We start from the raw sequence: 57,030 nt of genomic DNA on the forward strand, positions 1-57,030 counted from the left end.
GAGTTTTGGGAATGGCGGAGGTCCTTCTGGTGTGTTCCGGAACTGACGCAACGGTGCCCTGTAGGGGATCGGACTCTCATTGCATCGCGTCCACTGCAGATTCTCTTGTTTGAACACGTACTTAGGGATCTCTATCCCCTAAGGAACGGACCCATGTTGCGCACTGTGTTGTTCTCAACCGCTGAGGGTGCCTAGACAGAGTCTTCGGGTGAGGCGTCTCGTAATTTGGCGGTGGATTCGCGGACCACCAGTTGGGTGGCAAGACGCTGACGCGGGTGTGCGATGCGATTGCCGTGCACTAGCTGCATAGCCATACGTATTGCTTCGCGGGCCATCTCCTCGAGCGGCTGGCGAACGGTAGTCAGCTCTGGCTGTAGCCACTTCGCGATCATGACGTCATCAAATCCCACGACAGAGAGGTCGTGAGGGATCGCCAGCCCATGGCGTTTCGCCTCCTTGTAGACGCCGGCGGCGCACTGGTCAGAGCCCGCGAATATGGCGGTGGGTGGCTGCGGAATGCTGAGCATGCGCCGTGTGGCTGTCTCACCGCTCTCCGAGAGAAAGTCGCCCCAGTGCTCCAGGCGCGGATCCGTGGGTACGCCCGCCTTTGCGAGGGCCGCTCGGTAGCCCTGTAGTCGCTCGCGCGAGCATGACACCAGAGTGGGGCCCGTGATGATGCCGATGCGTCGGTGTCCGAGCTGGAGGAGGTGCTGAGTGGCCGCGAACCCGCCCTCGTAGTTGGTGGCGGCAACGGCGGGGATGTCCGGAGCGGTACCTCCCAACGGATCCACAAGGACCACGGGGGTGTTGAGTTTTGAGAGCTCCTCGGCGATGCCCTCCTGGAAGTCGGTGACAGTGAGCACCACGGCATCGGTGCGCCGTGTCGCCAGGTGCTGGACCCAGTGGCGGTTGCCTATGCGGCGTCCGTGTGTCGAGGTGACGACCAGGCTCACGCCCGCCCGAGCTGCCTCGTCCTCGGCGCCCTGCACTAACGGCATGGCCCAGTTAGGGTCGAGGTCGCGGATGACGAAGTCGATGAGTCCCGTAGGCCGCTTACCTGAGGTGCCACGGCGCATGTAGTGATGCTCTTCGAGCAATCGACGCACGTGGTCTCGTGTGTCTGGGGCAACACCATCGCGCCCGTTAAGTACTTTCGACACGGTCGGCACGGACACCCCGGCTAGCTCCGCGATTTCCGCCATAGACACTCGGGGACTCATGCGCCGAGCACCACCCTCAGGTGGCGTTCGCGGCCCGCCTCTACGGTGATGTCCGTCTTGCTGCCACGGTGGGAGATTCGGTAGGTGCCCGCGAAGCCCTGCACCCTCAGCCGGCCAGCCTCGTCCGTTCGTTCGACGCCCGGTGCATGCCACCATTCGCCCTTGATCAACCCGTGGAGTGAGTCAAAGGCGGGCTTGCGCGAACCGTCGGGGCGGAGAAGTCCCGACGGCGCCCCAAGCCAGGCAGTGGCATCGGAGAGACCCCAGTACGTCACGGACTCGACCGCGGGGTGGGCAACGAGGGTGCAGTAGTGGCGCACGATCTCATCGGCTTGACGGGCTTCTCCCTGAGCAGTCGATGGCCAACTGGCGGGCGTGAAGTCGTTGAGATCAACGATGTGTGCCGGCATGAGATTTCCAGATACGAGTGAAGTCTCGGTCATCTGCAACGGCAGCCCGAATCGCGCGAATCTCTCCAGGATCTCCCACACCTCGTCCTCACCCCGGTACCCCTGGTGCATGTGAGTTTGCAGTCCGATCGCATCAATCTGTATACCGGCTTCGAGGCACTCTGAGATGACGCGCTCATACTCGGGGGAGAGGTCGAAGTCATTGATGACTAACCTTGCCGATGGATTCGCCGCGCGGGCGGATTCGAATGCGAGGCGTACTGTCTCGACCCAACCCTCGGATTGGGCAAGTCGAGTCACTGCGTTCGCTTCGGCCGTGAACGACGGGAGGATCACTGGCTCGTTGATCGCGTCCCAGTGGTCGATCACGCCTGCAAAGTCAGCCACGTCGCGCCCAATGCGTGCACGCATGGCGGACTCCGCTTGCGACTCGGGCATCTCCAGAAGCCACGGGGGAGCCAGGGTGTGCCAGAGAAGGGGATGCCCTTTCACAGAGACGCCATGTCGCGCGAACCAACGCGCGGCCGCGAGGAGCCGCTTGGTGTCCGGGTGACCCTGCGTGGGTTCAAAGCGCGCCCAATAGAACGGCAGCGTCGCCATGTTGAAGAGCGAGAACCAGTCCTTCGCGAGAGTCGCACCGTCGCCGCCGGAGGCATCGACGCCCGAGTTGGCCGCAGCATCGTGCCGTGGCGGGGTTTGCTCGTTGGCAAAGTCGATCAAATCGAAGCCTATGCTTCCAAAGCCAAACTCGTGGCTCACCTGCTCGATGCGCACGTCGGTATGGGGGATGAGAGTGCCGTCGTTGTCGACGACGGTTACGGTAGTGCGCCCACGCCGGTGATCAAGCGAGGTGGGCGCACGGCCCGCAACTGTCGTCATCGATTCGCCTAGCTGACCGTGGCGGTTGTCATGCGATTGGAGTCAACGGTGACCTTGTAATCAGGGCCGGTGAGTTCGATCCGAGCAGTGGCCTCACGCCAATCGCTCGCGCCCACCCAGAGGTCCACGTCGCCGGACTCGACCACGCGCACGCCGGCACGGTTGGTGAAGGCTAGACGCGTGGTGGGAACGCGGAACTCAACTCGCCGGGATTCGCCTGCTTCCAGTTCGATTCGCGCGAAGCCAATGAGTTGTGCGACGGGCCTGGTCACACTTCCGACCAGGTCGTGGCCGTACAACTGCACTACGTCGGCGCCCGCGCGCGCGCCGGTGTTAGTGACGGTGACCGTCGCAGTAATCGCACCGTTGCAGGTGACCTCCGCATCGACCTCGAGGTCGGTGTGCGCGAAGGTGGTGTACGACAGGCCAGTACCAAAAGCCGATGCTGGAATGGTCGAGAGGTTGCTCACCTCACCATCGCCCCCGAGGGTCGGGTGAAGGTACGAGTACGGCTGAGCACCGGCGGACCGGGGCAGTGACACTGGCAACTTCCCGGAGGGATTGACCCGCCCTGACAGGACGCCAGCGATGGCACCGGCTCCCTCTTCACCGGGGAAGAAAGCTTGTACAACGGCGGCGCATCGTTCCATCGCCCAGCCCAGGGCGTAAGGCCGGCCGGTGACGGCCACGAGCACCACGGGGGTGCCAGTCGCCAGCAACCGCTCTACCAGTTCACGCTGAACGCCGGGTAGCTCGAGGCTGTCGGTGTCGCAGCCTTCGCCGGACGTCGCGCGACCGAACAGGCCCGCGCTGTCGCCCACCACCACAAAGGCGACATCGGCGTCACGCGTCACGCGCTCCGCCTCCTCAATCCCGGAGGCATCGTCACTGGCCACGTCACAGCCGAGCGCGAACGTGACGTCCGCGTCCCACTCTGCCGCGATGGCCTCCCGTACTGAGGGCGCCTCGAACCCCATGGGGGTTCCGGGGTGCTGGGCGAGCACGTGATTGGCAAACGAGTAGCAGCCAAACAGCGCGTTGGGGCGGTCGGCGTTGGGACCCACCACGGCGATCTTGGATCGACCAGTGATGTTCGGAGTGAACGGCAGAGCGCCGTCGTTGCTGACCAGCACGATCGACTGCTCGGCGAGCGTACGGGCTACGTCACGGTGCGCCGGGGAATCTAGGTCAATGCCGGCGGGCGGCTCATCCTCGAAGGTGGCACCCAACAAGCCGAGTTCTTCCTTTTGGGCGAGGACGCGCAGCACCGCGCGGTCCACAAGTGCCTCGTCCACCGCGCCAGAGCGCACTGCCTCGGCGAGGGGTACGAGATAGGCGTTGCCGGTGGGCAGTTCCACGTCGACGCCAGCCTTGAGCGCGAGGCCGGCTGCCTCGCCAAGATCGCCTGCGACGTGGTGAAGTATCTGGAGGAAAGCGACGCCAAAGTAGTCCGCGACTACTACACCGTCGAATCCCCAGGTGCCTCGCAAAAGGTCCGTCAGGAGACTCTCGTCGGCAGCCACGGGCACGCCATCGATCTCCGCGTAGGAGTGCATGACTGAGCGCACCTTGCCGTCAAGGACTGCCATCTCAAAGGGAATCAGCAGCACGTCAGCAAGCTCGCGAGGTCCAGCGTGAACCGGGGCAAAGTTGCGGCCCGACTGCGATGCCGAGTACCCCACAAAGTGCTTAAGCGTCGCGTGGACACCCTCGCTCTGGATGCCCTGCACGTAGGCCGTGCCGATTGCGCCCACCAAGTATGGGTCTTCGCTGATGCACTCCTCCACTCGGCCCCAGCGCGCATCGCGCACCACGTCGAGCACCGGGGCGAGCCCCTGGTGAATGCCGAGCGAGCGCATGGACTCGCCAATCTGGGCGCCCATCTGAGCGATCAGATCCGGGTTGAAGCTCGCCCCCCATGACAGCGGAGCGGGGTAGGTTGCGGCCTTCCAGGCGCTCAACCCGGTGAGGCACTCCTCGTGGACGATCGCGGGTATGCCGTGACGCGTGTCGGTGACGAGCTTCCGCTGCTGTTCCCAAAGCCACGCGGCCCGAGCATCGGCGTCGACCGGGGATGTGCCGTACACACGGGTGAAGTGTCCTAGCCCAAGGCCGACAGCCTGGTCCAGAGCACCGGTATGTGCGACCTCGCCCTGCAGCGGTGCGACTACGTCGCCGCCCTCGTCCTGCCAGAAGCCCACGAGCTGGGCCAGCTTCTCCTCGAGCGTCATCGAACTGATGATGCTCGAGATGTCGGTGTTGTGTTGAGTGGAGGTCATTACTATCCCTTCACCGCGCCGGTCAGGCCGTCCACAATGCGTCGCTCCATGAAGAGGAAGAAGACGAGCGCAGGAATCATCGCGAGCGAGGTGTAGGCCATGATCATGGTGGTCGCTGAGGAGTGCTGACCCTGGAAAGTGGTCACGCCGAGAGGCAGGGTCATTCCGGTGGGATCTCCTGTAAGTAGAAGTAGAGGAAGCAAGTAGGCGTTCCACGAGCCGATGAAGGCGAGCACCCCGACAGTCACCATTCCGGGCTTGGCCAGGGGCAACAACATCCGCCAGAAGAAGCCCACGCGAGACACGCCGTCCATCGCCGCGGCCTCCTCCAGTTCCATAGGCAGGGCCTTAAGGAATGGGCGAAGGATAATGATGGTGACAGGCAGGCCGAAGGCGATCTGCGGGATCACCAGCCCCCACAGTCCGGAGATGCCCATGTCACGTAGCAGCAGGTAGAGCGGGAGCACTGCGACGGTGAGGGGGAACATGAGTCCAGTGGTGAACACCACGAAGAAGAATTCGCGTCCACGGAATTTGTATCGCGCCAAGGGATAGGCCGCCATGGTGCCGAACAGCACCACTCCGAACGTGGTGGCTAACGCGACCACAGTTGAGTTGAGCAGCTGGCGCCAGAAAAGCGGCTCGGACAGGATGGTCCAGTAGTTCTGCCATTGGAAGGGGTTGGGGAAGCCAGTAGGGTTCTCGGCCAGGTCACCTTGGGTCTTGAACCCGCCTAGGACCAAATAGAGGATGGGGCCGAGGGTAAGCGCTACGCCCACCAGCGCGACGCCGACCGATAGGTACACGGACTTGTCGAACTTGCGCGGCTTAACCGAGCGCATCCCCGGAGCAGGGGTGGAGAACTGTTCCACGACTGATTGTTGTGGTGAAGTCATGGTGATCACCGGGCCTTTCGGATGCGGTCGGTGTTGTCGTTGCGCAGCACCACGAGCATGTAGGCGACGGCGACGGCGAATGAGATGAAGAACATGATCACGGCGATGGCCGAGCCGTAGCCCCAGTCAGAGCGGAAGAACCCGATCTGCATCATGTAGGTGGCAATTGTTGAGTATTGTCCGGTGGTGCCACCTTGGTTCAGGACCCACACCATGTCGAACAACTGAATCGAGCCGATGAGGGACAAGAACGCCCAGATGCGGATAGTGGGTCCGATCAATGGGATGTTGATGCGCCACTGGACTTGCCACCAACTAGCGCCGTCGATCGAGGCAGCTTCCTGTAGGTCTTCCGGTACGCCGGAAAGTCCTGCGAGGAACAGAATGATCGCCAGGCCGATGTACTTCCACGTGATGATGAAGAAAACGACCCAGAAGGCCCAGGTCTGATCTTCGAGCCAACCTCCCGCTGGGGGATTGAGGCCGATCGAATGCATGAAGTCTGTTGCAATGCCGTTGGGGTCAAAGATGATGAGCCACATGACTCCTGCGATTACTTCGCTCAGGACATAGGGGGCAAACATAATGACGCGAACAGAGGGGCGACCCGGGAACTTGCGGTTGAGTGTCAGCGCGATTAGCAATGCGAGCGGGAGCTGCACCGCCATCGACAAGCCGATGATCGCAAAGTTATGGCCCAACGCCTCCCAGAAAGGCTGGGAGTACTGCGTTGTGAACGCCTGCTTGAGGTCGGGGTCGGTGCCGCCGAACAGCGCTCGGGCGTAGTTCTCAAAGCCGATGAACTCGGCATCGGAGAACTGCGATACGCCGTTCCATTTGTAGAAGCTGTACCGCGCGGCCGAGATGACCGGGTACACGACGAAGGTGAGGAACAGGACTAGCGCGGGCCCCACAAAGAGGGTGATTTCGCCCCATTTGCGGATGTTGTCACGACGCTTGTGATTGGTGACGGGTGTGACGGGACGCGGTCCCGCCGCCGACGCATTCGCGTCGACGGCGGAACCCTGACCCACACCCGAGGTCTCCAGTGCAGTCACTAGAAAGCCTCGCTTTCGTATTGGTTGTGTGGTGCGGGAACTACGCCGTGGCCGCGGCTGCGGTCATTCCGTCAACGATGTCCTGCGAGGAGTTTTGACCGCCGAACATCCCTACGATGCCGTCGTTCATTGCACCACCCACGTTGGGGCCGAATGCGGTGTCGAGCCAGAGCTGCACGTAGCCGGCGTTACCAGCGACCTGAGCGAGCTCGACGAGCACGGGATTGGTGACGGCCTCGGCTGCGGCAGGTGCCACAGGGAGTCCGCCAACTGCTGCAGCGAAGCCCTTCTGCACGTCGTCGCTCACGATGTACGCCAGGAAATCGGCGCACTCCGGGGGTGCGTCCACGTAGCAGGAGAAACCATCACCGCCACCGAGTGCAGCGGTCGGGTCACCGGCGCCGCTCGAGGTAGCGGGCATCGGGAACCAGCCCAGGTCCTCGTGCAGGTCGGCAATTGCCTGGTCGCTACCGTCCGTGAAGCCCTCGTAGACAAAGACGTTCCACTGACCCATGAGCTCCATGGCTGCCTGGCCGGTGGCCACGAGTCCCGCTGACGACGTGGCGCCGGTCTGGGCGACAGTCGAGGTGAACTGCGGCTGGAAGGGATCCGTGCCGATGAAGTCATTCAGCTGATCGCCAGCGTCAATCCAGCATGGGTCGGAGAAGTCATAGCTTCCGGTACCGGCGTTCAGTGCCTCCTGCGAGCAGGAGCGGAGCGCGAAGTTGTACCACCAGTGTGCCGCGGGCCACTTGTCACCCGCGCCTACGGCGATTGGGACGATGCCCGCGTCCTTGAGTTTCTGGACGTCAGTGTTGAGCTCAGCCATGGTGGTGGGCTCCTCGATGATGCCAGCCTTCTCGAAGAGTGACTTGCGGTACCAGATACCCTCTACACCAAACTGGAAAGGCAGACCGTAGGTATTGTCGCCAGCCTGCCATGGAGCAACACCGCCGCCGAGGCGGGTGATGTCGTCCGCGTTGGACTCGGTGAGGTCCATCAGGTAGCCGGCAGCTGCCTGAGCGGCCATCTCTCCACCACCCCATTGCTGGAATAGATCGGGCGCATCGCCCGACTGCAGTGCGGTAGGGATGCGAGTCTTCTGCAGGTCCTCGTTCTGGATCTGAGAAATATCTATCGTGACGTTGGGGTGCATGGCCGTGTAATCAGCCGCGACCTTGTCCCAGTAGTCGCCGAGCGCGTTCTCTCCGGCGTCGCCAGCGACACCATTGTGCCACCAGGTGAGGGTGACGGGTTCTGCGTTGGGGGCATCACTTGCAGTGCCGTTGGTGGCACCGGTAGTCGGCTCCTCAGTCGTGCCCGAGTCGCTACTGCTACAAGCAGCAAGTACCAAAGCGGTGGATACGAAGAGCGCAGTGATGGCGCCTCCGCGACGGGAGTTCGTCATGTTGGGTCCTTTCAGTCGTCGTTGACCTTGCCGAACAGGGCGAGTCTTGCACTGGTTTCAAAAAAGTGTCAAACGTTATCGATAACGTTTTAGTTAACTTCCCGGTAGCATCGTACCTATGGAAAACCGCCCAAGGCCAAAGATGTCCGACGTAGCCCGAATAGCAGGGGTTTCTGTGGCGACGGTCTCGAAAGTTGTCAACGGACGCTACGGCGTATCGAAAGAAACTTTCGAAACTGTGCAGCGCGTGATCGACGAACTTGGCTACGTGGGCAACCTCAGCGCCACCTCTCTTCGCAGCGCCAAGACCAACGTGCTGGGCATCCTCGTGGCATCGTTCGAGCCCTACGCCGCTGAGCTACTTAAGGGGGCGGCATCGGCTTCAGGTGGCAGCGGCTACGAACTGCTCGCGCATGCCGGAAACGACACTCACGGCTGGGAGCGTAGGTCGCTCGCGCGCATGGGCGGCACGCTCATTGATGGTGCTGTGGTCGTCACCCCGACCGTCATCGAGGCAAGCAACGTGATTCCCATCGTCGCGGTTGACCCGCATTGGGGGCCAACGCTGGTGCCCACGGTTGACTCGGACGGCTTTGGTGGGGGAAGGGCTGCCGCCGCGTATCTGCTGTCACTTGGACACACCCGCATCGCGCATATGGCCGGCCGCGAGGACCTGGACTCGGCCCGCGAGCGCGAGCGCGGCTACAGGGACGCCATGCGCGAGGCGGGCGTCGCTGTCGACGACTCGCTCGTGCGTGACGCGCGCTATGACCCGGACATTGCGCTCGATGTGGCGCGCGAACTCCTCACTATGCCTGATCGACCTACGGCAATCTTCGCGGCCAACGACATCACGGCATTGAGTGCAATGCGCGTCGCTGAGGAATTGGGGCTGTCAGTGCCAGGGGATGTCTCCATTGTTGGCTTTGATGACGTGCCCGAGGCGACGCTTGCCCAACCACAACTGACCACCGTGAGGCAGCCGCTTCAGGCCATGGGGGCCGAGGCCATGCGCATGCTGCTCGACATCCTGTCCGGCGTGGATCGTGAGACGCACGTGCGCATGGGCACCGAGCTCATTGTCCGTGATTCGTGCGGGCCGGCTCCTGATGTCGTGCGCACGGTGGAATCCGCGTAACGCCCCAGTTCTTCGGCAGTCTTCTACAACACACGCCGGATGAAGGTCGCCATGCCGGGCACCGTGAACGCGATTTGCCCGCGCTTGGGTGAGAACACGATTCCCTTGCCGATCAGGCGGCCGCGTATCGCGCTGATGGATTCCTGAGTCTTGCCAAGGCGTTCGGCGACGATGCGCGCCTGCGATGGGCCGTCCCCGTCCTCGGCCATCGACGTGAGGTAGCGCTGCTCGGCGGACGTCGCGCGGTCCCAGCGAGCCAGGAAAAAGCCTTGGTCCAACTCGTCGAAGCCGATGGACTTGGCGACCACGGCATCGTCCGCATCGATGGGCGAATACGCAGCCACGTCCCAGGCCGCCTTGCCAAAGACCTGAATGAAGTAGGGGTAGCCGGCGGCGATGGGCTCCAGGATGTCCAGCGCACCCGGGCTCCAGCCCTCACCCAGGCTCTCCACGGGCTCGACTAGTGCGCGTCGCGTAGCGGCGGCATCTAGCGGGCCCAAGCTGCGGTAGTCGAACATGCGCTCGGCATACGAGCGGGCCGTGCCGAGGATGCGCGGCAGCGAGGGAAGGCCCGCGCCGCAAACCAGCAGCGGCAGGTTCTCGAGATTTGCGTCCTGGACCGCCCGTAGAAGTGCATTGAGCTCCTCGCGCGTGAGGTCCTGCATCTCGTCGACCGCGACCATGATGCCGGCCCGATGCTCCACCTGTGCTTGGGCGATGGTCACCAAGAGGTCCGGCAGATCCAGGGTGACCTTGCCGGTGTAGGGGCGCTGGTAGCGGGGGTCGATCTCCACCCCAAAAGACACCTCGTCGAGGCCAATCGCAATGCGGAACGACGTGAAGGCGCCCAGGGCGGCGTGGGCCCGCTCTGACATCGACGGCTTGACGAGCATGCGCAGCTGGATCGACAGGCGGTCCGCAAGGCGCTCGATGAACGGGCTGGAAGAGCTGGGGTCCGACTCGACTCGCAGTGCCATCCAGCCGTGCGAGGCGGCGATCGACGTGAACTGACCCAGCAGGACGGTCTTGCCGGTGCCGCGTAGGCCATAGGCGACTATGCCGCGGGCGCCGCGTCCCAGCGACAGTCGTTCCACGGCGGCGGTGCAGGCGGCGAGTTCGTCGTCGCGGCCCACGAGGGCGAAGGGAGGGTTCCCCGCTCCGGGGTTAAAGGGATTGGTATTCGCGTGCATGGCTCACACTGTACGTAACTATGCTGACATTCGCATAGGGAGTGCCAGAGTGTGATGAGCTCGCATGCGACGTGTGCAAAACTGGCACGATGATCACCGTCTCCGTCCCGTATCCCGCCGTTGCCGATGCCCTGGGTGACGTTGGCCCCGATGCCCGGGTGATTGTGTGGGATCCGAACGTCGACGACGCCGACCCCGCCGAGCTCGACGCGATCACCATCGTGTGTGTTCCCCACTTCAAGGGTGGTCACAAGCTTTACGCGCGAGTTGCGCAGTGCCCCAACGTCGCGCTGATTCAGATTGCATCGGCGGGCTACGAGCATGCCGCGCCATACATTCCTGCTGGCGTAGGGCTCGCGAATGCCAGGGGAGTGCACGACACCCGCACTGCGGAGTTCGCGATCACGCTTGCGCTCGCGAGCCAGCGCCGGATGGTCGAGATCGTCAACGCCCAGCAGCGAGGCGAGTGGTTGCCGTTCAAGGTGGACCCCTCGCTCGCGGACCGCAAGGCGCTGGTCGTGGGGTACGGCAGCATCGGCGCCGCGATCGGTTCGCGCCTGCGCGCGATGGAGGTAGACGTGGAAGGTGTGGCCACCAGGGCGCGCACGGCGGACGACGGCACCACGGTGCACGCGATCGCCGACGTGATCTCGGTCCTACCGACTGCGGAGCTGGTCTTTCTCGTCACGCCGCACAACGACGCCACGCACCACCTCGTGAACGAAGAGTTCCTCGCCGCGATGCCAGACAACGCCTTGCTGGTGAACGTGGGCCGTGGAGGTTGCGTGGACACGGACGCGCTGGTCGCAGCACTTGAGACGGGTCGTATTCGCGCGGCTCTCGACGTCACCGACCCGGAGCCGCTGCCCGAGGGTCACCCTCTATGGAACGCTCCCAACGTGATCATCGCCCCTCACGTCGCCGGCAACACTGAACTGACCAACCGCCGTTACACGGACATGGTGCGCGCGCAGGTCGATGCCCTGCGAGCAGGCGCCGAGCCGGTCAACCTCGTGATGACGGGCTCGACCACATACTAGGTGCGAGTGCTAGTGGCTGGTGAGTGACTCTTCACGCAGGGCGATCCACGCGCGGATGATCTCCTCGAGTTCGTCGCGCCTCTCCTCGGCTTCAGCAATCGACACAATCTTCATTGCACGCGCCTCCGTTCCTTGGCCCTGCAGGTGGGGGAATTTACCGGGAATCAGCGCGCCCTGGTGGAACATCAGCGTCGCGTAGTTCATTGACTTGGGGTAGAAGCTCGCGAGGTTGCCCTGGTAGATGAAGGTGGGCGCTTGCCACTTAATCTCCTCGGTGATGCGGTCATCCGTCGCGAGGATCATGTGGCGTATACGTTGGACGACTTCCTTCATTGGGTTGTCGTACGCGGCCATCCACGCATCGACTGCTCTCTGTGACATAAGTCACACCATACGCTTAGATGTCGGGTTTTTCGCGGCCTATTCTCGCGAAACTCTCAACGTGTCGAGGGTCGCGAGTCGCTCGACCGCGTGGTCGACCATTGGTGTGGGGTAGGCAGGGGTGTCGAGGTCGGGAATCCAGCGCCTCACGTATTCGCGGTCCGGGTCGAACTTCTCCAGTTGCGTGGAGGGGTTGAAGACTCGGAAGAACGGGCTGGCGTCGCGCCCTGTGCCCGCGACCCACTGCCAGTTCAGTTGGTTCTGCGCGTGGTCGTAGTCCAACAGCGCGCGCCGGAAGTAGTCCGCCCCTCGCTGCCACGGCAGATGCAGATCCTTGACCAGAAAGCTCGCGACCACCATGCGCACGCGGTTGTGCATGGTCCCGGTCGCTCTCAGTTCCCTCATGCCCGCATCGACCAGCGGGTAGCCGGTAAGTCCCTCGCGCCATGCGACAAAGGCAGCATCCGCCTCCTTGCCCGTGTTCCAGGCGTCGTCCGCGAGTACTGGCTTGAGGGATTCGCGGCGTGCTGCGGGGTAGTGCCACAGCACGTCGGCGTGAAACTCGCGCCACGCGATTTCTGATTCAAAGACGCGCGCCGATGCCGTGGCGTCGCGGGCGGTCCAGTCCAGGATGGTACGGGGATGGATCTGGCCGTACGCGAGCGGCACCGACAGGTTTGAGGCTCCGTTGGCGGCGGGGAGGTCGCGCGTGGAGTCGTAGTCATCCAGGCGGGCCTCAGCAAAGTGCCGCGCGTCGGCGAGCACCCGCTCCTCGCGGAACTCTCGCTGCGGCGAGACCAAGTCGGTGCTGTCACCGTGGGCCGCGTACAGGTCCAGGCTCACGTCCGATGCCGTGGTGACGAAAGCGCTGGGATCCGCCTTGGGGTGGGGTGCGTCCCATCCGTGATCGCGCCACGCGTTTCGAAACGGGGTAAAGACCTTGTACTCGGTGCCATCGCCCTTCGTGACGCTGCCGGGGTCTACGGCGTAGGGCGACCCTTCGAATCGGAGTTCGCGTCCGTCGGCCTCCAGCGCCTCACGCACCTGATCTTGTTCCGCGACGCCGGCGGGAGAGAACTCTCGCGCAGCCCACACCGTACGGGCGTTGTGCTCGCGGGCCGCGGCGAGGACGGCATCGGCTGCGGTGGCCTTGCGGATGCCTAGTTTGCCGTCGATGTCCTGATTGAAGCTCCACAGCACTCGGGCCAGGTGCGCGACGCGGCGGCCGGACCAGAAATGCAGCGCGGGCACCCACGCGAAGACGGCGGCGACTGGGCCGCCTTCCTGGGCGTGCAGTACGGCCGGGTTATCGCTCAAGCGCGCGTCGCGCCGTACCCACCACACGGCCGATGCCGGGGCAGGGGCGGAACTGGAGGCGGCATCGGCGGTCATGGGGTTAGAAACCACGGGGATGGCCAACCTGTTCCCGGCTGACTACGACAGTTGCTTGGCGTACTCGGCTATCGCGTCGCGTAGGAACGCGGCAGTGCCGGACCCGTACTTGTCATAGCTTGCGCGGAAGCGCTCGTCGTCCACGTACATCTGGCCGAGGCCCGTATACGACTCCGCGTTGGGTGTCCATAGGCGGCTGACCCAAGCGAAGTGGCGGCTCACAATTTCTTGTGCCGATGCTCCGGCTGGGTCTGCGTCGGACGACGCCAAGGCGGCGATCGCCTCGGAGATGGCCTCATGCTCTGCGAGGTGTGCGCTCTGCGCGTCGGGACCCAGGTCGCGCCACTGCGTGTAGGCGCGGTCGACCACAGGGGCGCCCCAGCGCTCGCGGGCCTCCGGGGCGTACTTGTCGTGGTCAAAGCCGTTCAGGATGTCGTCGGACGTCATGGCTACTCCTTGTTCTAGGGATTCGATGGTGTGGGCGACGGTGGCGGCGAGGGTCGCGAAGCGGTCGCGCTCCCGCTCCAGCCCGCGTCGGTGTTCGCGCAACAGTGCGATGGTGGTGGCGTCGTCGTCCGTGTCGACGATGCTCTGGATGGTGGGCAGGGGAGTGCCGAGCTCGCGCAGCACCAGGATGTGTTGCAGGCGCAGGAGCTCGGCCTGCGCGTAGTGACGCCGCCCGTCGCGCCCGGTCCGTGCCGGAGGCAGGAGGCCGATGGCGTCGTAGTGGCGCAGTGTGCGACTCGTGGTTCCGCTCAGGCGGGCTACCGCCGCTATGTCGAGTTCTGACTCTTCTTGTGTGCTCATGGGGACAGCCTAGAAGTTGACGTCGCGTCAATGTCAAGTGTCGGTGAGGTCTCATTCGACCAGTTCGCTTGCGCCGTAATACTTAATCGATTTAGTATGGCCACACCTCGGACCAAGTGACCGAGGAGTCAATGACGACACCACTGCAAGGGGAATCCAATGGGACGACTGCAAGCAAAACACTTAATCGTTATAGTTGCGGGCGTCGCGCTCGCGAGTATTGCGATACCGGCGGCGGCACAGCCAAGCGCCGGTACAGGACTCGGCAACGACGCGAGCCATGCCTCGGATTGGCGAGACGGAGCCCACGGGTGGGCATCGGTGAAGGACTGGTGGAACAACCGCAAGGACAAACCTCCGCTAGAGGATCAGTTTGTCGACACGCACAAGAACAGCTTCACGCTCGGAGGCAAGCCGTACGGGGTGGTCGGTTCAAACAACTACTACCCGATGTACGAATCGGAGGCCATGACCGATGCGCTGTTTGAGAGGGCGGCCGATTCTGACTTCAACACGATGCGCGTGTGGGGTTTCTTCGCGGTTGGCTCACCCGGTGGGGGTGACAAGCCTACGGTGACGGATTCGGATAAGGGCGTCTACTTCGAGTACTGGGATGACGCAGCTGGCGCACCTGCGTATAACGATGGCGCCAACGGACTCGAGAAACTTGATTACGTGGTGGCGAAGGCCAAGGAAGAGGGGCTAAGGCTGGTGCTGCCGCTATCCAACAACTGGACCGCGTTCGGTGGAATTGACCAGTACAACGTGTGGGCCGGCAATGACTACCACTCCGATTTCTACACGGATCCTCAGACCCGTCAGTGGTACAAGGACTGGGTCGACCACCTGCTCAACCGCGTGAACACCTACACGGGCGTGGCCTATAAGGACGAGCCTGCCATTATGGCGTGGGAGCTTGCGAACGAGCCGCGGTGCATCGGCGATGGTGGACCAGCCGACGGCTCGTGGGGAAACGGTAGTTTCCCGCGCGACCCCTACTGCAGCGCGGACACGCTGCTGCCGTGGGTGACGGAAATGTCGAGCTACATCAAGTCGGTCGACTCCAACCACCTCGTCGCTACCGGTGACGAAGGATTCCTGGACCAGTCCGGTGCGGACGACTGGGCCTATGACGGCTCGGATGGAGTGGACTCCAAGGCCTTCGCGCAGGTCGACTCGATCGACTACCTGTCCTTCCACCTCTACCCGGACCACTGGGGCAAAGACGCTGACTGGGGAACGCAGTGGATCAAGGATCACAACAACATTGCGAAGCAGATCAAGAAGCCTGCGCTCATGGGAGAGTTCGGTTGGACTGACAAGTCCACGCGCAACACCGTCTACAAGGAGTGGCTCGACGCATCCCTGAAGACCAAGGGTGCGGGCTCGCTCTACTGGATCTTGAGCGATGATCGCGACGACGGCAGCTTGTACCCGGACTACGACGGCTTCACGGTCTACTGCCCGGGCCCCGTCTGTACCACCATCGGAAACTACGGAAAGCAGCTCGCGCATTACGGCTTCGGAACGTTTGCACCGGTAGCCGACCACGATGCTGTGACGGTGCCGTTCGGTGAGTCTGCCACGGTCAACCTGGTTGCCAACGACATTTCGTACTCGGCAAAGATCAAGTCCAGCACGGTCGACCTCGACGCGTCTAAGCGAGGCGTGCAACGTTCGGTGGCGGTCGCCGGTGGCACTGCGTGGGTGGATTCACGCGGCTTAGTGACGGTGGTTCCCGACGCTGACTATTCGGGCAAGGTTGTGGTTCCATACACGGTGCGCGACAACTGGTACCGCACGTCCAACACTGCGAACCTCACGGTGACGGTGCTGCCGGACCCGAATGCCTCGGTAGTCATCGATGACTTTGACGCCGATGCCGAGGGCTGGTCTTGTGATGGAACCGGATCGGTCGCATCGGTCAACGGTCAGGGTGTCTTCACCAATGACACTGGTGACTGGGCCTGGTGCCTGAACACGCTGCCCGCGGCGCTCGACCTGAGCGATAAGGACTCGGTGACCATCGACTTTGTGGGCACTGATTCGGGAGTGAACCCCGAATTCGCGTTCAAGGTGGGAAGCGGCTGGGAGTGGTGCCAGGTGGCTCCGATCTCAGGCACCTGGAACACGCCGGGTGAGGTGACCGTGGACCTGTCCGCGCTCACCGGGTCGTGTGCCGACGGGTTGAACGATGTTCACGCCATCGGCATGGGAATGCAGGCGGGCGTACACACGTACGACAACCTCAAGGCCAACTAGAAGCAAGGCGATGGTGCCCCACAGGGGCGGGGGAGGACTCTCTGCTTTCCCCGCTCCTGTGGCACGTAGGCGTGGCAACAAAGTTGACGTGGCGTCAATGTTAGCGTCACGCGCTGGGAGTGTTTTCCGCTCAAGCCGGTCGATGCATCGGCCAGCCTCAGCGCGTTCGTTGCCCGTGGCATCGGCGGAAGTCCTAAACTCTGGGGCATGACTGAATTCGATATCAAGCCCCGCTCGCGTCAGGTCACGGATGGCATCGAAGCCACCGCCTCGCGAGGAATGCTCCGCGCAGTAGGAATGGGTGACGACGACTTCGCCAAGCCGCAGATCGGCATCGCGAGCTCGTGGAACGAGATCACCCCCTGCAACCTGTCGCTCCAGCGCCTCGCGCAGGCGTCCAAGCAGGGCGTCCACGCCGGCGGCGGCTACCCGCTCGAGTTCGGCACCATCTCCGTGTCCGACGGCATCTCCATGGGCCACGAGGGCATGCACTACTCGCTGGTCTCGCGCGACATCATCGCCGACTCGGTCGAGGTCGTCATGCAGGCAGAGCGCCTCGATGGCTCGGTGTTGCTGGCTGGCTGCGACAAGTCGCTGCCCGGCATGCTGATGGCCGCCGCGCGACTCGACCTCGCGTCGGTGTTCCTCTACGCGGGCTCGATCATGCCCGGCCACGTCACGCTCGAGGACGGGACCTCCAAGGACGTCACCATCATCGACGCGTTCGAGGCCGTGGGTGCGTGCGCCGCGGGCCTCATGTCGGAGGCCGACCGCCTCGCCATCGAGAAGGCGATCTGCCCCGGCGAGGGTGCGTGTGGCGGAATGTTCACCGCCAACACCATGGCGTCCGTGGGCGAGGCGCTCGGAATGTCGATTCCCGGCTCCGCCTCACCGCCCAGCCCCGACCGTCGCCGCGACATGTACGCGCACAAGTCCGGCGAGGCAGTGGTCAACATGCTGCGTCAGGGCATCACCGCTCGCGACATCATGACCAAGCCGGCCTTCGAGAACGCAATTGCGGTTGTCATGGCGTTCGGTGGGTCGACCAACGCCGTGCTGCACCTGCTGGCCATCGCGAAGGAAGCAGATGTGGACCTCACGCTTGCGGACTTCTCGCGCATCGCCGACCAGGTCCCGCACCTGGGTGACCTCAAGCCGTTCGGGCAGTTCGTGATGAACGATGTGGACCGCGTGGGTGGTGTTCCAGCCGTCATGAATACGCTGCTCGAAGCCGGCCTGATGAACGGCGACGTGATGACCGTGACCGGCAAGACTTTGGCCGAGAACATGGAAGACCTCAAGCCCAACAAGATTGACGGCCGCGTGGTGCGTGCGCTGAACAACCCGATCCACAAGTCTGGTGGCATCACCATCCTGCACGGCTCGCTCGCACCCGAGGGTGCCGTGGTCAAGTCGGCAGGATTCGACACTGACGTGTTCGAGGGCACCGCGCACGTCTTCGACGGCGAGCGCAAGGCGCTGGACGCGCTCACCGCGGGCGAGATCGTCGCCGGCGACGTCGTAGTCATTCGCTACGAAGGACCCAAGGGCGGTCCTGGCATGCGCGAGATGCTGGCCATCACCGCTGCCATCAAGGGTGCGGGACTCGGCAAGGACGTGCTGCTGCTCACTGACGGCCGCTTCTCCGGAGGCACCACCGGCCTATGCGTGGGCCACGTTGCCCCCGAGGCCGTTGACGCTGGTCCCATCGCGTTCATCAAGGACGGCGACAAGATCACGCTCGACGTCGCGAACAAGAAGCTCGACCTGCACGTGGACGAGGCTGAGCTCGAGGCACGCAAGGTGGGCTTCGAGCCGCCAGCACCTAAGTACACGCGCGGCGTGCTCGCCAAGTACGCCAAGCTCGTGGGCTCGGCCTCCACCGGGGCAGTGGTTGGGTACTAGTCAGCCGGACCCTGTGGGGTCGGAGTCGGAGGGGCCCGCTGCGGAAAGCTTTTCGCAGCGGGAGGCGATGGCACCCAATGCCGGGCCGCACGCGTCCATCACCGGAATCCCTCGCTGGGCGCTGATCGTGGTGCCGTTCATCCTCGTAGTAGTAGTGGTGGGGATCGGCTTCGCGATTGCTGGCGCCACGAGTATTGACGGAGGCCCAGGCTTCGCGACGCCGACGCCTCGGGCGCCCGCTCCTGCCACGCCGGCGCCCTAGTCGCCCGACCAACTTTTCTTGAAGCGAGGGCTTACCGCGCCGGGAACGTACTTGATAGATTCGTCAGATGAGTCAAGCGATTGGACCTCTGGACCACGCCTTCACGGCAACGATCGGCGTAGAGGTCAAGGGCGAGACCTGGGCCTGCGTCGAGATGCCGAGTTCGGCAGACTTCTTTGGAACCGGCAAATCTGTCAAGGTGGACGCGGTTGTCGATGAGGTCGAGGTCGCCAACGTTGCTCTGATGCCTACCGGACGGGGAGGGCACATGCTGTCTCTCAATGCCAAGGTGCGCAAGAAACTGGGCAAGGACTTAGGCGACGAGGTCTCCGTCCGCTTGACCCGGCGGTTGACCTAAGGTTCCCCGCCCCGCCGTACTAGGGTTGCCCCAACCTTTTCGGTACCGCGACCGTTCATGGTGGTGAGAGGCAACTAAAGGGGACAGATGTCGAAGGCGATGGCAGATCCGATGCTCGAGGAGCTGTGCCGGCAACGGTACGGGCACCTAGTGGCATTGGCGACGATGCTGACGGGCTCACGTGAGAGCGCACCTGATCTAGTCCAGGAGGCCCTGATCGCTGTCTTCGGCAAGCGACGCAGTTTTCCGTCCCTGAACGCGGCCGATGCATATGTCCGCCGGGCGATCTCGTCTCGTTTTGTCGACGGTGTGCGGAAATCGTCCCGCCGGCGCGCGTCAGAGTCGGGGTTTGCGTCCCAGCAACCTGGCGCCCATCTGGATGTGGTGGGCGACGACGCAGAATTGAATGCACTGCTCGCCCAACTGCCGCCGCGGGTGCGGGCGTGCATTGTGTTGTGCTATGTCGAGGACCTGCCAATCACCGAGACCGCGCGGGCGCTGTCGCTGTCGGAAGGCAGCGTCAAGCGCTATGTGCACGATGGCCTGCAGCTTCTCAATGGTGCTTTGGGCACCACGGAATCGGTGGACGATGCGCCCCGAGTCGCGGTCGAGACACGAGGAGCGCAGCGATGAGCGGATTAAGCGATCGGATGCGCGGCCAGGCTCGCAGCATCGAACAGGGCGTACCGGCTCTGGCGAGCGGTGAAGTGGAACAGATCGGCAAAGTGGCGCGCCGCAAGCGTCGCTCCCGGACGGCGCTGCTCGCTACGGGCGTGAGCGGGGGAGTCCTCGCCATTGGCGGTGCCGCGGCGCTGCTGCTCCTTGGCGACCGCTCGACAGCGGATCCGATTGCGCCGTCGCCGTCGCCGTCGCTCTCGTCGTCATTGTCGCCGCCTCCCTCGCCGCCTCCTTCGCCGTCGGCTTCACCGAGCGTCATGCCGGAACCCACGACGTCCGCTGAACCTACCGGGACGCCGGTGCGGACCTTTGAGGCGCCCGAGGCGACTGGCGCGGATTCCTTCCCTATGCCATTTGGGGACGCTGAGGACGCAGCGGTGGCGATGCAGTGGGAGAACAACGTGGGGGGCAGCTTCGAAACACCGCTGTGGAGCGCCGACGGGTCGAGCTTTGTGAGTGTGCTCCGTTCGGACAGACTGTATTCGGTGCAGTATCGCGACCCATCGTCCGGTGAGGCGCGGACTCCCTGGGCCGACTGGTCCACCTTGCCGCCGGTAGTGGAGTGGGCGCCTCAAGGCGCGACCTTTGCATTGTGGTACTCGCCGGAGGGCGGCGACCCAATGCTGCGGATTTATGACGCCGGCACGGGTGACTCCACCGCGGTTGCGACGTCACCTTCCGACATGGTCACCCACCTTTCCTGGTCACCGGATGGCTCCCTGCTCGCAGTCAGTGCTGCCGACCTTGACGCCCGCAAGGCGACTTTCGCCATTGTCAATGTGGCGACGGGTGAAGTGACGGCGAGCGGGCTTAGTGGCGACGCAGCTGAGTTTGGCGTCATCACCGACCAGATCTACTACCGCTCCATGGACCCCGACGGCAGCGGGCTCGCGGTGACGCGATCCGATGCGACCTTGCCGGAGGTCATGGCGCAGGGCCGCGAGCCGGGCGACTCCGTAGTTGGAGTCGAGCCGATCGCCTGGAGTCCCGACGGACAAACTGGAATCGTGGTGGTTCCGGACGACGGCGATGCCGGAGCGCTCTACCTCGTTGATGGTGCGACGAATGAGGTGAGATCCGTTGAGGGGGCGTATTCGGCGATCCGACCTATCGCCTGGGCGCCGGACAGTGCCCACTTTGCCTTGGCCGACAAGGACGGTACGACGGTCACGATGTTCGCGGCCGACGGGTCGAGCGTGAACTCGTGGAACGTCAACGGCGTGAACCCCAACGGCTGGGTGCAGGGCATTGCCTGGACCCCCGACTCCCAGCAAGTGGCGGTGGCAGTCCCCGCCGGCGATGGGGACGTGGCGCAACTGGCCTTCGCGAAGGCCGACGCGGAGTCGTTGACGGTGTTGAAGGCGGGACCGCCGATTAGCAGCAACGGGCCGGCGTGGTCGCCGCAAGGCGATCAACTGGCGTGGCCGACTCAGAGTGGCTCCACGTCGCAGGTGTTGGAATTTCGGGACTAGGTACGTCGCCACGCCCACGCCGCGTCTCATATGTTAAGACGGTGAGCCACGATATGAGATTCTCTCGCTGTGGCGTGACAATCCCCCTGCGCGGGCGTACAGTCTTCTACATGCAGACGACTCTCGTAGTAGTTATTGGGCGCGCGGACATTTAGTCCTCGACCCGGCATCGTCCGCGCGCATACCCCGAAAGCCACCCAGGCTAAGGGGTTTTTCCATGCGAGGCGGATTGCGAGAGTCGCCTCACCACATCACACTCAATGGGAGAGAAGATGGCACAGGCCCCGGCCCCCAAGCCGTCCGCGATGAGCGCGACAGCGACCCAGGCACGACCAGCCACCACGACGCAGGCGCGTGGCGGAGGCGAGGAAATGAACGGCGCGCAGTCGCTTATCCGCTCGCTTGAGCGCGCGGGCGCGACCGATATCTTCGGTCTCCCGGGCGGCGCAATCCTGCCGGCCTACGACCCGTTGATGGACTCCACGATCCTGCGTCACATTCTGGTCCGCCACGAGCAGGGAGCAGGCCACGCGGCTCAGGGTTATGCCCACGCCACCGGTCGTCCAGGTGTCTGCATCGCGACGTCCGGACCCGGCGCCACCAACCTGGTGACGCCCATTGCCGACGCGAACATGGACTCGATTCCTATGGTCGCCATCACCGGTCAGGTGGCTGCGGCCAACATTGGCACGGACGCCTTCCAGGAGGCGGACATCGTGGGCATCACGCAGCCCATCACCAAGCACAACATGCTGGTGACGGACCCTGCCGACATCCCGCGCGCAATTGCCGAGGCCTTCTACATCGCCACCAACGGTCGCCCGGGCCCAGTGCTCGTGGATGTGACTAAGTCGGCAATGCAGACGCAGACGGTGTTCAACTGGCCCGACAAGATTGAGCTGCCCGGCTTCAACTCCGGCGCCAAGCCGCACTCCAAGACGGTGCAGGAAGCTGCACGTTTGCTCGCGACGGCACGCAAGCCCGTGCTGTACGTGGGTGGCGGCGTCATCCGCTCCGGAGCATCGGAGGGCCTGCTCAAGCTCGCCAATCTTTCCGGCGCAGCGGTCGTGACCACGTTGATGGCACGAGGCGCTCTTCCCGACAGCCACCCGCAGAATCTGGGCATGCCGGGTATGCACGGCACCGTGCCCGCCGTCGCGGCCCTGCAGAACGCCGACCTGGTGGTGTCGCTGGGTGCGCGCTTCGACGACCGCGTCACCGGCAACCTGGACTCTTTCGCCCCGCTGGCGACCATCGTCCACGCGGACATCGACCCCGCGGAGATCGGCAAGAACCGTCACGCGGACGTGCCGATCGTAGGTGACCTCAAGGACGTCTTTGCTGACCTGGTGCCCGCCCTCGCCGAGGAGCACATCAAGCACGGCAAGCCGGACCTCGAGGGCTGGTGGAAGCAGCTCGACGAGTGGCGCACCACCTATTCGCTGGGCTACACGCCCACCGATGACGGACTCGGCTCGCCGCAGCACGTCATCCAGCGCCTGGGTGAGATCTCCGGACCGGAGTCCATCTTTGTGGCCGGCGTGGGCCAGCACCAGATGTGGGCCAGCCAGTTCATCAAGTACGAGCGCCCCAACTCGTGGATCAACTCGGGAGGCCTGGGCACCATGGGCTTCTCGGTTCCCGCTGCGATGGGGGCCAAGGTGGGAGCACCGGATCGCACCGTGTGGTCAATCGACGGTGACGGTTGCTTCCAGATGACCAACCAGGAGCTCGTGACCTGCGCGCTCAACGAGATCCCGATCAAGGTTGCGATTATCAACAACTCGTCGCTGGGCATGGTGCGCCAGTGGCAGACCCTGTTCTATAACCAGCGCTACTCGAACACCGACCTCAACACGGGTCACGGCACCGCCCGCGTGCCCGACTTCGTGAAGTTGGCCGATGCCATGGGTTGCGTGGGTCTGCGCTGCGAGTCCGATGCGGACGTCGACGCGACCATCAAGCGAGCGATGGAGATTGATGACCAGCCCGTGGTTGTGGACTTCACAGTGTCGCGCGACGCGATGGTGTGGCCGATGGTTGCTTCGGGTACCAGCAACGATGAGATTCAGTACGCCAAGGGCATTGCCCCCAAGTGGGACCGTGAGGACTAGACCATGACGGACAAGCACACTCTCTCCGTACTCGTGGAGAACAAGCCCGGCGTGCTCGCGCGCGTCTCCGGCCTATTCTCGCGACGTGCCTTCAACATCCACTCGCTGGCGGTGGGCCCCACCGAGCACCCCGAGATCTCCCGCATCACGGTGGTGGTCGACGTGGACGAGCACCCGCTCGAGCAGGTCACTAAGCAGCTGAATAAGTTGATCCACGTGCTCAAGATTGTGGAGCTCGAGCGTGACCGGTCGGTCCAGCGCGAGTTGTTGCTCGTCAAGCTACGTGCCGATGCGCGTCAGCGCACCGAGATCCTGCAGGTGGTCGAGCTGTTCCGCGCCAAGGTGGTCGACGTCGCGACGGACTCGCTTGTAGTCGAGGCGGTCGGTACCCCTGAGAAGCTTGAGGCGCTGCTTGCGGCCCTCGCGCCCCATGACATTCGCGAGATTGTTCAGTCGGGCACCGTCGCGATTGGCCGCGGCGCGCGTTCCATCACGGAGCGTGCGCTCGACCGTAACCACGGACTTATTCAGAACGCTAGCTAGCGCTACTGCCCAGGCAGCCGCAGCATCGGCCGCCTGAAATCTTTACCGTTTTTTCATCAGAATTCGTCAGATAAGACATAAGGAGAAAATCATGGCTGAACTGTTCTACGAAGAGGATGCAGACCTCTCGATCGTCCAGGGCAAGAAGGTTGCCATCGTCGGTTACGGCTCGCAGGGTCACGCGCACGCGCAGAACCTTCGCGACTCGGGCGTCGAGGTGCGCGTTGCGCTGCGCGACGGCTCGCGTTCCACCGCGAAGGCCGAGAACGACGGCTTCACCGTCCTCTCCGTCGCCGATGCCACGGCTTGGGCCGACCTCATCATGATCCTCGCGCCGGACCAGTTCCAGCGCACGATCTACAACGACGAGATCAAGCCCAACCTCGCCGAGGGCAAGATCCTCGCGTTCGCACACGGCTTCAACATCCGCTTTGGCTACATCGAGGCTCCTGAGGGCATCGACATCATCCTGATCGCCCCCAAGGCTCCCGGTCACACCGTGCGTCGCGAGTTCGTCGCCGGTCGCGGCATCCCGGACATCATCGCCGTCGAGGCCGATGCTTCGGGCCAGGCTTGGGATATCGCCAAGTCGTACGCCAAGGCCATCGGTGGCACGCGCGCCGGTGTCATCAAGACCACGTTCACCGAAGAGACCGAGACCGACCTGTTCGGCGAGCAGGCCGTCCTTTGCGGTGGCACCTCGCAGCTCGTGCAGTACGGCTTCGAGGTCCTGACCGAGGCCGGCTACCAGCCGGAGATCGCTTACTTCGAGGTGCTTCACGAGCTCAAGCTCATCGTCGACCTCATGCACGAAGGTGGCATCACCAAGCAGCGCTGGTCCGTGTCCGACACGGCCGAGTACGGCGACTACGTCTCCGGCCCCCGCGTCATCACGCCCGAGGTGAAGGAAAACATGAAGGCTGTGCTCGGCGACATTCAGAACGGCGCGTTCGCAAAGCGCTTCATTGACGACCAGGACAAGGGTGGCCCCGAGTTCCAGGAACTTCGCAAGAAGGGCGAGACGCACTCGATCGAGGACACCGGCCGCGAGCTGCGCAAGCTGTTCGCATGGTCCGGCGTTGACGCTGCGGACGCCGACTACGTCGACGGCCAGACGGCTCGCTAGAAGGTATCTCTGTGACCAACTACCGCCTTGCAGTAATTGCTGGAGACGGCATCGGACCCGAGGTCGTAGCGGAGGGGCTCAAGTGCCTCTCCGCCGCGACCGAGGGCACCGAAATCTCGTTCGAGACGACCGACTTTGACCTGGGTGCCAAGCGTTGGCACGCGACGGGCGACACGCTCACGGACATCGACCTCGAGGCCATCCGTGGCCACGATGTGATTCTGCTGGGTGCGATCGGTGACCCGTCCGTGCCTTCCGGCACGCTCGAGCGTGGGGTACTGCTGCCGCTGCGCTTCGCCCTAGACCAGTACGTGAACCTGCGTCCCTCGCGCCTGTACCCGGGAGAGGTGTCACCACTGCGTGACGTCGATTCGGTGGACTTTGTGGTGGTGCGTGAAGGCACCGAGGGACCGTACGTGGGCAACGGCGGCGCGCTGCGCGTCGATACGCCTCACGAGATCGCGACCGAGGTTTCCATCAACACGCGTCACGGTGTGGAGCGCGTGGTTCGCTACGCGTTCGGCGTGGCTCAGGGGCGCGAGCGCAAGCAGCTGACCCTGGTTCACAAGCACAACGTGCTGGTGAACGCCGGCCACCTGTGGCGTCGCACCGTCGAGGCCGTCGCGTCAGAGTTCCCGGACGTGACCTGGGACTACCTGCACATTGACGCCGCGACCATCGTCATGACCACCAACCCGGCCAAGTTTGACGTCATTGTGACGGACAACCTGTTCGGCGACATCCTGACCGACCAGGCGGCAGCCATCTCTGGCGGCATCGGCCTGGCGGCGTCCGGAAACATCAACGCAGACAAGACAGCACCGTCGATGTTCGAGCCCGTTCACGGCTCGGCCCCCGACATCGCCGGTAAGGGCATCGCGGATCCGTCCGCGACGGTTCTGTCCGTGGCGATGCTGCTGGACTTCCTTGGCTACGCGGAGCTCGCTGCAAAGGTTGAGGGCGCTGTGGCGGCCGATGCTGCGGCGAAGGATGGTTCGGCACGTTCCACCAGCGAGGTCGGCGACGCCCTCGCAGCCCGCATTCGCGGTTAGTTTTTCCCAACGTCCTAGCGGTATCTGAGTGCGGTTGTCAGACCGAGTTCAGCACTCATGTACCGCTAGGACGCAACACCTTTGAGAAAGGCCTGACATGAGCACCGGCATCCCGGGTCAAGGATTCGGCGACAAGTACACCGCCGGACCGCTTTCCGCCCCGCCTGCGACCGCCGACCCGGTGACCGCAGATTCGGTGCCCTCGTCCTCGGCGCCCTCCGCCGTAGAGGCCTTCGAGGTATTCGCGAATCCTGCGCCGCTGCCCTTAGCGCAGCGCGAGGCCGCGCTTGCCGACCTGAATTTTGGCACCCAGTTCACGGACCACATGGCTCGCGTGCAGTGGCGTAGCGGCACCGGCTGGCTCGACCGTCGCGTCGAGGCGTATGGCCCGCTGTCGCTGGATCCCGCTGCCGCAGTGCTGCACTACGGTCAGGAGATCTTCGAGGGCCTGAAGGCCTACCGCTGGGCCGATGGCTCGGTGTGGGTATTCCGCCCCGAAGCCAACGCTGCGCGCTTCAACAAGTCCGCGCAGCGCCTGGCACTGCCGCAGTTGAACGTCGACGACTTCATCGGGTCCATCGAGGCGCTGGTGCGTACGGACCTTGAGTGGGTGCCCGACGCTGACGAATCCTCGCTGTACCTGCGCCCTTTCATGTTTGCCTCCGAGGCCTTCCTCGGCGTGCGCCCAGCGAACCAGGTGGATTACCTGTTGATCGCCTCGCCCGTGGGCCCCTACTTCACCGGTGGTGTGAAGCCCGTGTCGATCTGGGTCGCGCAGGGCTACCACCGCGCGGGTCCCGGGGGCACCGGCGACGCCAAGTGCGGCGGCAACTACGCCGCGTCGCTGCTCCCGCAAATGCAGGCGGCGGAGAACGGCTGCCAGCAGGTGCTGTTCCTGGACGCCAAGGAAGACCGCTATCTGGACGAGCTGGGCGGCATGAACGTGTTCGTGGTGCGTCGTGATGGCACCGTCGAGACCCCGCGCCTGACCGGCACGATTCTCGAGGGCATCACCAGGTCCTCCGTCATCACGCAGCTCGAGGACTCGGGCCGCAAGGTGCTGGAGAAGGACATTACCCTCGACGAGGTGCGTTCCGGAATCGAGTCCGGCGACGTGGTGGAGGTCTTCGCATGCGGGACCGCCGCCGTGGTCACGCCCGTGGGACGTCTTGCTTCGCCTGACTTTGACGTGACCATTAACGGGGGAGTGGCCGGCGACGTCACCATGGCGATCCGTGCTGCGTTGACGGACATTCAGTACGGCCGCGCCGCGGATACGTACGGCTGGATGCGCCGCGTCGCGTGACACAAAGTCGGTGGCCGTTCGTGCTTACCTCGAGGGTCACGTGACGGTGCCCTTCGGGGCCTGGAAGCTGTCGGGGTTCGGCGGCCTAGAAAAGTCCCTCGCGTCGTTCAGTCAGTGGACGCGGCAGACGTCATTCTGGGTGCAACTGGATGCGGATGTGCGGCTTAGGTGAACATCGCATCCTTCTTTTCTGACCTCTGGGCGGACGTGACGACCCAGGTGGCGGCGGTGCCGGCGACCGCGCTGTGGCCGCTCGCTGCGGTGGTGGTCTGCCTGGTCGTTCCGCTGTTGTGGCACGTGGTGCGCCATGTGGTGACCATCGCGCACGAGGCGGGCCATGCGCTCGTCGCAGCATTGCTGGGGCGTGAGGTGCGCGGCATTCGGCTTCACGGGGACACGTCGGGGTTGACCACGCATGTCGGTTCTTCCAAGAAGATCCCCTTGGCTCTGGTGGCATTCGCCGGGTACCCGGCGCCGGCCGTGCTCGGGCTAGGTGCGGCCGCGTTGCTCGGCGTCGGATACGCCTACGCGCTGTTGTGGGTCGTGGTCGTCGTGCTTGTTCTGGTGCTCGTACAGATCCGCAACGTCTATGGATTCCTCGTCATGGTTCTGGCCGTCGGAGGGTTTGGGTGGCTGGCGTCGTATGCGCCCGACGTGTGGCGGGTGGGAGTTGCCTACGGCGTGGCGTGGCTCCTGCTCCTCGGCTCGGTGCGAGCCGTGGTCGAGTTGAGTCGCTCACGGCGCACTCCGGCCGGTAGGGGGTCTGATGCCGATGCGCTTGCACGGGTGACGCGCCTGCCTGGAGCGGCGTGGGTGGGCGTGTTCTGGCTGGTGACGGTGACCTGCGCAGCGGGTGGGGCATGGCTGATGCTTGGTGATGGGATTGCCGTCTGATGCAGCGGCCAATGGTCGTGTCGGGTATCTCAGGAGCGCGCGAAACGTAATATTCGGACTGGAAGGTCGGCTCGTAGTAAGGTGGCGATTGCTGAGGCCCACCCGGGCGTATCGACTGAGGGAGAACGCCGTGCGCACAAAAACTGTATCGAAGCAATTGCCTACAATTATTGCGGCGGTGCTGCTGTCCTTGGTGGCGATTGTTGGTGGCGCAGCGGCGCCGGCCTCTGCCGCGGAACCGGTGGCCTTCAGCGTCGATGACTTTAGCGGCAAGAGCATGGGCGACTTGACCCTCGTCGCACCTACGGCCAATTCATGCCAGCCGTCGCACGGCAACACGATTCAACAGAATCCTGGCAACCTACAGATCTTTATCAACACCCATTTGGATGCGAGCTGCGACCTCGGTTCAATCCAGCTGAAGTGGACTGCGCCGGTCGCCGTCAACATCGAGCAAGGTGGCGCGGATCGAATTGCGTTCCAGTACGCGTACGCCGTTCCCGACGAGTCCGGAGTGGCTTCAGCAGGCATCAGGTTGGAGGACATCAACGGGCTGGTGGCGACCGGTGGCGGCATGCCGATCAACGGCGGAAGCCTTGGCGGCACCATCCAGGCGCTCTACGTGCAAGCCGACCCGAACGGCCCCAGGGCAATCGACTTCCCGCAGCACTTCGACAAAAAGCACGTCAAGTCAGTCACCCTCGAAATTGCGGCTACCAAGAACGACAATCAACCTATCCAATTGGCGTTGCGTGGAATCGCCGAGAACGTGGCCTTACCCGGTAATTTGCCTCCCGTGATCCACGCGGAGGACACGTACGTGTTCCCGGTCGACACGCCGACCGAGGTGTCCTTCACGGCCACCGGTACCCCTTTTCCGAGCGTGGCGCTTGTAGGCGTGGCGACCTGGCTCGACGTCGGGAGCGCTGCGGGCTCGTCGGAGACAAAGGTGACACTCAGCGGAACTCCGGCTGACTACGCGGACTTCACCATCAATTTCACGGCTTCAGTGCCGAATGAAGACGACGCGAAGCAGGACATACGCATCGTCGTGCCTTCGCCCGTCGATGTTGACTACACGTCCACCACAGCCGAACTCGACGAGGAGGGACCGGTTGTCCTTGGAACCGCCTCAGCGACACCTGCGGCAGGAATTATTGGCGCAGTGTCAGGTCTTCCGGCGGGCACCGCACTCGCCATGGATGGAACGGATGTTGTCCTGACGGGTGCACCCACCGAATCCGGCACGTTCCAGATTTCCGCAATAGTGGGGCACGACTGGGCAACTCAAAGCTTCGAACGCACGTTGGTGGTTGGCGAGGCGCCAGAGTTGGCGGCGGTCGACAGCGCCGTGGTCGCGCGGGGTGCGGCCATCGCTCAGATCGACCTGAGCGCGACCGGCTATCCGGCGCCCATGTTCTCGAGCACTGACCTGCCGCCGGGTCTGTCGCTCTCCAGCGCCGGTGCGCTCACGGGAACGCCCACGACGAACGGCGACTACGCCGTCACCTTCACTGCCACGAATGTGATGGGGGAGGACTCCCAGCAGAACGTGATCATCACCGTGGGCAACGGACCCGTGCTTGCCGCAATCGACGACGTTAACCTGGAGCGTGGATTTGAGATCTCGAGGATCGCGTTGCCAGATTCGGGTTTCCCGTCATCCGTGCTGACGACCAGCGAGCTGCCGGATGGGCTCTCCCTGACCGACCTGCGAGCCATTGAAGGAACGCCGACCACCAACGGGATCACCACCGTGACCGTGACGGCGACGAATGACCTGGGTCTAGACGAGAAGACCTTCAAGGTCACCGTGGGTGACGCGCCTGTTCTCGAGCGCATCGCCAACGCGCAGGTGGTGCATGGCGAACCCATTGACCCCATTTCCGCACAGGCGTCCGGCTTCCCGACTCCTACATTCATCAGCACCGCGCTGCCTGTAGGGCTGACGTTGTCCGCCGATGGGGTGATCGAGGGTACGCCCACCGCGACTGGCCTGAGCCTGGTGACCGTCACGGCCACCAACGTCTTTGGGTCGGAGGAGCAAACCTTTGAGATCGAGGTCGGCGATCCGCCAGTACTGACTCTGCCTTCAGCGGTCGAGATTGTTGCTTTCGGCGCTTACGTCCTAGGGGACGTGGTGAGCGACGCCGATGCTGTAGTCACCGCGACCGGCCTGCCGGATGGCATCGCCGTGGTCACCGACGCGGACGGTGTGCGGGTCTCCGGCACGGCGACACTTCCTGACGGCGTGAACGAACTCACTGGCACGGCCGAGATTTCAGCGGTCAGCGACTTCGGTTCCGACGCCACGTCCTTCGAGTGGGCGGTGGTTCGCCACGAAGCGCCGGTCGTCACGTTGCCCACCGAAATGCGACTGACCGTTGGCGACGACGTTGATCTATCGATCGCGGCAACGGGATTGCCCGCACCGACCGTGACGCTTGAAGATCTTCCCCCTGGCCTGACTTGGGTTCCAGGCGAGAGCGGCGGGAGCATCGTCGGCTCGCCGACCGCTGCCGGCAGCTTCACGGCTAACGTGATCGCAGTGAATGGGGTGGGCGGGGATGTGCGCGTGCCGGTGACCTTCGTCGTGGGGCAGCCCGTCATCACGCTGAGCCTGTCAGGTGCGAGCATGAAGCCGGGGGACTCCTTGGAGGTGAGCGGTAGTGGCTTCGTCCCCGGAGACACCGTGGCGTTCTGGCTGCACTCGGAGCCGGTGTTAGTAGCGACCGGCACCGCTGATGCTTTGGGCGTTTTGCGCGTGTCCGTGGTGATCCCTCAGGACACTCCCGCTGGTGATCACACGCTGGTCGCTGTGGCCGCGACGGGTGCTACTGGTAGCGCACCGTTGACGGTGATCGCGGTTTCGACCACACTCACTCCGGGTTCCACGGCGGAGTCTGCGGCGCAGGGCGGCGCGTCAGTGCCCACTGCATCGGCTCCCGTGGCGGACACGCTGTCCAGCACCGGAGGTGAGACATACCAGTTCATGGCCGTCGCTTTGATCGCCTTGGCGCTGGGGGCGTCACTCCAGGTGGTACGGCGCCGTCACTCGTAGGCGAGGCTTTTCCTGCGACGCCACTCCACATCGAGGCCAACCTCCCCTATTAACTTACGGTTCCGTAGGTTAGTATTGGGCATGTCCCTTTTCGAGATGTCATCGCCGTCCCTTGCCGCACTTGACGACCGCATGCACCTGTCCGCCATGCTCGACGCCCGCGCGGCGCAGTGCCCCGCGCGCGCGTTCGCAGAGGTCAAGGACCATGAGGGCGCCTGGAGTGCTGTTTCGCTCGGCGAATTCAGGAACCAGGTGCGCGCAGTGGCCAAGGGCCTTGTCGCATCGGGCATGAAGGTGGGGGACCGCGTAGGCATCATCGGCGACACCCGCATTGAGTGGTCCGTCGTGGACTTTGCGGTGTTCGCCGCGGGCGGCGTGAGTGTGCCGATCTACCCGTCATCCTCCGCGTCGCAGATCGAATGGATCCTAGACGATGCCGAGGTCAAGATTGTTGTCGCTGAGACTTCCGAGCAGCGCGAGATACTAGCGAAGTTCGTCTCCTCGCCGTTTACCTTTGCGCTCGATGAAGCTGGCATGGCCGAGCTGACCGAATTGGGTGGCTCTGTCACCGATGCCGACCTCGACGCCTGCACGGCGAATACCGTGTTGAGCGACCTCGCGTCAATCATTTACACGTCGGGCACCACTGGGCGGCCCAAGGGCGCGATGCTCACGCACGGCAACTTCGTGGTGCACGCCGCGAATGTGGAGCTGGACCCCGGCTTCGGTCCGTTCGTACAGGGCAACCCTGGTGTTGGAGCATGCGAACAGGAGGACGTCAGGGTGCTGTTATTCCTGCCCCTGGCACACGTGTTTGCGCGCTTCGCGATGGTGCTCGCGCTGAGCTCCGGCTCCGTGATTGGTTACTCGCCGTCTCATAAGACGCTTGCCGCAGACATGGCTTCCTTCAAGCCCACGTGGATGCCATTGGTCCCCCGCGTGCTCGAGACCATCCTCAACCGCGCGGACACCTCCATGGAGGGCACCAAGAAGAAGATTTTCCGCTGGGCTGCGGACGTCGCGCGCGACGCGTCGCGCGCCCAAGAGACGGGCGGCATGAGCGGCTCGCTAAAGCTCAAGTACGCGGTGGCGGACAAACTGGTGCTGGCCAAGATCCGTCACCTGCTGGGCGGCCAGCTCGGATACGTGCTCTCAGGGGGCGCGCGCATGCTTCCCGAGGTCGGACACTTCTTCCGCGGGCTGGGCGTGACGGTGATGCAGGGCTACGGGCTCACGGAGACCACGGCCGCGGCGACCGGAACTATGGTGCGTGACTCCATCATGGGGACGGTGGGTCAGCCCATCGCGGGTTGTGCGGTCAAGCTTGCAGACGACGGAGAGATTTATACCCAGGGCACCAACCTCTTTGGCGGCTATTGGAACGCGCCCGAAGCGACAGCGGAGGTCATGGACGACGGCTGGTTCGCTACTGGCGACCTGGGAGTCGTCGAGGACGGCTCGCTCAAGATTGTGGGGCGTAAGAAGGAAATCCTGGTGCTGTCGTCAGGCAAAAACATCCAGCCCGCGGTGCTCGAGGACTTCATGCGGGCGCACCCCGCAATCCAGGACGCGGTTGTCGTGGGAGAGGGGCGCAACTTCGTGTCCGCCCTGGTGGCGCTCGACGAGGCGCTGCTGTCCGCGTGGCTGCGCGCCGAAGACCTGCCGGAGATGAACGTCGAGGAGGCTTCGATGAATGACCGTGTGCGCGAGCTGATCGGCAAGGTGGTCGCATCGGCCAACGAGCAGGTCTCCAAGGCCGAGGGCATCAAGGAGTACCGGATTGTTTCGCGCAGCTTCTCCGAGGCGCGAGAGGAGATGACGGCGTCGCTGAAGATTCGTCGCAAGGAGGTGCTCGCGCACTTCTCCGACGTGATCGAGGCCATCTATGCGAAGGCCAAGCCAGGTTCGGCAAAGCCGGAATAACTCCACTACGCCTGTGCGTCGCTGTGCATAGACGCTGCACGCTCCCCCGCGGTAAAACCTTCACGGTCGCCTACGCGGACCGAGTGGATGTAGCGGCTCGTCGCGACGTGCATGGCGTCGACTGACTCAGCGTCCGCGGAGTAGGTCATCGCGGCATCGCCATCAATTCCGAGCTCGCGTGCCGTCGCGACCGCATCCTGGTTTGCGCCGAGGAAGACAAAGTCCCAACTGTAGGTGTCTCGCTGGTGACTGATCATTTGGTTGATCGCGTTGCCGGTGTATTCGTGGCTGGCGTTCTCCATGCCATCGGTGACGATGACTATCTGGACCGTCGCTGGGCGTTCTTGCTCAGTCATGTCGCCAAGCGCGGCGCCGAACTTGCTCACTGACACGCCGATGGCATCCCAGAGCGCAGTCATTCCACGCGGCTCGAGGGTGACGGTGACTTCCGTCGCATTCTCGAACTTGTGAGTGTGCTCGATGCGGTCGTCAAAGGTCACGATGTCCACGGTGAGTTTGCCGGGACTTGCGGCCTGGTCGTCGACCAGCTTCTGAAGCCCGCCCACCATGTCGTCGCGGATGGATGACATCGATCCTGAACGGTCGACTATGAGCAAAAGCGCGGTGTAATTCGGATCGGTCATTTGATACTCCTCAGCCTCTTGTGCTCGCGGTGAGCAACTTGAAATGACTGTCTCACCGAGGTCTGACAAACCGGTTCTGACCGAGTGCCGATACTCGCCCGAGCCTACGATGAAGAGGCAACCGCTCAATCGTCGGGAGAGCCTTGCCCGCCGGGGCAGGCGTTCGCAGCGAGAACTAGGGGAGAAGCGAATTATGGAGAAAGTTCTGGGTATTGGAGGGTTGTTCATTCGTGCGGACGACCCGGACGCACTCGCTAAGTGGTACTGGGAACGGCTTGGGATCTCTTTGGTGCCCCAAGGCCCAACCGATAGGCCATGGATCAGTGAGCAGGGCCCGACTATCTTTAGTCCGTTCCCCAAGGACAGCGATTATTTCGCTGAAAATCGCCAGTTCATGGTGAACTTCCGCGTCCGTGACCTCGACGCGATGCTCGCGCAACTGGCCGCGGCGGGGCACGAAGCAACTCACCACAGCGCCATGGACGGCATCGGAAAGTTTGCTCGGGTGCACGACCCCGAGGGAAACCCGATCGAACTGTGGGAAGCGGAGTGAGAGAGGACAATTTCAAGAACGGATCGTTGACTGACGGCGTTATCTAAATTACGTCGGTAACGCGCTGAGGTATTCCTTGAACGTCTTTTCTAGGCGATACGGATCAGGGGCTTTCTTACCCTTGGGCACGTGATTGAGCCAAGTGCCGGGCAGGCTTTGCAACGCGGATGCGAGTACGGGGCCATCAACTATTTCGACGATGTCAGGTCGCACATGAAGCTTCCGATCGCCGTCGATTCCAATGAAATGTCCGTCGTACGCTCGATGGTGGATGCTGCAAAGTGCCAGGCCATTTGGAACAATGGGTTGCCCGTCTGGATCTTTGTCACCGCGAATGTGCGCGGCGTCAAGCAGCTTGGGCTCAGGCATGCCGCAGATCGCACACTTTTCTTTGTAAGCAAACAGCACTTCTGCACGAAACCTTGGCTGGTGCATTCTTTGGCGAACAACTGCTTCGCGGTACGCGCGCTCAACTATTGTGTCGTTGCTTGGTGTACCGAGGTCGGTCAATTCGGAAAGTGCGAGGTCGAAATAGAGATCCGCAGGTCGGTCATCCACGACAGACACGCGGGTGTAGGGGATATAGACGCCGTCGCTTATTTTTTCCAAGTAGAGGATAGGCATCCTAAGTTCGAGGGCTCGCCGCAGCTTTATATTTGTCCGGCCAGGCGTGGTCCCTTAGTATGCGTAATGCCACACGCCCTCAGTCGGGTGACCATCGGCATATGGTCCGTTGGGCGATGAGACGACGGAAATAGACGCATCGAGGACCTTGGGATTGTTAATGCCCTGCATGGGGGCGATCAGTTTCAATTGTTGGCCGTCGACGGCGAATCCCTCGAGTTGAGATCGTGTAATCACGCCGCCGTGATCACTCGCTGTCTGGTCGACGTAGCGAAACACTCTTTCGCGAAGTTCGAGGCTATCGATGATCATGGGGGCAGCTTGGCAGCTAGCGAGTACTGCGGCAAGCGGACGCACCGCAATATCCGTGTGCCGCAATTCAGTCATGAGATGGATCGGTGCACTTACTCTCTTCCTGGCGGAGCTCGTCATGTACTGGGCGTTCATGTCGCTGGGCCTCTACCTGGCTGACGGCGCCGCCGGCTGGGTACTCGGAATCGCACTTCTCGTCGCGGTAGCGGGTGCCTGGCGATTCTTCTTATCGCCCAAGGCGCTACGCAAGCTCGCCACCGCGCCGCGCATCGGGGTCAATGCCATCCTTTTACTCGCGGGCGCAGGCATTTTCTTCGAGATCGGGCAGACGACGCTCGGCATCATCCAGAGGATCGCAGCTCTAATCGGAATCCTCCTGACCACAATCTTGCCGCCTGAGATCTATGGCGCCGAGCCTGCAGACAAGGCGACCGCGTAGTACTTGCGCCGATAGGCTGGCCAGATGGATAGCGCCGCACCGACCAGCACGTTCGACGTGCGCCACAACCCTTCCGCAGCCACCAATGACGAGCGCGAGGCCGCGATGGCCGCGCCCGCCTTCGGCGAGGTCTTCACGGACCACATGGCGCGAGCCACCTGGACGCAAGAAGGCGGCTGGGGAGACCGTCGCATCGAACCCCTGAACGACCTAGCTCTCCACCCGGGCGCCACCATCCTGCACTACGGACAGCAGGCATTCGAAGGTCTGAAAGCGTACGTCCACGAGGACGGATCGGTGTGGCTGTTCCGCCCGGAGGCGAACGCCGCCCGGTTGGCAGCATCGGCCGCCCGTATGGCTCTGCCCGCGGTAAGCGAGGAGGACTTCCTCGCCGCGATTGAAGCCCTGGTCGCGACCGACCGCGCCTGGGTGCCCAGCACCGCGGAATCCAGCCTCTACTTGCGCCCCTTGCTGATTGGCACCGAGCCAACGCTCAATGTGCGGGGCTCGCGCCAGGTCGAGTTCCTGGTGATGGCGTGCCCAGTAGGTGCGTACTTCCCCCACGGCGTGAAGCCGGTGTCCATCTGGGTCGCGCAAGGCTATCACCGTGCGGGGCCAGGCGGCACGGGCACCGCCAAGAGCGCCGGCAATTACGCCGCGAGCCTGCTTCCGCAGCAGCAGGCACAGGACAACGGCTGCCAGCAGGTGCTGTTCCTGGATGCGCGTGAGGACAAGTACATCGAGGAGCTCGGCGGGATGAACGTGTTCATCGTGCACCGCGACGGCTCCGTGCTAACCCCTCGCCTCACCGGGACCATCTTGGAAGGCGTGACGCGGTCTTCGGTCATTACGTTGCTCGAGGAGTCCGGTCGCACCGTCTCCGAGCGGGACGTGACGCTCGAGGAGTTGCGCGCGGGCATTGACTCTGGTGACGTCTCGGAGGTGTTCGCGTGCGGGACGGCGGCGGTCGTGACCCCGCTGGGTAGCCTCAAGTCACCTGATTTCAACGTCGTAGTGGGGGATGGCTCCGCGGGCGACCTCACGATGGGGGTGCGTGAGGCGCTCACCGACATCTACTACGGCCGCGCCAAGGACACACACGGCTGGATGCGCCGCGTCGGCTGATTGATCTGCGCGCTGCCTAGCCACGGACGTCGTACACGAGCGTGACGTGCCCGCTCGGCTGGGGTTCGGTGGAGACGAGCGCAAGTTTTACGCGCTGCGATAGCGTGTCCGAGAACCCGAGCCCCGAGCCGATCAGTGCAGGCACGACGCGCAGCCGCAGGTGATCGACCACGCCGGCTTCGAGGAGCGCTTGGGACAGTTCCAGGCTGCCCCAAATGATGACGTCGCCCGCATAGGAGGATTTGAGGCGCTCCGCGACCTCGACGGGGTTGCCGCCCTCCACCGTCGCGGGCCCTAGCTCGCCCCATGGAGCCGAGTCCAGCGAGTTGGATAACACGTGCTTGGGGAGACGGTTGATCGGCTCCGCGACGGTCTCGCTGGACGACTGCGGGGTGGGCCAATAGGAGGCGAACATTCTGTACGTGTTGGCGCCCAGCAGGATCGCGTCCACGCCCTTGAGCATCTCGAGCTGCCCAGAGTCGTCGAGGTCGGGCCCAGACGCATCCTCGACGAACTGCATGCCGCCATCAGGCTCCGCCGCGAAACCGTCCGCGCTGACAATCTGCTCGATGATGAGTCGTCCCATATTCGGACGTTAGCCGTATGGCCGATGCCCCGCAACCGCTCGCTTGTCGGCGTCAGTAGATACGCTCGAAGCATGTTCACGACGCACACCATCGAAGGTCCTGACGGGCGCACGCTTCAGTACTACGTCGCCAAAAACGACACGGCGGACGATGCTGTGGCGGGCTCAGCGATCCCGCTGATTTGGTTGCACGGGTCGCCCAACGTCGGCGAGCCGCCTCTGCCGCTGTACGACGCGGCCGCCGGCCACGGCATCGGGTGGATTGGTTATGACCGGCCGGGGTACGGCGGCTCTGGCGAGAATGTGGGGCGCGATATCGCGTCCGCCGCCAGGGACGTGGAGGCCGTGGCTGATGATTTGGGTCTGGGGCGCTTCGCCGTCATGGGGCACTCAGGCGGGGGAGCGCATGCGCTGGCCTGTGCGGCGCTCTTGCCGGAACGCGTTGGAGCGGCTGTTGCGATTGCCGGTTTAGCGCCCTCCACCGACGAGGGACCGGAGCGTGCCGACAAACTGCGGATAGTGAAGGGATTGAGATCGGACGATGCCGCGGCCAGGGACGTTGCGATGACCGGGCGTGCTGGGCTCATCGAGGGCGACGGCGAGGACGAATTCGATATGAACGCGTTCTTTACGCCCGAGGACCAAGCGGCGCTCGCGGGGGAGTGGGATTGGTTCAACCACGTCGTGAAACTCGGCAACAAGAACGGCAACGGGCCGTTCGTGGATGACGAGCTGGCCGCGGCGAGCGACTGGGGCTTCGACGTGGGCGACATTCGCGTGCCGACGCTCATCATGCACGGAGTTGATGATCGGCTGGTGCCGGTTTCTAATGCGCGCTGGTTGGGAGCGCACGTTCCAGGTTCGCAACTGTGGCTGGGCGCGGGGGCCGGCCACATCACGGTGATGGACCGGTCAGCGGACGCCCTTGCTTGGGTCGCCCAAACTATGGCGGCGCGATAGCGAGAGCGTCGCGCTCTCACCAGCCGCGGCATCGGCCGTGTGGAATGTCCTTGCTCTTGTGATGGTTGACGGTGACATGACAACAATCGGAATTATTGGCGCAGGCAACATTGGATCTAACTTCGCGAAGGCGGCGATTGCCAAGGGCTACGACGTGGTGATCAGCAACTCTCGTGGACCGGAGACGCTCGGCGACCTGATGAGCGAGCTCGGCGCGAAGGCGACCGCTGCGACGGCCGAGGACGCCGCTACGGCGGGGGATTTTGTTCTGGTAGCCGTCCCGCTGAAGAACTACCGCGAGGTGCCCGTCGATCCGCTGGTGGGCAAACTCGTGATCGACGCGAACAACTACTACTTTGAGCGCGACGGGCAGATTCCCGCGCTGGACAACAACGAAACCACCACGGCGCAGATGCTCCAGGAACACCTTCCTGACTCGCACGTGGTGAAGGCGTTTAACAACATTCCGGCCAAGGACATCCCCACCGATGGGACCGCTACTGGAACCGAGAACCGTCGCGCGCTGCCCATTGCCGGGAACGACGCGAACGCGAAAGAGCGAGTGACAGCGTTGCTCGACGAATTCGGATTCGATGCCGTGGACGTTGGCCCTCTCGAGGACAGCTGGCGCGTCGAGCGCGACCGTCCCGCCTATGTGGTGCGTTCCAACGCGGACGAGCTGCGCGACCGTATTGCCGAGGCTGTTCGCTAGATCCAGCTCGGAGCTTCGCTCAACTGAATTTGCGCGCCCACAATGGCCCCATCTCGGGTCATCGTGGGCGCGTATTTCGTCTCACTACAGTGAGGTGTTTTACTCCTCGTCGCTCGGCACGGCAGACCCGGCATACTCCGGGTTTGCCTTAACCCAGTCCTGAAGTTCTTGGACATTGGCGAGGTGCGTTTCAAAATCTGACGCGAACTTGGTCTCGCCAGTTTCGAGGTTGACGGTCACGAAGTACAGCGCGTCGCTGTTGGCGGGGTGGGCAGCGGCGTCGATTGCAGCGGGCGTGACTGACCCGATGGGTCCAGGGGGCAGACCGTCGTACAAGTACGTGTTGTACGGGGAGTCCGTGGCGCGCTCGTCGTCGGACGTGAATACGGCCTCTGAAGGTGATATGTACCTCACGGTCGAGTCGAGTTCGAGGCGCATCTCGTGCTTGAGGCGATTGTCGATCACGGCTGCGACCTTCGCGTAGTCGCTCTGGTTGCGAACTTCTTGTGTGATCAGCGATGCCTTGATGAGGGTCTCCTCATAGTCCGCTGGTGCCACGCCACTCGCCTTGAGGTTGGAGAGCGTGGAGCCGACTAGGTAATCCGCGAGTGACTGCGGGGTGGCGTCGGTCAGGTCGAACGCCTCTCCGATGCTGAGCCAACCCTCGTAGTTGCCGCCGGCCTGTGGGGGTAGCGCAGCGATCACTGCTGCACGGACTTCCTCCACGCTCACATTCAGGGACTTCGCCCCCAGCGCGAGGATGGTCTCGGCGTCTGTGCCCGGGGCGATGGTGCTGGTGTCCGCTGCCGCCGACTCGTCGCCGCCGACCTCGCCTTGCCGGTTGTCGTTCCCTGTCGTACTCACCTGAGGTGAGGGGCTGGTGTCCGGCGCCACAGCATCGTCCGGGTGGGCACTGGGGCTTGTGGAGGTCCCGGCGGGACCGATGCTCAAGGCGTCGCGACCTCCTACGGCCGATGCTGCGAAGACCAGCGCGCCAGCGGCAGCGACGCTGGTCACTCCGATTCCCGTGCCATAGACCGCGCGCTTGCGGGAGATGCTTCGTCGGATTTGCGCGCTGTCCGCGGAGGCGTAGTCGTGCCCGTGGGCGCGGTAGTCCGTGGCGCCCATCTGCTGGAGCGCGGCCAGGGTGTCGGTGATCTTCTCGCTCATCGCTGTAATCCTCTCGAGGTGACGTGCACTCGGGTGCCGCCTCCGCTAGATGCGTCGGCCAGGTCGCCGAGTTCGGGGTGAAGCTCGCGTAGCTTTTTGGTGGCGTCGGACAGGTAGCGTTTGACGCTGCCCTCTGCGAGGCCGAGTTCGCGCGCGACGCCGGCGACGGTGAGGTCGTCGAGGTAGCGCAGGGCGATGCAGGCGCGTTCTCGTGGCGAGAGCGTAAGGATGGCGCGCTGGAGTTCTATTGCTGTGTTGACTTGGTCGGACGGGTCGGGGTTGATGATGTCCGCATCCTTGTCCGTGGTGACGGGGCGGACGGCGGCGCGGCGCTTGCCGTCGATGAAGGCGCTCAGCATCGCGCGCTTGACGTAGGTGTGGGCCTGTTCGATGCTGCCGCCAGCCTTGCCGCGCGAGAAGGTGCGAATGAGGGCGTCCTGGACCAGGTCATCGGCTTCGTGACGGCTACCGGTGAGCATGTACGCGTATCCGAATAGGGCAGCGCCGCGCTCGCGCATGACCGTGTCGAGTGTTGCCTTCCACGTGGTCATGAGGTCAGTCTCCTTTGGTGCATACCGGCTAATACGGATGGCGCGCCTGGAAACGTTGGGTGTGATGTGTTTGCGCTGGATTAATTGTTTGCTAGATGCGTTGGTTGCGTTTGTCGCTCGTGAGTCCGCCCCGCCCCAAACATCGTCATTGGCAGTTGTCCACAGGCTGTCATCGCTATCTGTTTGTCCACCATTGAAGCCGTTTAGTATCGTTTGTCAGACCTCAGTGATTGACTTATCTCATGACCACAACCGTCGCCGATGCTCCCGCCGCCTTGGGCATTAAGGCTGCGGCGGATGCTGCTGTCGGGTCGGTTCTCGGTGCTGGTTCTAGTTCTGGGTCGCGAGTGCTTGAGCGCGTGCGGGCTCGAGTGGGAGAGGCGCGTGGCTGGGAAGGGGTGGACCTAAGTTCGTTGCCGGAGTCGGTGTTGTTGGAATCGAGTTCTGCGCTGGCTCAGATTGAGCGCGAAGTGAATGCCATGCACGCGGCCATCGCGCATCAGATTGCTCGCAGGTCGGATGCAGGGCCAGGGGGGCTTGCGCGGCGTCAGGGTTTTCAGTCGCCGGCCAAACTGATTGCGTCGCAGACAGGTGAGTCGACGGCGGAGGCACAGCGGCTGATCAATGTGGGAGATGCGCTCGCCGCGAAGATTCCTGAAGTGGACGGTGCGAGCGGTAGCGAGGTCGGACTGGGGAGTACGGAGACGGAAGCGAAGTGTTCAGCCGATGCACAGCGGCTGTCGCGACCAAAGTACGTCCACGTCTCGCTAGCAACCGGCGCGGGGAAGTTGAGCATCTCGTCGGGGAATCTCATCACCAACATGCTGGACCAAGTTGAGGCGGCGACGACGCCGGAGGTTCGGTTGGAGGCAGAGCGTGATCTGGTTGAGCGCGCGATGAGGCTCTCCTACGATCAACTGGCGCGTGCGGTGCGGCAAGCGGAGGCCTGGCTCGACCGAGAGCGCATCGAGCAGAGGCACCAGATGTTGCGCGACGAGAGGTACCTCACCATTCGCGAGGACCAGGCGGGTATGACTCTGATCTCGGGCAAACTGGATCCGGAGACGGCGGCGCCGGTGCGTGCAATGCTCGACGCGATGGTGGCGCACGGTCTGCGGGAACGGCGCGAGCAGGATCGACTCGCAGCGGATGTGCGCTCCGTGGGGCAGATGCGCGTGGACGCGCTCGGAATCGCTGCGCGACATGTGCTGGGGTGCAAGTCGGAGAAGCTCCCGATGTCACCCACTGCCTTGGTGGTGCGAATGAACATTGAAGACTTGCGTGCCGAGGTGGGAGTGGGTGAGGTCGACGGCTCGGGGCAACCGATTCCGGCCTCGGTAGTGCGCCGTATGGCGGCTGACGCAAACGTGATTCCGGCGGTACTGGGCGGAGAGTCCGAGGTGCTCGAGCTCGGCCGGGAGCAACGCAGCTTTTCGGTCGGCCAACGTCGAGCACTGTTCGAGCGAGATGGGGGATGCGCCTTCTGTGGGGCTCCGCCGAGCTTCACCGAGGCGCATCACATTCGCTGGTGGGAGCGGGATGACGGGCCTACGGATCTTGAGAATGGGGTTCTGCTCTGTGTGCGATGTCATCATCTGATCCATAGAGATGGGTGGAGGATCGAGGCGACCGCGTCCACGGTTGAGTTCGTGCCGCCGGCAACGGTAGATAAGAGCCGAGCGCCGAGGCCGGGTGGGCGTGCAATGTTTGATGGGCCGAGCGATTGGCGTGTGACCAGTAGCGCCCCAAGTGTCGGGCCGGCTAGGGGGCTGGGCGGTGACGTGGGAGGTGCTGACCCTGATGGTGCTGAGGCAGACAGTGTTCACGCGGCCGGCGCTGAAGATGTTCGTGCTGCAGGACTTATCCTGGAGCGACCATGAGTACTGACCTGACCGCCTCCGGCTCGCGTGATGTGTTCGAGGGCGCCGGAGCCGACGCCGCGGGCCTCGACGGGGTCGATTCGGGTGTGATGCCGGAATACATATTGACGCGCAAGAGGATGAAGCACCTGCGAATGACGGTCAAGGCGCCCCACGGAACCGTTCACGTGAGTGCACCGGTGCGCGCGAGGCAGCGCGACATCGATGCGTTTGTGATGAGCCGGCGGGACTGGATACTGAAGCAGCAGAAAGTGGCAGTGGAGATGCCCGTCCCGCTCACGGCGGGCCCCGAAGCCGAGCGGCTGCGCCGCGACATGCGCGAATCGGTACCGCCTTTGATGGAGTATTGGGCCGACCGCATGGGCCTAGAGATGCCGACTCTCACGCTGCGCCGCATGACGTCCCGTTGGGGCACGTGCAACTCTGTGAAGCGGCACGTGACACTGAACCTCGAGCTCGGTCGGCGCGATCCGGAGCTACTCGAGTACGTGATCGTGCACGAACTTGCGCACCTCTATGAGCCAAACCACTCCAAGCGGTTCTACGCAGTAATGGACAAGTACCTTCCAGACTGGCAAGAGAAGCGGAGGGAACTTAACCGGCGCTGAACCGACCTTGATGACCCTTAGCGGTTCGCCCGCACATTCGACGCTTGCCGAGAAGGCTGCGGCTTTGCTTCACTCGCTCGGACGTAACCGCCCACGAGCTGACGGTGACCAGCGACTCGCTGCAGTCACTGCGCTCATCTTCTCGCGCATCAAAGGGCACCGAGTTGCGCGTCAATGGTCACCGAGCGGATCTCATCCCGGGTGAAGTATTTGAGTTGGTGATGGCTGTCGCGTCGGACGAGGGGCGCGAGGTCCGAGTCATGGCCGTCGTGCTGAGCGTGATCCCGCGTGGAGGATGAGAGCGTTGCAGGCCGGAGCATCGTCCCTGATGTGCCACAATGAAACCAATGAGCACCTTCATCATCATTCTGTAGCGCGTCAGCCCCAATCGCCGACGCGCAGCCTCCCGTACCCTGGGGGGCTTTTTTGTTGGATGATGGGGATCGCACCGCAGGCATGGCACGAACCGAGGAGAGTCCCATGACGGACACCAACGCAGCCGGCACGTCTTCCGCGTCCGCAAGCACCGCGATCGTGAGCGCCGTAGAGGTCTACGACACCACCCTGCGCGATGGTGCGCAGCAGGAGGGGATGAACCTCTCCGTGGCAGACAAGATGGCGATTGCGCCCCTTCTCGACGAACTCGGCGTTGGCATCATCGAGGGCGGCTGGCCCGGTGCCGTGCCCAAGGACACAGAGTTCTTCCGGTTGGTGAACAAGGAGCTGCAGTTCGTCAACGCGCAGTTCGCGGCGTTTGGTATGACTCGTCGTGCGGGCACTTCGGCCGCCGCCGATCCGCAAGTGCGCGCGCTGGTCGACTCCGAGGCACCCATCATCACGCTGGTCGCCAAGTCCGACATTCGTCACGCAGAACGCGCATTGCGCGTCAGCGGCGACGAGAACCTCGCCATGATCGAGGAGACCGTCGCGTTCCTGGTGGCCGAGGGACGCCGTGTGGTTCTCGACGCCGAGCACTTCTTTGACGGCTACAACTTTGACGCGGACTATTCAGTGAAGGCGCTACTCGCAGCCGCCGGAGCCGGAGCCTCGACCCTGGTGCTGTGTGACACGAACGGCGGCATGCTGCCCGACGACGTCCAGCGCATCGTCCGCGAAGTTGGCGCCTTCACCGACGTCCAGTTAGGCATGCACGCCCACAACGACTCGGGCTGCGCAGTGGCGAACTCGATGGCCGCCGTGGCCGCCGGCGCCACGCACGTCCAGGGCTGCATCAATGGCTACGGCGAGCGCACCGGTAACGCAGACATCGTCGCGGTCACAGCCAACCTCGAGCTCAAGAAGGGCATCACGGCGCTCAAGGGCGACGGGCTGCGCGAATCCAGTCGCATCGCCCACGCGATCTCCGAGATCACCAACATTGCGCCCTTCGCGCGCCAGCCCTATGTCGGCGCCTCGGCGTTCGCGCACAAGGCCGGACTGCACGCCTCCGCGATCAAGGTGGACCCCGACCTCTACCAGCACATGGACCCGGCGCTCGTGGGAAATGACATGCGCATGCTCGTCTCGGAGATGGCTGGCCGCGCCTCGATCGAGCTCAAGGGCAAGGAACTCGGCTTCGACCTCTCGGGCCAGAAGGAACTCCTGACTAGGGTGACGGACCGCGTGAAGCACGCCGAGGCATCGGGCTACACCTTCGATGCGGCTGATGCGTCGTTTGAGCTTCTCCTGCGCGACGAACTGGGAGAGACTCCCGCGTACTGGGCCACCGAGTCGTGGCGCGTCATGGTCGAGACCTCGCCTGACGACGTCAACGAGGCCGACGCAGAGGCGATCGTGAAGCTTGTGGCCGGGGGAGAGCGCCTCGTGTTCACCGGCGAGGGAAATGGTCCCGTTAACGCACTTGACCACGCACTTCGCCAGGCGCTCATGAGCGTCTACCCGCAGATCGAGAAGTTCGAGCTCAGCGACTTCAAGGTGCGCATCATGGACGCCTCGCACGGCACCGATGCCGTCACGCGCGTGCTGATCACCACCGTCGACACCGAGACCGGAACGCTGTGGCGCACGGTGGGCGTGGGCCCTAACATCATCGAGGCCTCATGGGAGGCGCTGACCGATGCGATGTTCTACGGGCTCATCAAAATGGGCGTCGAACCCAAGTAGCACGCACTGTTCCGCGCGCCGAGAAATGGTGACCGCAGCATCGGCCGCCAGGGCAGACTGGAACCATGCACGGTGAATACAAGGTTCCTAGCGGCAAGCTCGTCGTAGTCGACGTCGATATCGACGGCGAGGGCGATGACGCAGCGCTCGCCAACGTGGTGGTCTCTGGGGACTTCTTCCTTGAGCCAGCGGAGGCGATCCTCGACATCGCCCGCGCGCTCGAGGGGCTACCGGCCGCGACCTCCGTCTCCGCGCTGACCGCCGCCGTCACTCGCGCCGCCGGTCCGGACGCCGTCATGGTGGGATTCACGGCCGAGTCGGTCGCGATCGCCGTCCGGCGCGCGCTGGGCCACGCCACGAGCTGGGGTGACCACACGTTCGACGTGATTCACGACGCGCCGCGCGAACCGTTCCTACAGATGGCGCTCGATGAGGTGCTGTCGCAGGCCGTAGCCGCAGGCGCTCGTCAGCCCACGCTGCGCATCTGGGAGTGGGAGCGCAACGCCGTCGTGATCGGCTCCTTCCAGTCGGTGCGCAATGAGATTGACCTCGACGGCGCGGCCACGCACGACGTCACCGTAGTGCGCCGCGTCTCGGGTGGCGGCGCCATGTTCATCCAGCCTGGAAACACCATCACCTACTCGATCTCGGTGCCCACGTCTCTGGTCGAGGGGCTGACGTTCGAGCAGTCCTACGCCTTCCTCGACGACTGGGTGCTGGGCGCGCTGCGCGAGGTGGGGATCAACGCGGTCTACGTGCCGCTTAACGACATCGCAAGCCCCGCGGGCAAGATTGCGGGCGCCGCGCAGAAGAGGTACGCCGCCGGCGCCGTGCTCCACCACGTGACCATGGCCTATGACATCGACGCTGACGCGATGCTGGAGGTGCTGCGCATCGGCCGCGAGAAGATGTCCGACAAGGGAACCAAGTCCGCGAACAAGCGTGTGGACCCGCTGCGCAGCCAGACCGGCATGACCCGCGAGGCCATCATCGATGCCTTCCTTGCTCACTTTGCGAGCCGCTACGCCACGGCGAGCAGCGCCGTGACCGATGCCGAGCTGGCCGAGGCTCAGCAGTTGGCCAAGGACAAGTTCTCCACGCCCGAGTGGCTCGGACTGGTCCCGTAGCGGCACCGACGTGTCGTGAGCGCTGCGGCGCGGCCCGGGCGCCTCTCGGCGAACTGGCTGTCATGCATTGACCGACGTGCCACCCCGAGAAATTCGTGTCCATACCGACCGCAGGGCTACCGCGGTCCAGACACTACTGCGGCCCCACGCTGAGCAGTTCGATGACGGGGGAGCCCGCCTCGTCCGAGGCGTCCAAGTCCACCACTGCGACGATTGCCCAGTCGTGATCGCCGTCGGCGTCGTCGAGAACCTGACGCACCAACCAGCTGCCCTCGGGCAACTCGCCGTCCGGCGTTGAGGACAGCGCCGCCCGCGCGTGAGCGAGATCATGGTCGCCTCCTGGCTCCACAAAACTCACTAGCGCGGCGGATCGGGCGTTGGGCCCGATTCCAATGGCGGAGTCTCCCTGAGCCTCGAACAGCGGATCGAGCGCCTCGCGCCAGACGTCGCCGTTCCAGCCCGCGGCCCCATCGAGGGCACCCAGTGCCGCGTACTGCTCGCGCGACGCGAGCTCCACGCGGCGGAACATGGCGTTGCGCACCAGGCGCTGCAACATCCGTGGGTTGCCGGACATGGGGCGCGCAGGGCCACCCATTCCGGGTGACAAGGCAGCCGATGCGGGATCCGCATCGTCGGAGATGACGGCGTCGGGGTTGCTCAGGTGCTCCCACTCGTCCAGCAGCGATGAGTCGGTCGAGCGCACGACGGTACCAAGCCACTCGGTGATAGCGACCACATCCTCGCTGCGGTGGTCCTCTGGAACGGTCTGGCGCATCGCTCGGTACGCCTCGGCTAGATAGCGCAGCACGATGCCCTCGGTGCGATCCAGGCTGTACGCGGAGACTAGATCGGAGAACGACATCGCCTTCTCAAGCATGTCGCGCACCACGGACTTGGGCGACAGTTCCGCGTCCAGGATCCATGGGTTCGTTTTGCGATACGCGATGAAGGCGGGCTCGAGCAGGTCCTCGAGCGGCTTGGGCCACGTGACCTCCTCGAGCAGCTCCATGCGCTCCTCGTACTCAATGCCATCGGACTTCATCGCTCCAATTGCCTCGCCGCGAGCCTGGTGCTGCTGTGCGATCAGGATCTGGCGCGGGTCGGACAGCGTCGCCTCGATGACTGACACGACGTCGATCGCGTGATCAGGAGAGTCCACGTTGACAAGGTCCATCGCTGCCAGTGCGAAGGGGGACAGCGGCTGGTTGAGCGCAAAGTTGCGAGGCACATCGACGGTAAGCCGCACGGTCGGACGCTCACCACGGGGATGTGCGGGGTCCGGCACGCGGATGTGCTCCACCACGCCAGCGATGCGCAGCGACCGGTAGATTCTGAGAGCCTGGCGAATGTGAGCGGAACGCTGAGCCTCGGTTTCGTGAATGGCCTGGAGCAAGTCGCGCATCGCGAGCACCGGGTCCTGAGCCTTGCGGTCGAGGTCGAGGTTGGCCGTGCCGCGGGCCAGCACGTTGAGCACCATGGCGTGATTCACGGAGAAGTGGCTGGTGAGCGCCTCGGGGGGCGCGTCGCGCAAGCGCTCAAACGTCGCGTCGGTCCAGTTCACGGAGCCCGCGGGGGCGCCCTTGCGCACGATCTTCTTACGCTTCTTGGGGTCGTCGCCGGCCTTCGCGAGCATCTTGCGGTTCTCGATTACGTGCTCGGGTGCCATGACAATCACGTCGCCCTCGGTATCGAACCCAGCGCGTCCCGCGCGTCCCGCGATCTGGTGGAACTCGCGCGCGCTGAGGTGGCGCATGCGTTCGCCGTCGTACTTCACCAGTGAGGTAAGCAACACCGTGCGGATCGGCACGTTGATGCCGACCCCGAGCGTGTCGGTGCCGCACACGACCTTCAATAAACCCTGCTGAGTGAGTCGCTCGACTATGCGCCGGTACTTTGGCAGCATGCCCGCGTGGTGGACGCCGATACCGGCGCGAAGGAACTTGCTCAACGTCTTGCCAAAGCCGGTGCTAAAGCGGACCCCATCTAGAGCATCGGCGATGATTTTGCGCTCTTCCTTGGTCGCCACCTGCTGGCTGAGGAGCGCCTGCGCCCTGTCGACCGCGTCTTTCTGGGTGAAGTGCACCACGTAAATGGGGGCGTGACCGGTTTGCACTAGGCGTTCGACCACCTCCGGCAGCGGCTCGACGCAATAGTCAAAGCTCAGCGGGACCGGGCGCTCGAGGGTGGTGACAGTCGCCACGGAACGGTCGCTCTGGCGCTCCAGTTCCTCGACCAACCAGTCAGTGTCGCCGAGCGTCGCGGACATCAGCACGAACTGAGTGTCCGGCAGTTCGAGCAGCGGTACCTGCCATGCCCACCCGCGCTGAGGGTCCGCGTAGAAGTGAAACTCGTCCATGACGACGAGCGCGGCGTCGGTCGCCGAGCCGTCTCGCAGCGTCAGGTTGGCCAGGATCTCTGCGGTGCAGCAGATGATCGGGGCGTCGGGGTTGACGGCAGAGTCGCCCGTCATGAGCCCCACGTTCGCCGTGCCAAAGAGCGCGATTAGGTCGAAGAACTTCTCGCTGACCAGGGCCTTCAGTGGCGCGGTGTAGAACGTGCGGCCGCCGGTGCCAGCCCGATGCGCTGCGAGGGCCGCGAAGTGCGCGCCCGCTGCGACCAGGGACTTGCCCGAACCGGTGGGGGTGGCGAGAATCACGTGCGAGCCGGAGACGATCTCCATGAGCGCCTCATCCTGGTGGGGATATAGCGGAAGGTGCTGGTCGTCGGCCCAACCCGAAAACGCCTCGTAGAGGGCATCGGGGTCGGGTTTCGCTCCCGTCATTGGCGCAGGGAGGCGGTCCAGGAGGGGCGTGTCGGCGTCAGTCATCGGTTCCATTGTCTAACAGGCTCCACGCGTGCGTCACTCCGCCCCGCGTCGCGGCTAGCCTTGGCCAATGACCACCCGCGCGCTTCCGGCCACCATTGCGGCGCCCGTCGAGCACCGATCGGTGATCAAGAAATCCGTGTTCCTCGCCAACGCGGCTCCAGTCGCGTCCGTTGAGGCGGCCGATGACGTGGTTGCCTCATTACGCAAGCGGCACTGGGATGCTCGTCACCATTGCACCGCGTTGGTGGTGGGCGCGTACGCTGAACGGCAGCGTTCGAGCGACGACGGCGAGCCCGCCGGCACCGCAGGAACGCCGATGCTGGAGGTGCTCCGCCACCGCCACGTGACCGATGTGGTGGTCGTCGTCAGCCGGTGGTTCGGTGGTGTGAAACTCGGCGCCGGCGGCCTGGTGCGGGCCTATGGTTCGGCGGTCTCCGCGGCCCTAGACGAGGCGGCGTGGGTCGATCGCGTTCCTCTCACGTCGCTGACGATGGAGGTACAGCAATCAGATGCCGGGCGCGTCTTGGCGGCTCTGCACACCTGGGTGGACCGCCACGACGCGGTGCTCATCGAACCGACTTATGGGACGGCCGTGACGCTGGGGATGCGCGTGAAGCCCGGCTTGGTTGAGGCCGCATGTGCAGAGATCGCGGAGTTGACCTCAGGCACCGTTGAGGCCATGGCCGGCAGCACCGTCATAGTGAACAAAAGGCGCTCATGAGTACCGACTCGCGCACTACCGCGATGCCATTGTTCGTGATCCTCGGGCTGGTGTGCCAGGAGGCAGGGGCCGCCGTCGCGGTGGGTCTGATGCCGGACGTCGGTCCGTGGGGTGTGGTGGCCCTGCGCCTCGTATTCTCTGCGGTGGTGCTGCTGCCCCTAGCGATAGTGAGCCTGCGCCGCGGCGCAGTGATCTCCTGGCGCCACGTGTTTGCCTTTGGCCTCTCGCTTGCCGCGATGAATGTGTTCTTCTACCTGGCGCTCGAGCGCATCCCGTTGGGCGTGGCGGTCACGATTGAGGTCACCGGGCCGCTGGTGCTCAGCGTGGTCGCTAGCCGAAGCTGGCGCGGGGCACTCTGGGCCGCGTTGGCCGCGACCGGCGTCGCACTGCTGGGCGGCTCGGGGCTATTGCATGGCGGGTCGAGCGCGCTGGATCTGGTGGGGCTGGCCTTTGCCGTGGGAGCCGCGGTGATGTGGGCCGCGTACATCGTCACGGCGCGGGCCGCCGGGGCGGCGATGCAGGGAGTGGTCGGACTAGCGTTGGCGATGGTGGTGGGAGCGGTCGTGACGCTGCCCGTGGCTGGGGCGATGGCGGGGTCGGCGCTACTCAAGCCCGAGGTTCTCGCGCTGGGCTTCGCCGTGGCCGTCCTGTCCTCAGCGATTCCGTATGGGATTGAACTCTCCGCCTTGCGCCGCATGAAGGCTGAGACCTTCGCCATCCTGCTGGCGCTCGCGCCTGCCATCGCCGCGCTTGCGGGCCTAGTGCTTCTGGACCAGCGGCTCACGTGGGCTATCTCCGCCGGTATTGCTCTGGTGACGGTCGCGGGAGTGGGGGCCGTAGCATCGGCCGGTCGTCGGGCCGTGCCCGCTGCGGAGGAGGTCGCTGTAGAGATTGCGACTGAGGACGGCGAGCCTCGCTAGAGGACGTGGGTGCCGAGCAAATCGCCGATGCCATAGGTCACCAACATGGCCAAGGTGCCACCGACGACGTTGCGCACCAGCGCCTTGCGCTTGGACGAATGCGCGACGCGCGCGGAGGACAGACCCGTGATGGCTAGCGCGACGATGACGGCCACGAAGGTGGCCGGGATTGCCCACGATTGTGGCGCGAGCAGGATGGTCAGCGTGGGAACCATCCCCCCTACGGTGAAGGCGACGAGCGACGCGAAGCCCGCCGTCCAGGGATTGGTGAACTCGTTCGGGTCGATGCCAAGGTGCATGAGCGCGTGTATAGCGAGGGCGTCGTGTTCCATCTGCTCAGCAGCGGCCACCGTCGCAACCTCTTCGGACATGCCGGTCTTCTTGTTGAGCTCCACGAGCTGCTGAAGTTCCCATTCGGGGCGCGTGTCCTGCCAGATCTTCTCGCGCTCAATCTGCGCTTTCTCCGCATCGCGCTGGCTGGAGACAGACACGTACTCGCCGATGCCCATCGACAGCGCGCCGGCGGAGATTCCCGCAATTCCGGCCGTTAGCAGCGCACCTTCACTTGGCGCCGCGGCCGCGACCCCCACGAGCAGCGCCGCCATTGAGACGATGCCGTCGTTGGCTCCCAGCACGCCGGCGCGCAGCCAGTTCATGCGCGATGAGATCGCCACCTCGTCGGGTCCGGTGAAGTGCTCCGTGTGGCGCTCGTGCTTGGTCATGTTGTCAGGCTAACGAGTCGTAGCGGGTGGGCGCTAGCAAGGGGCGCCTGTCTTCGGCCACCCGAACTTCGAGGTAAAGGCCCTTTGTTGGCGTGCTGATTTGCGTTACCCGAGTGAGGGCTTGTCACGCTCGCCCATGACGGCCGTGCCGATGCGGACCATGGTGGCACCCTCGGCGATGGCCCACTCGAGGTCACTCGACATGCCCATCGACAGGTGCCATGCCTCGCGCAAACTGTGCTGGCCGCGCTCCGAGAGGATCAGCGCCTCATCGCGAATGTCACGCAGTTGGCGGTAGCCGGCGCGCACGGCACCTTCGTCTGAGGAGTTCAACCCGATGGTCATAAAGCCCGTCACGGTGAGAGCGTCGAGCGACTGGATGGCACTCGCCAGGGCGAGGGCCTCCGACGGTTCCACGCCCGCCTTGGACTCCTCGCCAGACACGTTGACCTGAATCATTACGTCCAGCTCTCGCTCCGCCTCGAGGGACAGCCGGGACAGCCGCTCGGCCAACTTGAGGGAGTCCACAGTCTGCACGCACTCCGCGAACTCCACCGCGATGGCCGCCTTGTTGCGCTGCAGTTCGCCGATTACATGCACGTGGGCGCCCGCCGCGCGTAGGGCCTCGCCCTTCTGGGCGAGCTCCTGCATGCGGCTCTCGCCCACCAAGATTGCCCCGGCGGCTACAGCGGCCGATGCCGCGTGCGCGTCCCAGGCCTTAGTGGCGACGAGGAGCTTCACGCCCGAGCCGGCGCGGCCAGACTGCGCCTCGGCCACGTGAATCCTGGCCTTGGCATCGGCGATAGCGGCGGTGTAATCCCAGTTATCGGGGGAGGGGGCGAGTTCTCGGGCCACGGTGGTCATCCTTGCGGTAGTCGGTCGCACGTGTGCGCGGGTTCAGTTACTGAGGATTGTGGCTCCGAGCATATCCAGGCGCGGTACTTGTTGGGAGCGTCGGGTTCCGAATCAACCAAAATGTGAACGCAGGGCGAGTGGCGGCTTGAATTTCAACCAAAACCTGAACGCAGGAGGGGAGTGGTGAAAAAGTTGGGAGGGGAGTCCGGGGAGTGGTGAAAAGTTGGGAGGGGGGAGTCCGGGGAGTGGTCAAAGAGTTAGGAGGGCAGGGGGCAGGGGCCGGGGGCCGGGGGAAGGTTTTCAGGAAGCCTTGGCGATGGGGGCTACGTTCCCGCCGGTCACAGTGATCAAGTCCGCAGGTGCGATGCCAATGTCGAACCCGCGCCGTCCGCCAGAGACGTAGATTGCCTCAAATAGCAGCGCCGACTCGTCGAGCACCAGTGGCAGTCGCTTACGCCCTCCGATGGGAGAGATGCCGCCAACCACGTACCCTGTGACGCGTTCGGCTTCCGCGGGATCGGCCATCTGTGCCTTCTTGGCACCCAGCGCATGGGCGATCGCTTTGAGGTCGAGCATGTGGTCGACGGGCGCCACGCCCATGGCGAGCGCACCGTCGGCGTAGACGCACAGGGTCTTGAAAACCTGCTCGGGGTTGATGCCGATCGCGGCGGCGGCTTCAAGGCCGTAGCTCAGCTCGGAGCTGGGGTCGTGGTCGTAGGGGTGCAGGGTGTGGGCGATGTTCGCATTGAGTAGCGCCGCCACGGCCGGCGTGCTCGCATGCTCCGCATGATTTTTGGCCGATTGCTTGCGCCCCTGTTTGCTCACCATGTCAGTCTGGCACCGCCTCCCGCCTCCCGCCTACCGCTCAGTGCCCACCCACCTCCAGCGTTCAGGTTTTGGTTGAAAACCGGAACCCGGGCGCGCCAGCGTTCACGTGGTGGTTGATCGCAGTCTGTGCCATAGGGTGAACGGCGTGAGCAATGACACCGACGCAGCCGAGCGCCCTCAGGTCGACATGTGGACCGACGGGGCGTGCAAGGGCAACCCCGGAATCGGCGGCTGGGGCACGTGGATGCGCTCGGGTGGCAAGGAGAAGGAAATGTGCGGTGGCGAGCTCCACACCACCAACAACAAGATGGAACTCCAGGCGGTCATCGAAGGCCTGAAGATCCTCAAAAAGCCCTGTGACATCACCCTTCACGTGGATTCTAAGTACGTCATGGATGGCGTCACCAAGTGGATTCACGGCTGGAAGAAGAACGGCTGGAAGACCGGGTCCAAGCAGCCCGTCAAGAATAAGGAACAGTGGCAGGAACTGGATGCTCAGGTGGCCCGCCACGACGTCAAGTGGGTTTGGGTCAAGGGCCATGCCGGCGACCCGGGCAATGAGCGGGCCGATGCGCTAGCGAACAAGGGTGTGGAAATTGCCCGACGCAACGCCTAAAGAATTGTAGAAGTCTGGCGATTGGCCTAGATTCATCAACATGTCACAGAGCCCATGGACAGATCCCGACGCCGCCATCACGCGAGTGGAGGAGCAGGTGCGTCAAGCGGAAGCCGTCGCCGCCAAGGCGCAGGCGCTCGAGCAGGAGATGAAGTCTCTCATAGGGAGCGCGCAGTCGCCGCGCCGCGAGGTCAGCGCGACAGTCACGGTGCAGGGAGCTCTCATTGACCTGCAACTATCGCGCGACGCGATGGACCTCGACGAGCGCGCGCTAAGCAAGATCATCGTCGACACCGTGGCGAAGGCGCAACGCAACGTCGGCGAGCGAGCCGTCGCCCTGACCTCCGAGGCTTTCGGCGAGGACTCACCCATTACCGCACGCATGCGCGTGGAGGCGGACGAACGCGATTCGCGGCCGGCGACGGACGGCATCCGGTACGAGCAGGAGTAGCGCAGTGGCAGAGTTGATTCGTATTGATCCAGACACGGTGAGCTATCACGCGGGCCGGGTGGACTTAGCGGCGGGGCGTGTTGGTACGGCCGTCCAAGCGGCGCAATCGATGAATGTTGCTGGCGGCGCGTTTGGGTTGATGTGCGCGTTCCTCGTGGCGCCCGCGATGGCGACGACGTATGCCGCCACCTCTGCAATCGTGTCATCCCAGAAATTGCTGGAACGTAGCGCGCGGGAGTTGCGTGGCGGCATGAGAGACGTCGGAACCTACGAGCAAGGCGTTATTGAATCCTTGAACCGCGGGACTAGCGCGCTCGACGGAACGGCAGGCCGATAGTGGGCGCGGGATGACTGGCAACCCGCTGGTCGCCGGACCGGTCTCGATGTCCACGCCCCTCTCAGGGACGTTCCTGTTGGAAGACTGCGAGTCAATCGCGTCGGGTATCCGAAACGGTGACTGGGTCGAAGGTGGCATGGGAGCCTTTGCCGCCGTCGCCGATGGGCTTGCCATGGTGGTCGATCCCCTCGGCTCCTTGATCGCAGCCGGGCTCGGTTGGCTCATGGAGCACATGGAGCCGCTCAAGGGCTGGTTCAACGACCTCACCGGTGACGCAGGCGAAGTCATGGGGTTCGCGGCGACCTGGGAGAACATCGCCAACGAGATGAAGTCCGTGGCCGCGGAGGTCACTCGGATTCTCGGTGACCTCGACGATCAGTCGGGTGCGTTCATTGAGACCTACCGCAAATTCCAATCTGAGGCGTCTGCTCACGTCGCGGTGGCGGGTGTACTCGCGGGCGCGATGGGCGTCGGAATGCAGATGGCCTCGACCATCGTGCAGATCGTCCACGACATCACGCGAGACGCACTCTCCCAGATTGTAGGAACGGCGATTTCCGCTACTGCGACGGCGGTGTTCACGCTAGGTTTTGGTACGCCGTTGGCGGTCAGCCAGGTCGCCACCCGGGTTGCGTCTCTGTCAGCGCGGGTCTCGTCGTTCGTCACGAAGTTGCTCCGCACGGTCAAGGCGCTCCTGCCCAAGCTCGACGATGCTGCCCGGCTCTTCCGTTCGCTTCAGGACGGTTTGGATCGCGCAATCCGCAGCGCAACCGATGGTGCCTCCAGTGCGTCGCGCCACCTCGACGACATTGGGCAGGGTGCACCGTCGCCTCGTGCCATAGATGATGTACCGCCGGGGCGAACCTACGACGAGGCGGTGAGTGACCGCATCGCGAACGGATCGTGGGAGGACCCCGGGACGCGTCCGTCCTGGGCCAGCACCACCGAGCGTGGGGAGACATTCTTTGGTCCCGACGCGCTTCGGTACTACGAGGGCGATGGAGTGACGCTGGGTGCGCCAGGACGCCCATCATTTCTAATGCCGGGCGAGGATGGCGCGCGAATCCTGACTCACGAGCAGGCAATGATCCAGACTGGTCGGGCGCCGTCGGTGGAGGAGGCGTACCAAAACGGGCGCCAGATTTTCGGGTTGAGTGTGCCGCTTGAGGGGCAAGACCTGCGCGTGCCCACTTTTAATGACGCGAATCTGGATCCGAGCAAATTGGATCCCGCGGACATCAATCCGAATTTCGTCCCAGGGGGTAATACTGCGCTCAACGACGACGGCGTATTCCGCAGTAACCCGACGCGGGAAGCGGTGGTCGACGGCGGGCGCCCGATTCCACCCGGAAGTTACGTGTTTGAGCTATTTCCTGATGGTCAACGAAGAATGGTGAGGCAATTTTGATAGCGGCGAATCAGCAAGGAGCCGGATGCGACATCTGTCGCCAAGCCTGGTTTGGTGGCGGAGCGAACAGAAGCTGCTTCATTGAGCGTGGCGAGGTAATTCCCTTGCAGATCGCGTTCTTCGAATGCACGGCGTGTGGATCGTGGTGGGACTATGCAGCGCTGAGCCGTCCCCGACTCATATCCGAGAGTGACGCCCGGCACATTATCGACACAAGGACCATGCCGTGACTGTTCCCGAATCGACCGTGGCTCTCGAATCTGCCATCGCATCAGCGCCAACGGATGAAATCGGACGTGTGCGAGCGATGCAGGCCTTCCTGCGCGCCACCGTGGTGTTGCCCAGCGGCACCGACGTTTCGTCGTTCGACTCGGTAACGCCTGTGATGTTCCCGCCTGGAGGCGAGCAGTGCATTGCCGTGTTTACCAGTGCCGATGCTGCGGCTCCCGTCGCATCGCGGGCGCCGTACATGCTCACCATTAGCGGAACAAGCTTGATCCTCCGTGTGGCGAAGGAGACATCGATCGCCGTATCGAGCACTGCAGGTGTGGTGGTGTTCTCATCCGAGTTGCTTCAGGCAGTGCGTGACGACCTCGCCACGCGGGCGGATGGAGACGCCTAGGCCGCGGCTCGAATCGACTGGCATGCGCCCACAATCCGGAGCCGCAGCGCCGCCCCCCGCCGCGCAAAGTCTCGCTGTAGCGCCGCGTATTCGCCTTTACCCTCCGGAGTCTCGATGGCGATCGCCTCGAGTCCATAGGAGCTGACGTCGTAGGGCGACGCACGCATATCTACGCGCCGCACCTCGAGCGCCAGGTCAAAGCAGTCTTGCTGCAGCTCGCTGGGCATAGCCGGCGCCAACTTGAGGCACCACTT

At 63.9% G+C, this 57,030-nt stretch carries 54 protein-coding genes (1 of these 54 only partly in view); 33 read left to right on the plus strand and 21 right to left on the minus strand.

The window, feature by feature from the left end:
* Positions 1–191: 191 nt before the first annotated feature.
* Genes AOP77_RS07015 through AOP77_RS07040 form a run of 6 tightly spaced genes read right to left on the minus strand, consistent with a single transcriptional unit; the run spans position 192 to position 8,150 of the window.
* Positions 192–1,220 (minus strand): LacI family DNA-binding transcriptional regulator, encoded by a 1,029-nt coding sequence (locus AOP77_RS07015; RefSeq protein WP_062211569.1) that lies wholly within the window; start codon positions 1,218–1,220, stop codon positions 192–194.
* Entirely contained in the window at positions 1,217–2,509 is a 1,293-nt protein-coding gene (locus AOP77_RS07020; protein WP_062211572.1) for an endo-1,4-beta-xylanase, read from the minus strand. The genes AOP77_RS07015 and AOP77_RS07020 overlap by 4 nt, the downstream gene beginning before the upstream one ends.
* 8 nt (positions 2,510–2,517) lie before the next feature.
* Positions 2,518–4,788, minus strand: coding sequence for a beta-xylosidase/alpha-l-arabinosidase (locus tag AOP77_RS07025; RefSeq protein WP_062211575.1), 2,271 nt, complete (start codon positions 4,786–4,788; stop codon positions 2,518–2,520).
* 2 nt (positions 4,789–4,790) lie between these two features.
* On the minus strand, positions 4,791–5,684 hold the full coding sequence (locus tag AOP77_RS07030; RefSeq protein ID WP_084622489.1) for a carbohydrate ABC transporter permease: 894 nt from the start codon (positions 5,682–5,684) through the stop codon (positions 4,791–4,793).
* 5 nt (positions 5,685–5,689) lie between these two features.
* Entirely contained in the window at positions 5,690–6,742 is a 1,053-nt protein-coding gene (locus AOP77_RS07035) for a carbohydrate ABC transporter permease (protein ID WP_062211581.1), read from the minus strand.
* 40 nt (positions 6,743–6,782) lie between these two features.
* On the minus strand, positions 6,783–8,150 hold the full coding sequence (locus AOP77_RS07040; RefSeq protein ID WP_062211585.1) for an ABC transporter substrate-binding protein: 1,368 nt from the start codon (positions 8,148–8,150) through the stop codon (positions 6,783–6,785).
* 118 nt (positions 8,151–8,268) lie between these two features.
* Here AOP77_RS07040 and AOP77_RS07045 point away from each other — a divergent pair, with 118 nt between their 5' ends.
* Positions 8,269–9,288 (plus strand): LacI family DNA-binding transcriptional regulator, encoded by a 1,020-nt coding sequence (locus AOP77_RS07045; RefSeq protein WP_062211588.1) that lies wholly within the window; start codon positions 8,269–8,271, stop codon positions 9,286–9,288.
* Positions 9,289–9,311: 23 nt separating this feature from the next.
* On the opposite strand, the gene AOP77_RS07050 is transcribed toward AOP77_RS07045, so the two are convergent.
* Positions 9,312–10,478, minus strand: coding sequence for an ATP-binding protein (locus AOP77_RS07050; RefSeq protein WP_062211592.1), 1,167 nt, complete (start codon positions 10,476–10,478; stop codon positions 9,312–9,314).
* Between the two features lie 89 nt (positions 10,479–10,567).
* On the opposite strand from AOP77_RS07050, the gene AOP77_RS07055 reads away from it, so the two are divergent.
* Positions 10,568–11,518: a 2-hydroxyacid dehydrogenase gene (locus AOP77_RS07055; protein WP_062211595.1), complete on the plus strand. Its 951-nt coding sequence runs from the start codon at positions 10,568–10,570 to the stop codon at positions 11,516–11,518.
* Between the two features lie 9 nt (positions 11,519–11,527).
* Here the strand turns inward: AOP77_RS07055 and AOP77_RS07060 are convergent, their stop codons facing one another.
* The 3 genes from AOP77_RS07060 to AOP77_RS07070 are packed head-to-tail and all read right to left on the minus strand — an operon-like array spanning position 11,528 to position 14,098.
* Positions 11,528–11,899: a DUF1801 domain-containing protein gene (locus AOP77_RS07060; RefSeq protein WP_062211597.1), complete on the minus strand. Its 372-nt coding sequence runs from the start codon at positions 11,897–11,899 to the stop codon at positions 11,528–11,530.
* A gap of 39 nt (positions 11,900–11,938) precedes the next feature.
* Positions 11,939–13,291: a cryptochrome/photolyase family protein gene (locus tag AOP77_RS07065; RefSeq protein WP_062211600.1), complete on the minus strand. Its 1,353-nt coding sequence runs from the start codon at positions 13,289–13,291 to the stop codon at positions 11,939–11,941.
* A 42-nt stretch (positions 13,292–13,333) separates the two neighbouring features.
* Entirely contained in the window at positions 13,334–14,098 is a 765-nt protein-coding gene (locus AOP77_RS07070; protein ID WP_062211603.1) for a MerR family transcriptional regulator, read from the minus strand.
* Between the two features lie 159 nt (positions 14,099–14,257).
* On the opposite strand from AOP77_RS07070, the gene AOP77_RS07075 reads away from it, so the two are divergent.
* The 14 genes from AOP77_RS07075 to AOP77_RS07140 all read left to right on the plus strand — a co-directional run bounded on the left by AOP77_RS07075 (position 14,258) and on the right by AOP77_RS07140 (position 33,054).
* Positions 14,258–16,360, plus strand: a complete 2,103-nt coding sequence (locus tag AOP77_RS07075) for a cellulase family glycosylhydrolase (RefSeq protein WP_084622437.1) — start codon at positions 14,258–14,260, stop codon at positions 16,358–16,360.
* A 207-nt stretch (positions 16,361–16,567) separates the two neighbouring features.
* The gene (gene ilvD / locus AOP77_RS07080) at positions 16,568–18,265 is read left to right on the plus strand and encodes a dihydroxy-acid dehydratase (RefSeq protein ID WP_062211609.1); all 1,698 of its coding nucleotides are present in this window, start codon (positions 16,568–16,570) and stop codon (positions 18,263–18,265) included.
* 67 nt (positions 18,266–18,332) lie between these two features.
* Positions 18,333–18,527 (plus strand): hypothetical protein, encoded by a 195-nt coding sequence (locus tag AOP77_RS07085; RefSeq protein WP_062211612.1) that lies wholly within the window; start codon positions 18,333–18,335, stop codon positions 18,525–18,527.
* Positions 18,528–18,594: 67 nt separating this feature from the next.
* Positions 18,595–18,885, plus strand: coding sequence for a DUF1905 domain-containing protein (locus AOP77_RS07090; RefSeq protein ID WP_062211616.1), 291 nt, complete (start codon positions 18,595–18,597; stop codon positions 18,883–18,885).
* 87 nt (positions 18,886–18,972) lie between these two features.
* On the plus strand, positions 18,973–19,518 hold the full coding sequence (locus AOP77_RS07095) for an RNA polymerase sigma factor (protein ID WP_062211620.1): 546 nt from the start codon (positions 18,973–18,975) through the stop codon (positions 19,516–19,518).
* The gene (locus AOP77_RS07100) at positions 19,515–21,035 is read left to right on the plus strand and encodes a WD40 repeat domain-containing protein (RefSeq protein WP_152649816.1); all 1,521 of its coding nucleotides are present in this window, start codon (positions 19,515–19,517) and stop codon (positions 21,033–21,035) included. The genes AOP77_RS07095 and AOP77_RS07100 overlap by 4 nt, the downstream gene beginning before the upstream one ends.
* A 272-nt stretch (positions 21,036–21,307) precedes the next feature.
* Entirely contained in the window at positions 21,308–23,149 is a 1,842-nt protein-coding gene (locus AOP77_RS07105) for an acetolactate synthase large subunit (protein WP_062211627.1), read from the plus strand.
* Between the two features lie 3 nt (positions 23,150–23,152).
* Positions 23,153–23,692, plus strand: a complete 540-nt coding sequence (gene ilvN, locus AOP77_RS07110) for an acetolactate synthase small subunit (protein WP_062211630.1) — start codon at positions 23,153–23,155, stop codon at positions 23,690–23,692.
* A gap of 91 nt (positions 23,693–23,783) precedes the next feature.
* Entirely contained in the window at positions 23,784–24,818 is a 1,035-nt protein-coding gene (ilvC, locus tag AOP77_RS07115; protein ID WP_061965037.1) for a ketol-acid reductoisomerase, read from the plus strand.
* An 11-nt stretch (positions 24,819–24,829) separates the two neighbouring features.
* A complete protein-coding gene (locus AOP77_RS07120; RefSeq protein ID WP_061965039.1) occupies positions 24,830–25,870 on the plus strand; it encodes a 3-isopropylmalate dehydrogenase in 1,041 nt (346 codons plus the stop codon).
* Positions 25,871–26,066: 196 nt separating this feature from the next.
* A complete protein-coding gene (locus tag AOP77_RS07125; RefSeq protein WP_062212574.1) occupies positions 26,067–27,176 on the plus strand; it encodes a branched-chain amino acid aminotransferase in 1,110 nt (369 codons plus the stop codon).
* A 168-nt stretch (positions 27,177–27,344) separates the two neighbouring features.
* A complete protein-coding gene (locus AOP77_RS07130) occupies positions 27,345–28,070 on the plus strand; it encodes a M50 family metallopeptidase (RefSeq protein ID WP_236685775.1) in 726 nt (241 codons plus the stop codon).
* 157 nt (positions 28,071–28,227) lie between these two features.
* The gene (locus AOP77_RS07135) at positions 28,228–31,131 is read left to right on the plus strand and encodes a hypothetical protein (protein WP_160300061.1); all 2,904 of its coding nucleotides are present in this window, start codon (positions 28,228–28,230) and stop codon (positions 31,129–31,131) included.
* A gap of 81 nt (positions 31,132–31,212) precedes the next feature.
* Complete coding sequence (locus AOP77_RS07140; protein WP_062211635.1) at positions 31,213–33,054, plus strand: AMP-dependent synthetase/ligase; 1,842 nt, start codon at positions 31,213–31,215, stop codon at positions 33,052–33,054.
* A 5-nt stretch (positions 33,055–33,059) separates the two neighbouring features.
* Here AOP77_RS07140 and AOP77_RS07145 read toward each other — a convergent pair whose 3' ends face one another.
* Complete coding sequence (locus AOP77_RS07145; RefSeq protein ID WP_062211639.1) at positions 33,060–33,698, minus strand: vWA domain-containing protein; 639 nt, start codon at positions 33,696–33,698, stop codon at positions 33,060–33,062.
* A gap of 193 nt (positions 33,699–33,891) precedes the next feature.
* On the opposite strand from AOP77_RS07145, the gene AOP77_RS07150 reads away from it, so the two are divergent.
* Entirely contained in the window at positions 33,892–34,251 is a 360-nt protein-coding gene (locus AOP77_RS07150; protein ID WP_062211644.1) for a VOC family protein, read from the plus strand.
* Positions 34,252–34,299: 48 nt separating this feature from the next.
* Here AOP77_RS07150 and AOP77_RS07155 read toward each other — a convergent pair whose 3' ends face one another.
* Together AOP77_RS07155 and AOP77_RS07160 are read right to left on the minus strand one after the other, a co-directional pair.
* Complete coding sequence (locus tag AOP77_RS07155; protein ID WP_062211647.1) at positions 34,300–34,875, minus strand: HNH endonuclease; 576 nt, start codon at positions 34,873–34,875, stop codon at positions 34,300–34,302.
* Between the two features lie 54 nt (positions 34,876–34,929).
* Positions 34,930–35,262, minus strand: coding sequence for a hypothetical protein (locus AOP77_RS07160; RefSeq protein WP_062211650.1), 333 nt, complete (start codon positions 35,260–35,262; stop codon positions 34,930–34,932).
* Here AOP77_RS07160 and AOP77_RS07165 point away from each other — a divergent pair.
* Both AOP77_RS07165 and AOP77_RS07170 read left to right on the plus strand, forming a co-directional pair.
* Positions 35,261–35,626: a DUF2568 domain-containing protein gene (locus tag AOP77_RS07165; protein ID WP_062211653.1), complete on the plus strand. Its 366-nt coding sequence runs from the start codon at positions 35,261–35,263 to the stop codon at positions 35,624–35,626. The genes AOP77_RS07160 and AOP77_RS07165 overlap by 2 nt on opposite strands.
* A 24-nt stretch (positions 35,627–35,650) precedes the next feature.
* The gene (locus AOP77_RS07170; RefSeq protein ID WP_062211655.1) at positions 35,651–36,751 is read left to right on the plus strand and encodes a branched-chain amino acid aminotransferase; all 1,101 of its coding nucleotides are present in this window, start codon (positions 35,651–35,653) and stop codon (positions 36,749–36,751) included.
* Positions 36,752–36,767: 16 nt separating this feature from the next.
* On the opposite strand, the gene AOP77_RS07175 is transcribed toward AOP77_RS07170, so the two are convergent.
* A complete protein-coding gene (locus AOP77_RS07175; protein ID WP_062211659.1) occupies positions 36,768–37,337 on the minus strand; it encodes a dihydrofolate reductase family protein in 570 nt (189 codons plus the stop codon).
* A gap of 72 nt (positions 37,338–37,409) precedes the next feature.
* Here AOP77_RS07175 and AOP77_RS07180 point away from each other — a divergent pair, with 72 nt between their 5' ends.
* Positions 37,410–38,297 carry an alpha/beta fold hydrolase gene (locus AOP77_RS07180; RefSeq protein ID WP_062212578.1) on the plus strand — a complete coding sequence of 296 codons (888 nt, stop codon included), beginning with the start codon at positions 37,410–37,412 and terminating at the stop codon, positions 38,295–38,297.
* Positions 38,298–38,373: 76 nt separating this feature from the next.
* The gene (locus tag AOP77_RS07185) at positions 38,374–39,009 is read left to right on the plus strand and encodes an NADPH-dependent F420 reductase (RefSeq protein WP_062212580.1); all 636 of its coding nucleotides are present in this window, start codon (positions 38,374–38,376) and stop codon (positions 39,007–39,009) included.
* 99 nt (positions 39,010–39,108) lie between these two features.
* On the opposite strand, the gene AOP77_RS07190 is transcribed toward AOP77_RS07185, so the two are convergent.
* Both AOP77_RS07190 and AOP77_RS07195 read right to left on the minus strand, forming a co-directional pair.
* A complete protein-coding gene (locus AOP77_RS07190) occupies positions 39,109–40,179 on the minus strand; it encodes an endolytic transglycosylase MltG (protein WP_062211662.1) in 1,071 nt (356 codons plus the stop codon).
* Positions 40,176–40,730: an RNA polymerase sigma factor gene (locus AOP77_RS07195; RefSeq protein WP_062211666.1), complete on the minus strand. Its 555-nt coding sequence runs from the start codon at positions 40,728–40,730 to the stop codon at positions 40,176–40,178. The genes AOP77_RS07190 and AOP77_RS07195 overlap by 4 nt, the downstream gene beginning before the upstream one ends.
* A 242-nt stretch (positions 40,731–40,972) precedes the next feature.
* On the opposite strand from AOP77_RS07195, the gene AOP77_RS07200 reads away from it, so the two are divergent.
* From AOP77_RS07200 to lplAB, 5 genes are all read left to right on the plus strand, one after another.
* Complete coding sequence (locus AOP77_RS07200; protein WP_062211669.1) at positions 40,973–42,610, plus strand: HNH endonuclease; 1,638 nt, start codon at positions 40,973–40,975, stop codon at positions 42,608–42,610.
* Positions 42,607–43,218: a M48 family metallopeptidase gene (locus AOP77_RS07205; protein WP_062211672.1), complete on the plus strand. Its 612-nt coding sequence runs from the start codon at positions 42,607–42,609 to the stop codon at positions 43,216–43,218. Before AOP77_RS07200 ends, AOP77_RS07205 begins: the two co-directional genes overlap by 4 nt.
* A gap of 104 nt (positions 43,219–43,322) precedes the next feature.
* On the plus strand, positions 43,323–43,517 hold the full coding sequence (locus tag AOP77_RS07210) for a hypothetical protein (RefSeq protein ID WP_062211676.1): 195 nt from the start codon (positions 43,323–43,325) through the stop codon (positions 43,515–43,517).
* Between the two features lie 181 nt (positions 43,518–43,698).
* Complete coding sequence (gene cimA, locus AOP77_RS07215; protein ID WP_062211678.1) at positions 43,699–45,342, plus strand: citramalate synthase; 1,644 nt, start codon at positions 43,699–43,701, stop codon at positions 45,340–45,342.
* Positions 45,343–45,407: 65 nt separating this feature from the next.
* The gene (gene lplAB / locus AOP77_RS07220; protein WP_062211681.1) at positions 45,408–46,469 is read left to right on the plus strand and encodes a lipoate-protein ligase LplAB; all 1,062 of its coding nucleotides are present in this window, start codon (positions 45,408–45,410) and stop codon (positions 46,467–46,469) included.
* Between the two features lie 133 nt (positions 46,470–46,602).
* On the opposite strand, the gene AOP77_RS07225 is transcribed toward lplAB, so the two are convergent.
* Entirely contained in the window at positions 46,603–49,305 is a 2,703-nt protein-coding gene (locus AOP77_RS07225; RefSeq protein ID WP_152649819.1) for a DEAD/DEAH box helicase, read from the minus strand.
* Between the two features lie 58 nt (positions 49,306–49,363).
* Here AOP77_RS07225 and AOP77_RS07230 point away from each other — a divergent pair, with 58 nt between their 5' ends.
* The gene (locus tag AOP77_RS07230) at positions 49,364–50,017 is read left to right on the plus strand and encodes an IMPACT family protein (RefSeq protein ID WP_062211687.1); all 654 of its coding nucleotides are present in this window, start codon (positions 49,364–49,366) and stop codon (positions 50,015–50,017) included.
* Positions 50,014–50,937: an EamA family transporter gene (locus AOP77_RS07235; RefSeq protein WP_084622442.1), complete on the plus strand. Its 924-nt coding sequence runs from the start codon at positions 50,014–50,016 to the stop codon at positions 50,935–50,937. The genes AOP77_RS07230 and AOP77_RS07235 overlap by 4 nt, the downstream gene beginning before the upstream one ends.
* On the opposite strand, the gene AOP77_RS07240 is transcribed toward AOP77_RS07235, so the two are convergent.
* From AOP77_RS07240 to ybaK, 3 genes are all read right to left on the minus strand, one after another.
* Positions 50,934–51,659: a VIT1/CCC1 transporter family protein gene (locus AOP77_RS07240; protein ID WP_084622443.1), complete on the minus strand. Its 726-nt coding sequence runs from the start codon at positions 51,657–51,659 to the stop codon at positions 50,934–50,936. The two genes, AOP77_RS07235 and AOP77_RS07240, sit on opposite strands and share 4 nt — an antisense overlap.
* A 105-nt stretch (positions 51,660–51,764) precedes the next feature.
* Complete coding sequence (locus tag AOP77_RS07245) at positions 51,765–52,523, minus strand: YggS family pyridoxal phosphate-dependent enzyme (RefSeq protein ID WP_062211690.1); 759 nt, start codon at positions 52,521–52,523, stop codon at positions 51,765–51,767.
* Positions 52,524–52,814: 291 nt separating this feature from the next.
* Complete coding sequence (gene ybaK, locus AOP77_RS07250) at positions 52,815–53,339, minus strand: Cys-tRNA(Pro) deacylase (RefSeq protein WP_236685776.1); 525 nt, start codon at positions 53,337–53,339, stop codon at positions 52,815–52,817.
* A 148-nt stretch (positions 53,340–53,487) separates the two neighbouring features.
* Between ybaK and rnhA the strand changes: the two genes are divergently transcribed.
* From rnhA to AOP77_RS07275, 5 genes are all read left to right on the plus strand, one after another.
* The gene (gene rnhA / locus AOP77_RS07255; protein ID WP_439644700.1) at positions 53,488–53,958 is read left to right on the plus strand and encodes a ribonuclease HI; all 471 of its coding nucleotides are present in this window, start codon (positions 53,488–53,490) and stop codon (positions 53,956–53,958) included.
* A gap of 40 nt (positions 53,959–53,998) precedes the next feature.
* Positions 53,999–54,409 carry a YbaB/EbfC family nucleoid-associated protein gene (locus tag AOP77_RS07260; RefSeq protein ID WP_062211695.1) on the plus strand — a complete coding sequence of 137 codons (411 nt, stop codon included), beginning with the start codon at positions 53,999–54,001 and terminating at the stop codon, positions 54,407–54,409.
* Positions 54,410–54,413: 4 nt separating this feature from the next.
* On the plus strand, positions 54,414–54,746 hold the full coding sequence (locus AOP77_RS07265) for a hypothetical protein (protein WP_062211698.1): 333 nt from the start codon (positions 54,414–54,416) through the stop codon (positions 54,744–54,746).
* Between the two features lie 10 nt (positions 54,747–54,756).
* The gene (locus AOP77_RS07270) at positions 54,757–56,154 is read left to right on the plus strand and encodes a phage tail family protein (RefSeq protein WP_062211701.1); all 1,398 of its coding nucleotides are present in this window, start codon (positions 54,757–54,759) and stop codon (positions 56,152–56,154) included.
* A 226-nt stretch (positions 56,155–56,380) separates the two neighbouring features.
* Positions 56,381–56,776, plus strand: coding sequence for an SseB family protein (locus tag AOP77_RS07275; protein WP_062211704.1), 396 nt, complete (start codon positions 56,381–56,383; stop codon positions 56,774–56,776).
* On the opposite strand, the gene AOP77_RS07280 is transcribed toward AOP77_RS07275, so the two are convergent.
* On the minus strand, positions 56,773–57,030 hold the final stretch of the coding sequence (locus AOP77_RS07280) for a hypothetical protein (RefSeq protein WP_062211706.1). 663 nt of this gene lie beyond the right edge of the window; only the last 258 of its 921 coding nucleotides appear in the window; the start codon falls outside the window, past its right edge — the gene reads right to left on this strand; it ends in the stop codon at positions 56,773–56,775. The two genes, AOP77_RS07275 and AOP77_RS07280, sit on opposite strands and share 4 nt — an antisense overlap.

Source organism: Demequina oxidasica (genome assembly GCF_000975115.1).
Taxonomy (GTDB): Bacteria; Actinomycetota; Actinomycetes; order Actinomycetales; family Demequinaceae; genus Demequina; species Demequina oxidasica.

Excerpts from the sequence above, each read along its gene's own strand:
- AOP77_RS07015 (WP_062211569.1), bottom strand. The coding sequence starts at position 1,220 with ATGAGTCCCCGAGTGTCTATGGCGGAAATCGCGGAGCTAGCCGGGGTG.
- AOP77_RS07020 (WP_062211572.1), bottom strand. The coding sequence starts at position 2,509 with ATGACGACAGTTGCGGGCCGTGCGCCCACCTCGCTTGATCACCGGCGT.
- AOP77_RS07025 (WP_062211575.1), bottom strand. The coding sequence starts at position 4,788 with ATGACCTCCACTCAACACAACACCGACATCTCGAGCATCATCAGTTCG.
- AOP77_RS07030 (WP_084622489.1), bottom strand. The coding sequence starts at position 5,684 with ATGACTTCACCACAACAATCAGTCGTGGAACAGTTCTCCACCCCTGCT.
- AOP77_RS07040 (WP_062211585.1), bottom strand. The coding sequence starts at position 8,150 with ATGACGAACTCCCGTCGCGGAGGCGCCATCACTGCGCTCTTCGTATCC.
- AOP77_RS07045 (WP_062211588.1), top strand. The coding sequence starts at position 8,269 with ATGGAAAACCGCCCAAGGCCAAAGATGTCCGACGTAGCCCGAATAGCA.
- AOP77_RS07050 (WP_062211592.1), bottom strand. The coding sequence starts at position 10,478 with ATGCACGCGAATACCAATCCCTTTAACCCCGGAGCGGGGAACCCTCCC.
- AOP77_RS07055 (WP_062211595.1), top strand. The coding sequence starts at position 10,568 with ATGATCACCGTCTCCGTCCCGTATCCCGCCGTTGCCGATGCCCTGGGT.
- AOP77_RS07060 (WP_062211597.1), bottom strand. The coding sequence starts at position 11,899 with ATGTCACAGAGAGCAGTCGATGCGTGGATGGCCGCGTACGACAACCCA.
- AOP77_RS07065 (WP_062211600.1), bottom strand. The coding sequence starts at position 13,291 with ATGACCGCCGATGCCGCCTCCAGTTCCGCCCCTGCCCCGGCATCGGCC.
- AOP77_RS07070 (WP_062211603.1), bottom strand. The coding sequence starts at position 14,098 with ATGAGCACACAAGAAGAGTCAGAACTCGACATAGCGGCGGTAGCCCGC.
- AOP77_RS07075 (WP_084622437.1), top strand. The coding sequence starts at position 14,258 with ATGGGACGACTGCAAGCAAAACACTTAATCGTTATAGTTGCGGGCGTC.
- ilvD (WP_062211609.1), top strand. The coding sequence starts at position 16,568 with ATGACTGAATTCGATATCAAGCCCCGCTCGCGTCAGGTCACGGATGGC.
- AOP77_RS07085 (WP_062211612.1), top strand. The coding sequence starts at position 18,333 with ATGGCACCCAATGCCGGGCCGCACGCGTCCATCACCGGAATCCCTCGC.
- AOP77_RS07090 (WP_062211616.1), top strand. The coding sequence starts at position 18,595 with ATGAGTCAAGCGATTGGACCTCTGGACCACGCCTTCACGGCAACGATC.
- AOP77_RS07095 (WP_062211620.1), top strand. The coding sequence starts at position 18,973 with ATGTCGAAGGCGATGGCAGATCCGATGCTCGAGGAGCTGTGCCGGCAA.
- AOP77_RS07100 (WP_152649816.1), top strand. The coding sequence starts at position 19,515 with ATGAGCGGATTAAGCGATCGGATGCGCGGCCAGGCTCGCAGCATCGAA.
- AOP77_RS07105 (WP_062211627.1), top strand. The coding sequence starts at position 21,308 with ATGGCACAGGCCCCGGCCCCCAAGCCGTCCGCGATGAGCGCGACAGCG.
- ilvN (WP_062211630.1), top strand. The coding sequence starts at position 23,153 with ATGACGGACAAGCACACTCTCTCCGTACTCGTGGAGAACAAGCCCGGC.
- ilvC (WP_061965037.1), top strand. The coding sequence starts at position 23,784 with ATGGCTGAACTGTTCTACGAAGAGGATGCAGACCTCTCGATCGTCCAG.
- AOP77_RS07140 (WP_062211635.1), top strand. The coding sequence starts at position 31,213 with ATGTCCCTTTTCGAGATGTCATCGCCGTCCCTTGCCGCACTTGACGAC.
- AOP77_RS07145 (WP_062211639.1), bottom strand. The coding sequence starts at position 33,698 with ATGACCGATCCGAATTACACCGCGCTTTTGCTCATAGTCGACCGTTCA.
- AOP77_RS07150 (WP_062211644.1), top strand. The coding sequence starts at position 33,892 with ATGGAGAAAGTTCTGGGTATTGGAGGGTTGTTCATTCGTGCGGACGAC.
- AOP77_RS07155 (WP_062211647.1), bottom strand. The coding sequence starts at position 34,875 with ATGCCTATCCTCTACTTGGAAAAAATAAGCGACGGCGTCTATATCCCC.
- AOP77_RS07165 (WP_062211653.1), top strand. The coding sequence starts at position 35,261 with ATGAGATGGATCGGTGCACTTACTCTCTTCCTGGCGGAGCTCGTCATG.
- AOP77_RS07160 (WP_062211650.1), bottom strand. The coding sequence starts at position 35,262 with ATGACTGAATTGCGGCACACGGATATTGCGGTGCGTCCGCTTGCCGCA.
- AOP77_RS07170 (WP_062211655.1), top strand. The coding sequence starts at position 35,651 with ATGGATAGCGCCGCACCGACCAGCACGTTCGACGTGCGCCACAACCCT.
- AOP77_RS07175 (WP_062211659.1), bottom strand. The coding sequence starts at position 37,337 with ATGGGACGACTCATCATCGAGCAGATTGTCAGCGCGGACGGTTTCGCG.
- AOP77_RS07180 (WP_062212578.1), top strand. The coding sequence starts at position 37,410 with ATGTTCACGACGCACACCATCGAAGGTCCTGACGGGCGCACGCTTCAG.
- AOP77_RS07185 (WP_062212580.1), top strand. The coding sequence starts at position 38,374 with ATGACAACAATCGGAATTATTGGCGCAGGCAACATTGGATCTAACTTC.
- AOP77_RS07190 (WP_062211662.1), bottom strand. The coding sequence starts at position 40,179 with ATGAGCGAGAAGATCACCGACACCCTGGCCGCGCTCCAGCAGATGGGC.
- AOP77_RS07195 (WP_062211666.1), bottom strand. The coding sequence starts at position 40,730 with ATGACCACGTGGAAGGCAACACTCGACACGGTCATGCGCGAGCGCGGC.
- AOP77_RS07200 (WP_062211669.1), top strand. The coding sequence starts at position 40,973 with ATGACCACAACCGTCGCCGATGCTCCCGCCGCCTTGGGCATTAAGGCT.
- AOP77_RS07205 (WP_062211672.1), top strand. The coding sequence starts at position 42,607 with ATGAGTACTGACCTGACCGCCTCCGGCTCGCGTGATGTGTTCGAGGGC.
- cimA (WP_062211678.1), top strand. The coding sequence starts at position 43,699 with ATGACGGACACCAACGCAGCCGGCACGTCTTCCGCGTCCGCAAGCACC.
- lplAB (WP_062211681.1), top strand. The coding sequence starts at position 45,408 with ATGCACGGTGAATACAAGGTTCCTAGCGGCAAGCTCGTCGTAGTCGAC.
- AOP77_RS07225 (WP_152649819.1), bottom strand. The coding sequence starts at position 49,305 with ATGGAACCGATGACTGACGCCGACACGCCCCTCCTGGACCGCCTCCCT.
- AOP77_RS07230 (WP_062211687.1), top strand. The coding sequence starts at position 49,364 with ATGACCACCCGCGCGCTTCCGGCCACCATTGCGGCGCCCGTCGAGCAC.
- AOP77_RS07235 (WP_084622442.1), top strand. The coding sequence starts at position 50,014 with ATGAGTACCGACTCGCGCACTACCGCGATGCCATTGTTCGTGATCCTC.
- AOP77_RS07240 (WP_084622443.1), bottom strand. The coding sequence starts at position 51,659 with ATGACCAAGCACGAGCGCCACACGGAGCACTTCACCGGACCCGACGAG.
- AOP77_RS07245 (WP_062211690.1), bottom strand. The coding sequence starts at position 52,523 with ATGACCACCGTGGCCCGAGAACTCGCCCCCTCCCCCGATAACTGGGAT.
- AOP77_RS07260 (WP_062211695.1), top strand. The coding sequence starts at position 53,999 with ATGTCACAGAGCCCATGGACAGATCCCGACGCCGCCATCACGCGAGTG.
- AOP77_RS07270 (WP_062211701.1), top strand. The coding sequence starts at position 54,757 with ATGACTGGCAACCCGCTGGTCGCCGGACCGGTCTCGATGTCCACGCCC.